Origin of the sequence: Caballeronia fortuita (assembly GCF_001544835.2) — a bacterium.
Taxonomy (GTDB): Bacteria; Pseudomonadota; Gammaproteobacteria; order Burkholderiales; family Burkholderiaceae; genus Caballeronia; species Caballeronia fortuita.
Map to the genome: position 1 here is coordinate 286,374 of NZ_FCNX02000004.1, position 55,757 is coordinate 342,130.

General features: G+C 62.7%; 59 protein-coding genes and 2 pseudogenes (2 of these 61 cut by a window edge). 34 read left to right on the forward strand and 27 right to left on the reverse strand.

The genetic code is table 11. The features are described from left to right. Positions 1-125 carry the 3' portion of a TetR/AcrR family transcriptional regulator gene (locus tag AWB77_RS10325; RefSeq protein ID WP_061134328.1) on the forward strand. It extends 487 nt beyond the left edge of the window, so the window shows 125 of its 612 coding nt (coding positions 488-612); its start codon lies beyond the left edge, outside the window; its stop codon occupies positions 123-125. Positions 126-289: 164 nt separating this feature from the next. Beyond that, a complete protein-coding gene (locus tag AWB77_RS10330; RefSeq protein ID WP_208601509.1) occupies positions 290-697 on the forward strand; it encodes a VOC family protein in 408 nt (135 codons plus the stop codon). A gap of 18 nt (positions 698-715) precedes the next feature. On the opposite strand, the gene AWB77_RS10335 is transcribed toward AWB77_RS10330, so the two are convergent. From AWB77_RS10335 to AWB77_RS10350, 4 genes are all read right to left on the reverse strand, one after another. Next, the gene (locus tag AWB77_RS10335; protein WP_061134329.1) at positions 716-1,096 is read right to left on the reverse strand and encodes a TraR/DksA family transcriptional regulator; all 381 of its coding nucleotides are present in this window, start codon (positions 1,094-1,096) and stop codon (positions 716-718) included. Positions 1,097-1,132: 36 nt separating this feature from the next. Next, positions 1,133-1,936, reverse strand: a complete 804-nt coding sequence (locus tag AWB77_RS10340) for a family 1 encapsulin nanocompartment shell protein (RefSeq protein WP_061134330.1) — start codon at positions 1,934-1,936, stop codon at positions 1,133-1,135. Then, complete coding sequence (locus tag AWB77_RS10345) at positions 1,929-2,972, reverse strand: Dyp-type peroxidase (RefSeq protein ID WP_061134331.1); 1,044 nt, start codon at positions 2,970-2,972, stop codon at positions 1,929-1,931. Before AWB77_RS10345 ends, AWB77_RS10340 begins: the two co-directional genes overlap by 8 nt. A 77-nt stretch (positions 2,973-3,049) precedes the next feature. Then, positions 3,050-3,454, reverse strand: a complete 405-nt coding sequence (locus AWB77_RS10350; protein ID WP_244158512.1) for a DUF6566 family protein — start codon at positions 3,452-3,454, stop codon at positions 3,050-3,052. Positions 3,455-3,499: 45 nt separating this feature from the next. On the opposite strand from AWB77_RS10350, the gene AWB77_RS10355 reads away from it, so the two are divergent. Further along, positions 3,500-4,231 (forward strand): haloacid dehalogenase type II, encoded by a 732-nt coding sequence (locus AWB77_RS10355; RefSeq protein WP_061134458.1) that lies wholly within the window; start codon positions 3,500-3,502, stop codon positions 4,229-4,231. A 70-nt stretch (positions 4,232-4,301) separates the two neighbouring features. Here the strand turns inward: AWB77_RS10355 and AWB77_RS10360 are convergent, their stop codons facing one another. The 3 genes and pseudogenes from AWB77_RS10360 to AWB77_RS36810 form a co-directional block, all read right to left on the reverse strand. After that, positions 4,302-4,919, reverse strand: coding sequence for an NUDIX hydrolase (locus AWB77_RS10360; protein ID WP_061134333.1), 618 nt, complete (start codon positions 4,917-4,919; stop codon positions 4,302-4,304). A 108-nt stretch (positions 4,920-5,027) separates the two neighbouring features. Next, entirely contained in the window at positions 5,028-5,222 is a 195-nt protein-coding gene (locus AWB77_RS10365) for a hypothetical protein (protein WP_061134334.1), read from the reverse strand. A gap of 468 nt (positions 5,223-5,690) precedes the next feature. Then, positions 5,691-5,932, reverse strand: a pseudogene (locus tag AWB77_RS36810) (sigma 54-interacting transcriptional regulator); the annotation flags it as partial. A 235-nt stretch (positions 5,933-6,167) separates the two neighbouring features. Between AWB77_RS36810 and AWB77_RS10380 the strand changes: the two are divergent. Continuing rightward, the gene (locus AWB77_RS10380) at positions 6,168-6,803 is read left to right on the forward strand and encodes a TetR/AcrR family transcriptional regulator (protein ID WP_061134337.1); all 636 of its coding nucleotides are present in this window, start codon (positions 6,168-6,170) and stop codon (positions 6,801-6,803) included. Between the two features lie 25 nt (positions 6,804-6,828). Here the strand turns inward: AWB77_RS10380 and ttdB are convergent, their stop codons facing one another. The 3 genes from ttdB to AWB77_RS10395 are packed head-to-tail and all read right to left on the reverse strand — an operon-like array spanning position 6,829 to position 9,684. Then, the gene (ttdB, locus tag AWB77_RS10385) at positions 6,829-7,437 is read right to left on the reverse strand and encodes a L(+)-tartrate dehydratase subunit beta (RefSeq protein WP_061134338.1); all 609 of its coding nucleotides are present in this window, start codon (positions 7,435-7,437) and stop codon (positions 6,829-6,831) included. Then, the gene (ttdA, locus tag AWB77_RS10390; protein WP_061134339.1) at positions 7,434-8,333 is read right to left on the reverse strand and encodes a L(+)-tartrate dehydratase subunit alpha; all 900 of its coding nucleotides are present in this window, start codon (positions 8,331-8,333) and stop codon (positions 7,434-7,436) included. Before ttdA ends, ttdB begins: the two co-directional genes overlap by 4 nt. Positions 8,334-8,379: 46 nt before the next feature. Continuing rightward, a complete protein-coding gene (locus tag AWB77_RS10395) occupies positions 8,380-9,684 on the reverse strand; it encodes an MFS transporter (protein ID WP_061134340.1) in 1,305 nt (434 codons plus the stop codon). Positions 9,685-9,824: 140 nt separating this feature from the next. Here AWB77_RS10395 and AWB77_RS10400 point away from each other — a divergent pair, with 140 nt between their 5' ends. The 5 genes from AWB77_RS10400 to AWB77_RS34310 all read left to right on the forward strand — a co-directional run bounded on the left by AWB77_RS10400 (position 9,825) and on the right by AWB77_RS34310 (position 13,862). Continuing rightward, positions 9,825-10,748: a LysR family transcriptional regulator gene (locus AWB77_RS10400; protein ID WP_061134341.1), complete on the forward strand. Its 924-nt coding sequence runs from the start codon at positions 9,825-9,827 to the stop codon at positions 10,746-10,748. An 87-nt stretch (positions 10,749-10,835) separates the two neighbouring features. Then, positions 10,836-11,003: a hypothetical protein gene (locus AWB77_RS36300; RefSeq protein ID WP_167354136.1), complete on the forward strand. Its 168-nt coding sequence runs from the start codon at positions 10,836-10,838 to the stop codon at positions 11,001-11,003. Between the two features lie 116 nt (positions 11,004-11,119). Beyond that, positions 11,120-12,034: a LysR family transcriptional regulator gene (locus AWB77_RS10405; protein WP_061134342.1), complete on the forward strand. Its 915-nt coding sequence runs from the start codon at positions 11,120-11,122 to the stop codon at positions 12,032-12,034. A gap of 126 nt (positions 12,035-12,160) precedes the next feature. After that, entirely contained in the window at positions 12,161-12,919 is a 759-nt protein-coding gene (locus AWB77_RS10410; RefSeq protein ID WP_061134343.1) for a TylF/MycF/NovP-related O-methyltransferase, read from the forward strand. A gap of 349 nt (positions 12,920-13,268) precedes the next feature. Then, entirely contained in the window at positions 13,269-13,862 is a 594-nt protein-coding gene (locus tag AWB77_RS34310; protein WP_279616178.1) for a LysR substrate-binding domain-containing protein, read from the forward strand. A 64-nt stretch (positions 13,863-13,926) separates the two neighbouring features. Here the strand turns inward: AWB77_RS34310 and AWB77_RS10425 are convergent, their stop codons facing one another. Next, complete coding sequence (locus AWB77_RS10425; protein ID WP_244158513.1) at positions 13,927-14,349, reverse strand: cupin domain-containing protein; 423 nt, start codon at positions 14,347-14,349, stop codon at positions 13,927-13,929. An 80-nt stretch (positions 14,350-14,429) separates the two neighbouring features. Here AWB77_RS10425 and AWB77_RS10430 point away from each other — a divergent pair, with 80 nt between their 5' ends. Beyond that, the gene (locus AWB77_RS10430) at positions 14,430-15,293 is read left to right on the forward strand and encodes a LysR substrate-binding domain-containing protein (protein ID WP_061134346.1); all 864 of its coding nucleotides are present in this window, start codon (positions 14,430-14,432) and stop codon (positions 15,291-15,293) included. Between the two features lie 481 nt (positions 15,294-15,774). Continuing rightward, a complete protein-coding gene (locus AWB77_RS10435; RefSeq protein ID WP_157694792.1) occupies positions 15,775-16,518 on the forward strand; it encodes a hypothetical protein in 744 nt (247 codons plus the stop codon). 144 nt (positions 16,519-16,662) lie between these two features. Here the strand turns inward: AWB77_RS10435 and AWB77_RS10440 are convergent, their stop codons facing one another. Then, positions 16,663-17,967, reverse strand: a complete 1,305-nt coding sequence (locus AWB77_RS10440; RefSeq protein ID WP_061134348.1) for an MFS transporter — start codon at positions 17,965-17,967, stop codon at positions 16,663-16,665. Between the two features lie 460 nt (positions 17,968-18,427). Here AWB77_RS10440 and AWB77_RS10445 point away from each other — a divergent pair, with 460 nt between their 5' ends. Continuing rightward, positions 18,428-18,871, forward strand: coding sequence for a MarR family winged helix-turn-helix transcriptional regulator (locus AWB77_RS10445; RefSeq protein ID WP_061134349.1), 444 nt, complete (start codon positions 18,428-18,430; stop codon positions 18,869-18,871). Positions 18,872-18,888: 17 nt separating this feature from the next. On the opposite strand, the gene AWB77_RS10450 is transcribed toward AWB77_RS10445, so the two are convergent. The 5 genes from AWB77_RS10450 to AWB77_RS10470 form a co-directional block, all read right to left on the reverse strand. Beyond that, positions 18,889-21,168, reverse strand: coding sequence for a xanthine dehydrogenase family protein molybdopterin-binding subunit (locus AWB77_RS10450; protein WP_061134460.1), 2,280 nt, complete (start codon positions 21,166-21,168; stop codon positions 18,889-18,891). 73 nt (positions 21,169-21,241) lie between these two features. Continuing rightward, complete coding sequence (locus tag AWB77_RS10455; RefSeq protein WP_061134350.1) at positions 21,242-21,895, reverse strand: isochorismatase family protein; 654 nt, start codon at positions 21,893-21,895, stop codon at positions 21,242-21,244. 10 nt (positions 21,896-21,905) lie between these two features. After that, complete coding sequence (locus AWB77_RS10460) at positions 21,906-22,949, reverse strand: 2,5-dihydroxypyridine 5,6-dioxygenase NicX family protein (RefSeq protein ID WP_061134461.1); 1,044 nt, start codon at positions 22,947-22,949, stop codon at positions 21,906-21,908. A gap of 28 nt (positions 22,950-22,977) precedes the next feature. Then, the gene (locus AWB77_RS10465) at positions 22,978-23,829 is read right to left on the reverse strand and encodes an alpha/beta fold hydrolase (protein WP_061134351.1); all 852 of its coding nucleotides are present in this window, start codon (positions 23,827-23,829) and stop codon (positions 22,978-22,980) included. Positions 23,830-23,859: 30 nt separating this feature from the next. Continuing rightward, a complete protein-coding gene (locus AWB77_RS10470) occupies positions 23,860-24,612 on the reverse strand; it encodes a maleate cis-trans isomerase family protein (RefSeq protein WP_061134352.1) in 753 nt (250 codons plus the stop codon). A 272-nt stretch (positions 24,613-24,884) separates the two neighbouring features. On the opposite strand from AWB77_RS10470, the gene AWB77_RS10475 reads away from it, so the two are divergent. The 3 genes from AWB77_RS10475 to AWB77_RS10485 all read left to right on the forward strand — a co-directional run bounded on the left by AWB77_RS10475 (position 24,885) and on the right by AWB77_RS10485 (position 28,978). Beyond that, entirely contained in the window at positions 24,885-26,042 is a 1,158-nt protein-coding gene (locus AWB77_RS10475) for an FAD-dependent monooxygenase (RefSeq protein ID WP_061134353.1), read from the forward strand. Positions 26,043-26,145: 103 nt separating this feature from the next. Then, entirely contained in the window at positions 26,146-26,646 is a 501-nt protein-coding gene (locus AWB77_RS10480) for a (2Fe-2S)-binding protein (RefSeq protein ID WP_061134354.1), read from the forward strand. Beyond that, a complete protein-coding gene (locus AWB77_RS10485) occupies positions 26,636-28,978 on the forward strand; it encodes a c-type cytochrome (protein WP_061134355.1) in 2,343 nt (780 codons plus the stop codon). Before AWB77_RS10480 ends, AWB77_RS10485 begins: the two co-directional genes overlap by 11 nt. Before the next feature lie 270 nt (positions 28,979-29,248). Here the strand turns inward: AWB77_RS10485 and AWB77_RS10490 are convergent, their stop codons facing one another. After that, a complete protein-coding gene (locus AWB77_RS10490; protein ID WP_061134356.1) occupies positions 29,249-30,322 on the reverse strand; it encodes a lactonase family protein in 1,074 nt (357 codons plus the stop codon). 210 nt (positions 30,323-30,532) lie between these two features. Between AWB77_RS10490 and AWB77_RS10495 the strand changes: the two genes are divergently transcribed. The 9 genes from AWB77_RS10495 to AWB77_RS36815 all read left to right on the forward strand — a co-directional run bounded on the left by AWB77_RS10495 (position 30,533) and on the right by AWB77_RS36815 (position 37,440). After that, entirely contained in the window at positions 30,533-31,483 is a 951-nt protein-coding gene (locus tag AWB77_RS10495; RefSeq protein WP_061134357.1) for a ketopantoate reductase family protein, read from the forward strand. After that, positions 31,480-31,872, forward strand: a complete 393-nt coding sequence (locus tag AWB77_RS10500; RefSeq protein WP_061134358.1) for a VOC family protein — start codon at positions 31,480-31,482, stop codon at positions 31,870-31,872. The genes AWB77_RS10495 and AWB77_RS10500 overlap by 4 nt, the downstream gene beginning before the upstream one ends. A 2-nt stretch (positions 31,873-31,874) precedes the next feature. Then, the gene (locus tag AWB77_RS10505) at positions 31,875-32,342 is read left to right on the forward strand and encodes a MaoC family dehydratase (protein WP_061134359.1); all 468 of its coding nucleotides are present in this window, start codon (positions 31,875-31,877) and stop codon (positions 32,340-32,342) included. Continuing rightward, positions 32,342-33,562: a CaiB/BaiF CoA transferase family protein gene (locus tag AWB77_RS10510; protein WP_061134360.1), complete on the forward strand. Its 1,221-nt coding sequence runs from the start codon at positions 32,342-32,344 to the stop codon at positions 33,560-33,562. Before AWB77_RS10505 ends, AWB77_RS10510 begins: the two co-directional genes overlap by 1 nt. After that, positions 33,562-34,395 (forward strand): shikimate dehydrogenase, encoded by an 834-nt coding sequence (aroE, locus tag AWB77_RS10515; protein WP_061134462.1) that lies wholly within the window; start codon positions 33,562-33,564, stop codon positions 34,393-34,395. The genes AWB77_RS10510 and aroE overlap by 1 nt, the downstream gene beginning before the upstream one ends. A 77-nt stretch (positions 34,396-34,472) precedes the next feature. Then, a complete protein-coding gene (locus AWB77_RS10520; RefSeq protein ID WP_244158514.1) occupies positions 34,473-35,204 on the forward strand; it encodes an enoyl-CoA hydratase-related protein in 732 nt (243 codons plus the stop codon). Between the two features lie 68 nt (positions 35,205-35,272). Then, positions 35,273-36,592 carry an MFS transporter gene (locus tag AWB77_RS10525; RefSeq protein WP_157694793.1) on the forward strand — a complete coding sequence of 440 codons (1,320 nt, stop codon included), beginning with the start codon at positions 35,273-35,275 and terminating at the stop codon, positions 36,590-36,592. A 135-nt stretch (positions 36,593-36,727) separates the two neighbouring features. After that, positions 36,728-37,165, forward strand: coding sequence for a type II 3-dehydroquinate dehydratase (gene aroQ / locus AWB77_RS10530; RefSeq protein ID WP_061134362.1), 438 nt, complete (start codon positions 36,728-36,730; stop codon positions 37,163-37,165). An 83-nt stretch (positions 37,166-37,248) separates the two neighbouring features. Beyond that, positions 37,249-37,440: a dioxygenase gene (locus AWB77_RS36815; protein ID WP_061134363.1), complete on the forward strand. Its 192-nt coding sequence runs from the start codon at positions 37,249-37,251 to the stop codon at positions 37,438-37,440. 105 nt (positions 37,441-37,545) lie between these two features. On the opposite strand, the gene AWB77_RS10540 is transcribed toward AWB77_RS36815, so the two are convergent. The 3 genes from AWB77_RS10540 to AWB77_RS10550 all read right to left on the reverse strand — a co-directional run bounded on the left by AWB77_RS10540 (position 37,546) and on the right by AWB77_RS10550 (position 40,644). Next, a complete protein-coding gene (locus tag AWB77_RS10540; protein WP_157694794.1) occupies positions 37,546-38,343 on the reverse strand; it encodes a sugar phosphate isomerase/epimerase family protein in 798 nt (265 codons plus the stop codon). Continuing rightward, complete coding sequence (locus AWB77_RS10545; protein WP_061134365.1) at positions 38,340-39,173, reverse strand: shikimate dehydrogenase family protein; 834 nt, start codon at positions 39,171-39,173, stop codon at positions 38,340-38,342. Before AWB77_RS10545 ends, AWB77_RS10540 begins: the two co-directional genes overlap by 4 nt. 70 nt (positions 39,174-39,243) lie before the next feature. Next, a complete protein-coding gene (locus AWB77_RS10550; RefSeq protein ID WP_061134463.1) occupies positions 39,244-40,644 on the reverse strand; it encodes an MFS transporter in 1,401 nt (466 codons plus the stop codon). A 212-nt stretch (positions 40,645-40,856) separates the two neighbouring features. On the opposite strand from AWB77_RS10550, the gene AWB77_RS10555 reads away from it, so the two are divergent. Both AWB77_RS10555 and AWB77_RS10560 read left to right on the forward strand, forming a co-directional pair. Further along, positions 40,857-41,762, forward strand: a complete 906-nt coding sequence (locus AWB77_RS10555; protein ID WP_061134464.1) for a LysR family transcriptional regulator — start codon at positions 40,857-40,859, stop codon at positions 41,760-41,762. A 365-nt stretch (positions 41,763-42,127) separates the two neighbouring features. After that, positions 42,128-42,964 (forward strand): bifunctional allantoicase/(S)-ureidoglycine aminohydrolase, encoded by an 837-nt coding sequence (locus AWB77_RS10560; RefSeq protein ID WP_061134366.1) that lies wholly within the window; start codon positions 42,128-42,130, stop codon positions 42,962-42,964. A 90-nt stretch (positions 42,965-43,054) separates the two neighbouring features. Here AWB77_RS10560 and AWB77_RS10565 read toward each other — a convergent pair whose 3' ends face one another. Further along, on the reverse strand, positions 43,055-44,245 hold the full coding sequence (locus AWB77_RS10565; protein ID WP_061134465.1) for an amidohydrolase family protein: 1,191 nt from the start codon (positions 44,243-44,245) through the stop codon (positions 43,055-43,057). 289 nt (positions 44,246-44,534) lie between these two features. Between AWB77_RS10565 and AWB77_RS10570 the strand changes: the two genes are divergently transcribed. Beyond that, complete coding sequence (locus AWB77_RS10570; RefSeq protein WP_061134367.1) at positions 44,535-45,416, forward strand: LysR family transcriptional regulator; 882 nt, start codon at positions 44,535-44,537, stop codon at positions 45,414-45,416. Positions 45,417-45,462: 46 nt separating this feature from the next. Here the strand turns inward: AWB77_RS10570 and AWB77_RS10575 are convergent, their stop codons facing one another. Together AWB77_RS10575 and AWB77_RS10580 are read right to left on the reverse strand one after the other, a co-directional pair. Then, complete coding sequence (locus AWB77_RS10575; protein WP_061134368.1) at positions 45,463-46,392, reverse strand: LysR family transcriptional regulator; 930 nt, start codon at positions 46,390-46,392, stop codon at positions 45,463-45,465. A 44-nt stretch (positions 46,393-46,436) separates the two neighbouring features. Then, on the reverse strand, positions 46,437-47,711 hold the full coding sequence (locus AWB77_RS10580; protein WP_061134466.1) for an MFS transporter: 1,275 nt from the start codon (positions 47,709-47,711) through the stop codon (positions 46,437-46,439). Between the two features lie 237 nt (positions 47,712-47,948). On the opposite strand from AWB77_RS10580, the gene AWB77_RS10585 reads away from it, so the two are divergent. Then, entirely contained in the window at positions 47,949-48,245 is a 297-nt protein-coding gene (locus AWB77_RS10585) for a DUF4148 domain-containing protein (protein ID WP_061134369.1), read from the forward strand. Positions 48,246-48,296: 51 nt separating this feature from the next. Further along, entirely contained in the window at positions 48,297-48,695 is a 399-nt protein-coding gene (locus tag AWB77_RS10590) for an FKBP-type peptidyl-prolyl cis-trans isomerase (protein ID WP_061134467.1), read from the forward strand. A gap of 56 nt (positions 48,696-48,751) precedes the next feature. Here the strand turns inward: AWB77_RS10590 and AWB77_RS10595 are convergent. Together AWB77_RS10595 and AWB77_RS10600 are read right to left on the reverse strand one after the other, a co-directional pair. Beyond that, positions 48,752-49,450, reverse strand: a pseudogene (locus AWB77_RS10595) (GNAT family N-acetyltransferase); the annotation flags it as partial. Between the two features lie 93 nt (positions 49,451-49,543). Continuing rightward, positions 49,544-50,020: a septal ring lytic transglycosylase RlpA family protein gene (locus tag AWB77_RS10600; protein ID WP_061134371.1), complete on the reverse strand. Its 477-nt coding sequence runs from the start codon at positions 50,018-50,020 to the stop codon at positions 49,544-49,546. Positions 50,021-50,158: 138 nt separating this feature from the next. Between AWB77_RS10600 and AWB77_RS10605 the strand changes: the two genes are divergently transcribed. Next, entirely contained in the window at positions 50,159-50,752 is a 594-nt protein-coding gene (locus AWB77_RS10605) for a BPSL1445 family SYLF domain-containing lipoprotein (protein WP_061134372.1), read from the forward strand. Between the two features lie 16 nt (positions 50,753-50,768). Here AWB77_RS10605 and AWB77_RS10610 read toward each other — a convergent pair whose 3' ends face one another. After that, entirely contained in the window at positions 50,769-51,647 is an 879-nt protein-coding gene (locus AWB77_RS10610; RefSeq protein ID WP_061134373.1) for a LysR family transcriptional regulator, read from the reverse strand. Between the two features lie 97 nt (positions 51,648-51,744). On the opposite strand from AWB77_RS10610, the gene AWB77_RS10615 reads away from it, so the two are divergent. From AWB77_RS10615 to AWB77_RS10630, 4 genes are all read left to right on the forward strand, one after another. Next, a complete protein-coding gene (locus tag AWB77_RS10615) occupies positions 51,745-52,953 on the forward strand; it encodes a YbfB/YjiJ family MFS transporter (RefSeq protein WP_061134374.1) in 1,209 nt (402 codons plus the stop codon). Positions 52,954-53,022: 69 nt separating this feature from the next. Then, positions 53,023-53,895 carry a GNAT family N-acetyltransferase gene (locus tag AWB77_RS10620; protein ID WP_061134468.1) on the forward strand — a complete coding sequence of 291 codons (873 nt, stop codon included), beginning with the start codon at positions 53,023-53,025 and terminating at the stop codon, positions 53,893-53,895. A gap of 4 nt (positions 53,896-53,899) precedes the next feature. Next, positions 53,900-54,826, forward strand: a complete 927-nt coding sequence (locus AWB77_RS10625) for a 2-hydroxyacid dehydrogenase (protein WP_061134375.1) — start codon at positions 53,900-53,902, stop codon at positions 54,824-54,826. 161 nt (positions 54,827-54,987) lie between these two features. Then, positions 54,988-55,757: the 5' portion of an aspartate aminotransferase family protein gene (locus AWB77_RS10630; protein WP_061134376.1), read on the forward strand. The gene runs 640 nt beyond the window's last position; only the first 770 of its 1,410 coding nucleotides appear in the window; the start codon lies at positions 54,988-54,990; the stop codon falls past the right edge of the window.

Genomic DNA, 55,757 nt, shown 5'->3' on the forward strand with positions numbered 1-55,757 from the left:
TGCTCGCCATTGTCAAAGGCATGGTCGATGCAGCGGGCGAACGCGGCGAGCGCGATCTCGACGATCTCGAACAGCGCGTTCGCGCCGCGGTATTCGGTTATCTGTCGAGAAGTGCAAGTCTATGAATGTGAGCAATCGGTTGAGCGCGACGCTGCAAGCCCCGTAAATGCGGGCGTTTCGAAGCTACCCGCAATGCGAGTAGTCGAATGTGAGCTTTTACTTATATTCTGAAGTCCTCGGGCGATCACGGCATGGTGCCGTCGCCCATCGATCGATGAGAGACCGACGAATGAACGATTCAATCCGTAGCATGAAGCTCAATCATCTCAGCTTTCCTTCCGCCGATACCCCCGCGACGGCGCGCTTCTTCGAACAGTATCTGGGCTTCACGATAGCGGGCACGTGGGACCAGTCATACATTCTCAAGCGTCCCGGTTTCGATGTGGTCATCGATCACGCACGCGACGATATGCCCGCGTGGCCGCGCGCGTTTCACGTCGGTTTCGAATTACCCGATCTCGATGACGTGCGCGATCTCTACGAGCGCTTCAAGTCCGAAGGCGTGGAAATGGAAACGGATATCTTCAACAACGGGCGTGGCTCGCGGTTCTTCTGCCGAGCGCCGGGCGGCGTGATGTTCGAGATGAATACGCGTGCGGATGCCGCGCCCGAATACCAAGGCACGTTCGACAACTGACGCGGCGACGGTGTCGCGTCATCGGCCGGCTTCGCGCTTTTCCTGTTCCTCGACGGTGAAGATAGCTTCGGGCATGACTTCGAGGCGCGCTTTCGGAATGGGCACGCCGCTTTCATCGGATAGTCCGTACGTGCCTTCCGCGATCTTCTGCAGCGCGCGCTCGATATCGCCGATGCGGCCGTCGTTCACATCGCGCAGTGCCTGATTCGCGATGTCCTGCTCCATGCGTTGCGCATCGTCTTCGTATTCGTGCGCTTCGGAGCCGCGCGCTTCCTGCAAGCGCCGCTCGCCCGCTATAGTGCCTTCCTCGTTGCCGAGCAATTCTCGCTTCAATGCAAGCAGGCGTTCACGCTGCGTCGAAATGAACTCGTCGCTCAGGCCGCTTTGTTGGTCGGACATGATGGTGCTCCGGAAGAAACGCTTCTTTCGATAAGGCTATTCGCCCGCCGCGATGGAGACGGACGCTTCGCTCGTCAGCATCAGGAACCTGAGTGTTTCGCGCAGATAAAGCTGCACGGTCGTGTCGGTATGGCTCGTATAGCCTATCGACAGGTCTTGTCCGAGATACAGTTCGTAGTCGCCGCCGCGCGTGGACAGCACGCAGCCGCCCTGAATGGCGGGCGCCCATACGAGATCGCCGCTCACGATCCGCTTGATGTGTTCGATGACCGGATAACCTTGATCGCTCGCTTCGGCAAGCGCGGTGTACGCATCCGCGCCGAGCAGGACGGAGTAGGGACCATCGACGCCGGCAAGGCGCAGCTTTTCGAGCGCCTTGCTGATTGCGGCGGGATAGTCGGCGACATCCGCGGGCAGGAAGGTCGGCGCGTTCGAGCTGCCTTCACGAATGCCGGTGATGCCGGCGGCAGCGAAGCCGTCGAAGATCGCGCTGTCTTCCGCGAGCGCCAGTTCGTTCGCGGCGGTTTTGGCGGGTTGCCAGTCGCCGTCGTTCGAACCGCGCTCTACGCTGTCGATAGCTTCTCGCTGCAGCGTGAACGGCACGGTGAGTTGCACGAGTTGTCTCACTTCATACAGCTTCGCGGTAACCCCTTTCTTTGGTTCCGCAATGTTCGTCTGATGTCCCGTGCCGATGCCCGACAATGCGACGCCGCCCGGATTCTTCACATCGACGACACGCCGCCCCGCAAGCGCGCGTTTGAATGTGCGCGCGACCTCCGCTTCGATTTGCGACCATGCGGCGCCGGAGATCGGCGCGAGCTCGCGATGCAAGTTATTCATCTTGTGATGTTCCTTTGAGTGAGCCGATGTTCAATGTGCCTTCGCGGTTATCGGCGGCCGGGTTATCGCCGATATCGGATGACGCGATATCGGGTTTGCGGTCGGGAAGCTCGTCGAGAAGATCGGCGGACGGCACGAAGAAAAGACCGCCCGTCACCGCGCGGCTGTAATCGAGCAGACGGTCGTAATTGCCCGGCGGCTTGCCGACGAACATGTTCTCCATCATCTGTTCGATGGGCGCGGGCGTACGCGCATAACCGATGAAATACGTGCCGAACTCCTTCGCGCCCGGCCGTCCGAACGCCATGTTATGCCGCAATATCTTTACTTCTTTGCCGTCTTCCTCGATCGTCGTGAGCGAGCTATGCGAGCACGACGGCTTGATCGATTCGTCGAGCTCGACATCGGATAACTTCTCGCGTCCGATAATCAATTCCTGCTGTTCGACGCTGAGTCCATTCCACGCATCGAGGTTATGCAGATACTTTTGCACGATCACATAACTTCCGCCCGCGAATTCGGGATCTTCTTCATCGACGATCGTGTAACGCGCGGCGCTCTTGCCCGAAGGATTCTCGGTGCCGTCGACGAAACCGACCATGTCACGCAGATCGAAATAGCGAAAGCCATGCACTTCATCGACGACCGTAACGGCATCGCCGAGCTTGTCGAGCATCTGCGCCGCGAGCTCGAAGCACAGGTCCATGTGATCCGCGCGGATATGCAGGAGGATGTCGCCGGGTGTCGCGATTGCGCGCCGATCGCCCGCGCCGAATTCGCGAAACGGATGAAGCGATGCGGGGCGCGGCGCGCCGAAGAGCAGATCCCATGCACCGGCGCTGAAGCCGCATACGCACGACAGATTCGCGGCCGGCGCGCGCGTGCCGACGGCACGAACGAGCGCGGCGACGTCGCCGCACCATGCGCGCACGACATCGGCTTTGCCTTCGCCGCGCGCGAGCGTCGCGACGATAAAGATCGCGCTTCGGGAAATCGGATTACATACGGCTTGTGGTTCGGGTGTGATGTTGGGCATCTGAAGAGGTCGATTGCGTAATGCGGTTGATCGAATCGATCGTGATGTCACGCCAAGGCCGCAATAAGAAGGCGAAGTTATCCGCCGTGCGTAAAGATATGGCCTGAACGCCGCTCGGTTTCAGTGGTGAACCATGTCTGCGCATGGCGGCGCGCGGCGACCCATGAATGATCGTCGCCATTGGTGAGATGTTGTCTGATGATGCGCTGCGCCCGTTCGATACCGTCGCGCACGGCTTCGTCCGCGGTGCGCCATTCCGGCTGAACCGGCTCGGGCCAGCGCGCGAATGCCGCTTTGCCGTCGCGGCTCACGGTGACATCCGCCACCCATGCGCCGCGCTCGTTGCGCCGCGCGGCGGCCGAAATTTCGAATCCCGCATGAACGTCAAAGGCATATTCCATCTGGTCCTCCGATGCAGACAGGGCATGCGATAACGATAACCCGAAGATCGATAAGATTATATGCTCGCCATATTCATCCACTGCGCGCGAACGCAGGACTTGATTCATCGACCGACAGGAGCGATTGTGAAACTGACCGACTTCGACACGCTGACCTTCGACTGCTACGGCACGCTGATCGATTGGGAAACAGGGATATTCGAAGGATTGCGTCCGCTGCTGGATCGTGTGAAGACCGCCTTGACGCGCGATCAGGTTCTCGAAGCGCATGCGCGGCACGAATCGTCGCAGCAAAGATATACGCCGGCCAAGCGTTATCAGGAATTGCTGGCTATCGTCTACAAACGCCTTGCGGAGGAGTGGGACGTTTCGTTCACGCAGGACGAATGCATCGCATATGGACGCTCGATTCGCGACTGGCCCGCATTCCCCGATTCCGCCGGCGCGTTGCGCTATCTGAAGCAGCATTACAAGCTCGTGATTCTGTCGAATGTCGATAACGATAGCTTCGCGTATAGCAATGCGAGACTACAGGTCGAATTCGACGCCGTTATGACGGCGGAAGATATCGGATCGTACAAGCCTTCGCCGCGCAACTTCGAATACATGCTGGAAAAGCTCGGCGAACGCGGCATTCGCAAAGAAAGCATCCTGCATACGGCCGAAAGTCTTTTCCACGATCACAAGCCCGCGAACGAGTTCGGTCTCGCATCGTGCTGGATTTATCGGCGTCATTCGCAGCCTGGCTTCGGTGCGACGATGGATCCGGGCGCTCAACCGAAAATCGACTTTCGTTTCGATAGCATGGCGGCGCTGATGGAGGCACATCGGAAGAGCGTAAATATATCGGATGTCTAATTATTATCACGCAACTAACGGTCAGCTCCCCGCGCGCCTTGATATCCGAAAGGCCAACGCAACGGCTTGGCTAATCGAAATCCACGTCGGTGCCGCGCCGCAATGCATCCAGACGGCGGATCTGCTCGGGCATGATCCGGCCGAGCGACAAGGGCGGAAGCGCGTCGAGTTCGAAGAATTCGACTGCATCTGTTTCGACGCCGATCACATCGCCGGTCTGAACGATCTCGCCGAGAAAAACGAGCTTCCAGATATGAAAAACCGAAGGCGGGTGCGGATGCCTAGCCGTATCCCATGCGGCGAGCAGACGTACGATATCGACCGTGTAGCCGCTTTCCTCGCGCACTTCCTTCGCCGCATTGTCAGCGGGCGACAATCCCACGTCGGCCCAGCCGCCCGGAAGCGACCACAATCCGTCGGCGGCTTCGCGCACGAGCAGGATGCGTCCTGCTTCGTCGAACACCGCGCATCTAACGTCGAGCTTCGGATTCGCATAGCCCGATTCGAAAGCGAAAAGTTCGGCGACCTTGGCCGTTTCCATCGATGCGATATCGGCGATCTGCTCATACGCGATCGCGGCGATTTCCTCGTAGCGTTCCTTGTCGAAAACGCCGGTCGTGTAGTGCAGGCCCGTCTGCGCGAGCGCGAGCAGGCGTTTTGCCTGATCGAGTCGTCGATTGGTCGGCATGATCGCGTTGGTTCCTCCGTTTCTCTTTCTCCGCTCGCGCTCAGGATAGACGAGGTGCGAGACGTTGTCGCCGGAAGAGATAACCAAGGCCGCGCCGGCTGCTTCTCGTCACCGCGCCGATTCGAGCGTGGACAGCTTGCGTTTCAGACGTTCGATGCGCTGCGTGAGCGGCAGCGCCAGCGTCGGCGCTCTGAGCGAATCGATGCGCGCGTGCCAGTAAGCGAAGGGAAACGTGCCGTCGGAAGCCCGATCGACAACGGATTCGAGATGCACGAGATCGCGCTCGATAATGAATTGCAGCATGGTCTTTGAGTTGGGAATGCGGACCCGCGACTAGATTACCGGTCGCGGGCTGCGGGGCACGGCCACAACGGACGGCCCTCAGGATTACGCGGCGCTCATCGTGATCCTCTTTGAGATCATCGGCGCGTCGCGTGGAAGTTCATATCGTATGAAGCAACGGGCGTGCCAGAGGTCGCGCGCGGTGAGACGTCAATGGAAAGAGGCCGATCGACGAGAGGAAGCGGACAGTTACGTCCGTGTAAGGAAGCCGATTGCGATGCGCGCGCGCTTCTAGCCAGGCGCACGGACCTGCGCGATTCTTCACGGAGCTTGGCAAGAAGTTCAATGGCGGCGTCCGCGCGCGGCATGATGTCCGTCGCGAGCGCGCGCACGGCGAGACGCGCACGGCATCGCGCGCGCGGGCGCGGAACCGAGCGCGAGCGCCGTCGATAACGCCGTGCGCAACCCGTTTCCCCCGCGCCACGCGAAATGCTCCGGAATCGCACCGCAATTAACATCGACGAACGGATGATCGCGCTGCTCGCTTGCGGCATGCACGCGACGCGCGACCCGTTCCTTGCCGGAGCCGGTCGGCCCGAAACGAGCACGGCAAGTTCCGTCGGCGCGATCCGGTCGATCATGCGCACGAGCTGACGAAATGCCGGCGATTCGCCGATGAGACTGCCATCGGTGCCGTCGAAGGCGAACGGAACGATCGACGTACGGCTCATTGCCGGCGCTCAGTGTCGACGACACGCGGAAAACGGTTTGTGCCGCAATTAAGAGCCTCTCCCGGCGAATCTTGAGTAAGCTGGAAAGAGCGCTCGCGTTTTCTTTAGCGCTTCATATACTCGACGTCAAGGAGGCAGCAATCCGTATATTCCGACCTATGCCCGCGTGCGTGACCGTCGGCATAATGTCAGCCACCAAAGGACAGCCGCGATTCGATTCGCAGCCGCAAACGATATGAACGAACAACGAGCAAAACGAGATCCGGAAGGCACGCGGCGGCGCATCCTCGAAGCCGCCACGGAGCAGTTCACCCGATTCGGCCTCGCGGGGGCGCGGGTCGACGCCATCGCGACGGCGGCGGGCACCAACGAGCGCATGCTCTACTACTACTTCGCGAGCAAGGAAGGGCTGTATGTCGCCGTGCTCGAAGCGATGTACGTGCAGTTCGCCGAGCGCGAGCAACGCCTGGATCTCTCCGGCCTGCAACCCGCCGAGGCGGTCCGCGAACTGGCGCAATCCATCTGGGCGCACTTTCGGGAAAACCCCCAATGGCTGAGCCTCATCAACAACGAGAACCTGCACGAAGGACGCTATCTGGAGCGCTCGAGCCGCTTGCGCGAGACCATCTCGCCGGTGGTCGATCTGCTGCGCGCGACACTCGAACGCGGCGCGGCCACGGGGCAATTCCGGCAGGGCATCGATCCGCTCGACTTCTACGTGACGCTCGTCGGCATGGGCTACTACATCGTGTCGAACCGCTTCACCATCGACATCTTCACGGGCCGCAATTACGCCGAAGAACGCCGCCAGGAAGCGATATCCGCCATGCATCTCGACATGCTGCTCACCTGGCTGCGCCCCACGAGCTGACCGGAGGCACGCGTTTAAGCGCGGCCTAGCGGATGAACCCGAGCTGCGCGCTGATCCTGTCGAGCACCGGCTTCTTCTTTTCGTTGAATGCGGCCTTGTTCTGTTGAATGAGGTTGTTGCCCTTCGTGTCGATGGAAACGATCAGCGGCCCGAACTCCCTCACGCGGTTGACCCACAGCGTTTCCGGCATGCCGAGATCCTGCCATTGCGCGTCTTCGATCTCTTCGACGAGCGTCGCGGCCAGCACCGCGCAGCCGCCCGGAAAGATTGCGTGCACCGCCTTGTGTTCCTCGCAGCCCGCAGCCGTTTCAGGGCCCATTCCGCCTTTGCCGACGATCAGCTTCACGCCCGTCTGAGCGATGAACTCGCGCTCGAACTTCTCCATGCGCATGCTCGTCGTGGGGCCGATGGACACCATTTCGAAGCCGCCGTCGTCCTTCGTGCGCACGATCGGCCCTGCGTGAAAGATCGCGCCGCCTTCGAGATCGACAGGCAGTTGACGTCCCTGTTCGATGAGCCTGCGATGCGCGACATCGCGGCATGTCACGAGCCGGCCCGTCAGATACACGACGTCGCCGACATTGAGGTCTTCGAGATCTTCGCTCTTGATGGGTGTCGTCAGAACTTTCTTCACAGCACCACTCCTTCGTGTGAAAGCACTTCATAGGACAGGTCGGCGTCGATGCGGATCTTGCCGCGACGATGCGCCCAGCAGCCCGTATTGATGGCGACGCCGATGGTCGACGGATGCCGCGCCGACGACTCGATGTTCACGCCCATCACGCTATGGTTGCCGCGCAGACCTTGCGGCCCGATGCCGATCTCGTTCAACCCGTCTTCGAGCAGTTCTTCCATCAGCGCGGCGCGCGGATTGTCGCTTTTCGAATCGACGGGACGGAGGATCGCGAGCTTCGAGAGGCGCGCGGCGGTTTCGACCGAAGTCGATACGCCCACGCCGACGAGCAGCGGCGGGCACGCGTTCACGCCCCGCTCGGTGATGACGTCCATGACGAATTCGGCCACGCCTTCGTAGCCTTGCCCCGGCATCAGCACCTTGGCCGCGCCGGGCAGCGTGCAGCCGCCGCCGGCCATGTAGACGTCGATCGTGCAGCTATCCTTTTCCGGCACGATGCGCCAGTCGAGCCACGGAATCTGCGTGCCGGTGTTGGTGCCGGTGTTCTTTTCGTCGAAGGTTTCCACAGCGTTGTGACGCAGCGGTCCGAGCTTCGTCGCGCCGGCGGTGGCTTCGCGCAAAATTTCTTCGAGCTCGCCCAGCAGCGGAAAATTAGCGCCGGCCTCGACGAAGTACTGGATCACGCCGGTGTCCTGACAGCTCGGCCGGTTCAGTTTGTCGGCTGCTTCCTGATTGCCGTCCATCGAATCGTAGATCGACTTCGCGAGCGGATTCGTTTCGAGCGTGCGCAATTCCGCGAGCTTCGCCTTAACGTCCTTCGGCAGTCGCTTGCCGATATAGGCGGTGAATTTGGCCATCGTGTCCGTCACGGACTGAACGGCGAGTTCCTTATCCATGTTGCTTTCCTCAAAGTAGGTATCGAGGTTGAAAAGTGCGGCCGGTTCAATGCGCGGGCGCGTTGCCGCGCGTGACCGTCGGCTTGCGTGTGCGGGCGAGCAGCAGCGTGAGCACGGCGGAGAGCACGAGCAGGGCCGCGACGAAATAGAGCCCGCCGCTGAAGCTGCCGGTCCGGTCCTTCATCCAGCCGATCATCGCGGGACCGGCGAAGCCGCCGAGATTGCCGATCGAATTGATGGTCGCAATGCCCGTTGCGGCCGCCGCGCCGGAGAGGAAGGTCGTCGGCATGGTCCACAGCGGCGGCTTCGCGCAGCTGATGCCGATATTCACGAGCGTCAGCGCGGCGACGAGCCCGACGACGCTATTGGCCATCGCCGCGACGACGAGGCCGACCGTCGCCGCGATGCACGCCAGCACGACGTGCCAGGTGCGTTCGCCGGTGCGGTCGGAGTGGCGCGACCAGACGACCATCGCGATTACCGAGACGATCGGCGGAATTGCGTTGAGCAGGCCGACCGTCATCGACGAAACGCCCAGTTGCCGGATGATCTGCGGCGCCCAGATGCCGAGCGTGTAGAGCCCCGCCGACGTGCCGAAGTAGATCAGCGAGAGCGCCAGCACGCGCGGATTCGCCAGCCCGCCGATGATCCCGTGCTTCGAGCCGGACGCCGCGCGGCTCGCGGTCTCCGCGTTCATCACGCCGACGAGCCACGCGCGTTCGTCGTCCTTCAGCCACTTCGCTTTTTCGGGTTTGTCGGTCATGTAGAAGAACACGACGACGCCCAGGATGAGCGCGGGAATCGCTTCGATGATGAAGAGCCATTGCCAGCCGTGCAGGCCCATTACTCCGTTCAATTCGAGCAGGGCGGCGGAGAGCGGCGAGCCGAGTGCCGTGGAGATCGGCGCGGCAGCCATGAAGAACGCCGTCACGCCCGCGCGATGGCGCGCTGGAAACCAGTAGCTCAGATACAGGATGATGCCGGGAAAGAAACCGGCTTCGGCCGCGCCGAGCAGAAAGCGCACGATGTAGAAGCTCGTCGGTCCTTTGACGAAGGCCATCGCCGCGGAAATGATGCCCCACGTGACCATCACGCGGGCGATCCACATGCGGGCGCCGACCTTGTGCAGCACGATGTTCGAGGGCACTTCGAACAGGAAGTAGCCCCAGAAGAAGATGCCCGCGCCGAAGCCGAGCATCGAGGCGGTGAAACCGAGATCGGCCTTCATCGTCAGCGACGCGAAGCCGATGTTGACGCGATCGATATACGCGATGAAGTACAGCAGCATGATGAACGGCACGATGCGCCAGCTGACCTTGCGCAGCGTGCGCTTTTCCAGATCCATGTGCATTGAATGTCTCCTTTGTTCCGATGACCGGTCGATGTCTCGGCCGTCTGATGCGGCCTGCGTTAGTCGGAACCAAGGTTAAAACCGATGGATTCGCGTATGAATCGATCTAAACTTAATACATCCTTGCAAAAAACTCACGAATCGACATGGACTCGGAACTGGGCTTCTTCTGCATGCTGGTCAAACAGGGCAGCCTCGCCGCGACCGCGCGCGAACTGAACCTGACGCCGCCGGCCGTTTCGCGCCGGCTCTCCGCAATGGAGGATCGGCTGGGCGTGCGCTTGCTGAACCGCACGACGCGGCGCATCAGTCTGACGAGCGAGGGCGAGGTCTACTTCGCGAACGCGCAACGCATCCTGAGCGACATCGACGATATGGAGCAGCTCGTGTCGAGCAGCCGCGCCGCGCCAAAGGGACTGCTGCGCGTCAATGCGCCGCTGGGGTTCGGGCGCTCGTATATCGGACCGTCGATTTCGCCTTTCAGCCAGCGCTATCCCGAGGTAGAAGTGCAATTGCATCTCACCGATCGTCCGGTGAGCCTGCCCGACGAAAGCATCGACGTGTCCGTGCGATTCGGCGAGCTGCCGGATTCGCGGCTCATCGCCAAGAAGATCGCGTCCAACCGGCGCTTGCTGGTGGCGTCGCCGGGATATCTGCGCGGCGTCGCGCAACCGGCGCATCCGCATGATCTGACGCAGCATCAGTGCATCGTGCTGCGGCAGAACGAATCGGCTTACGGCAACTGGCGCCTGAGCCGCGGCGGACGCACCGAGACGATCAAGGTTCACGGCAAGCTCAGCACCAACGACGGCGAAGTGGCGCTCAACTGGGCGCTCGAAGGACACGGCATTCTGATGCGCGCGGAATGGGACATCGCCAAATATCTTCGCAGCGGCCGGCTCGTGCAGGTTCTCGCCGATTACGACACGCCGCCCGCCGATATCTACGCCGTGTATCCCGAACGTCTGAACCTGTCGGCGAAGGTCGCGTGCTTCGTCGAGCACTTGCGCGGCTATCTCGGGCAGCATGCGGACGGACCGGCATCGGTGAGTTCGAACTGGTAGTGCGATCGAGTTCGCCAATGCGCTGAAAGCGCGGCGCGGCGGGAGTAACCTGATTGTGCGGTGTGCTTGCCGCGAAAGGAGGTTGCGATGAGAATCGCCGACATATTCAAGCGCACGAAGCGCGGCGTGACGGTCGCTGCCGCAGGCGACGCGGAGCCTCATCACGAGGAACACGCGAAGCCGGCGCAGAAAGAGGCGCGCAAGCTGTGGGACGTCATCGGCCGAAATCGGCATAAGAGCGCGAAGTGGCATTAGCGAAGCGGGCCCGGGTACGAAAGTCCCGGGCCCGTTGTTTTTGAGGTGATATCGTCGACTTTTCTCTTGCGCGAACGCCGGGTTATAAAGGCGAAACCCTTGAATAAAAGTCAACGATGAAAGTCACGCTCGACGAGCTTCAGACGTTCGCGACGGTGGTCGACACGGGCTCGATCACGGCGGCTGCGGAACAACTCGATCAAACGGTGTCGGGCGCGAGCCGCACGCTCGGAAGGCTCGAAGAAAAGCTGCAGACGACCTTGCTGCGCAGAACCACGCGGCGTCTGGAATTGACGGAAGAGGGCAAGAGCTTCCTGCAGCATGCGCGCGAGATCATCGACGCGGTGGAGAGCGCAGAAGAACAGATCGCCGCGCGGCGCGAGCGGCCATCGGGGTTGTTGCGTGTCGATGCCGCGACACCGTTCATGCTGCATGTGATCGTGCCGCTCGTCGCGGGATATCGTGAGCGCTATCCGCACGTCGAACTGGAACTGAACAGCAACGAAGGCGTGATCGATCTGCTGGAGCGTCGCACGGATGTCGCGATTCGCATTGGCAGGCTGAAGGATTCGACGCTGCACAGCCGCCCGATCGGCAGCAGCAGGATTCGCGTGCTCGCGACGCCGCGCTATCTCGAGACGCATGGTCATCCGAAGCGCGTCGACGATCTCGTGAATCATTCGCTGCTCGGCTTCACGCAACCGGAATCGCTCAATGTGTGGCCGCTTTCGGGCCGCGACGACGAGCTTTATCGGATCACGCCGACTATTGCGTCATCGAGCGGCGAGACGCTGCGGCATCTCGCGCTGGAGAGCGCGGGCATCGTGTGTCTGTCGGATTTCATGACGCTGCGCGACCGGCGCGACGGCAAGCTCGTGCAGATTCTTGCGCGTCAGACGCAGGAGGTGCGACAGCCGATCAGCGCGGTTTATTATCGGAACACGGCGATTTCGGCGCGTATTGCATCGTTTGTCGATTATCTGGCGGAGGCGGTGAAGTCCAGCGAGTATGCGTTGACGGGGAAGGGGTGATTGGCGTGCTATGTTCTTGCCTTCGCGCAGGCGAAGACCGCCGGCGTAGCGTCAGCACACGAACGCCCCAATGTCCGACGTCGACACCGTGGACTTTCTTATCCGATAGCCTTTCAGGACGATCACATGTACCAGCCTGTTTCTGACTTTGTAGAGATTCTGCGCACGGAGCGACGCGATCTGCTCAACCGTCTTCGCGCGACCCGCTTTTCGAAGCTGAAGGACGGCTACACGCACGCGCAGATCATTCCACACACGAGTTATTCGCCGTGGTACGACGACGCGGAGTTCATGGCGATCTACGAACAGATCAGCGCCAATACACTGGTGGACATCTATCGCTGCTACGAACTCTGGACGCTTGCGCGCCAGACACGTTCGCTGGAAGGTGACGTGGTCGAAGTGGGCGTCTGGCGCGGAGGCACCGGCGCGCTGCTTGCGTGCGCCAACCGCGTCAAGGTCGTGCACCTCTTCGACACGTTCACGGGCGTCGCCAAGGCGGACCCCGAATTCGATACGCTGTACACGGGCGGCGAGCACGCCGACACGGACGAGTCGATCGTCCGAAGTCTGTTCTCGAAGCTGAACGCGAAATTCGAAATCCATCGAGGCATTTTCCCGGATGACACGCTGGCGGCGCTGCCCGAAAAAGTTTCGCTCGCGCATATCGATGTGGATACCTACCAGTCGATACGCCAGTCGTTCGAAGCCATCTGGCCGCGCATTCAGCCGCGCGGCGTGGTCGTATTCGACGACTATGCGGCGTTCGGCTGCGAAGGCGCCGCTCAGGCAGTCAACGAACTGGCAGCGCAGACGCCGGACGCGTTCTTCGTACACAACATCAACGGCCATGCTTTGATGATCAAGGTTGGCGTGGCGGGGTAAGCGGCTGGGATCACGCTGCGCAGCCGGGAGAAGTTTTCCGCCTTTTTCCGAAGGCTCTCGATCGACGTAGGGTCTGTGAGGGAAAAGACCGAACCTGCGCAGCAATCTGGCGAACGTGGAAATGCGCCTGGGAACCATGAGACCGAGGTCGGCCACGAGCGGTCATCCACCGCGCTGCGCTGCAGATGCCGAACGTCGCATGTTCCTTCAGAACCGGACCATCAAGGGCGTACCTTCGGGGCGAATGTCGCGCTCACGAGAAAGCGAGGCTGGAAGGCGTCCGAACCTTTGCAAGGATTGAGAACCGCGTCGCACGCTCGATGCGGTACGAATACGCGCTAGTGTCGCGATCCCCGATCCTGTCCGTTTCACGCCAAAACCGGATTGGGATGCGCAACCGCTCCGAGACGGAACGATCGACCTCGAGATCGGGACCGTGAAGACGTCCGCTCCCGAGATGCTGACGCGCCGGCTGTTTCGTGACCGCTATGTCGGTGCGTGCCGCGTCGACCACCCGCTTCTCGGTAGTGCGTCTGTGTCGGTCGGGAGCTGGCTGGCATTCGCTCATGTGCTGACTGCACGGCGTGGTGACGAAACGAGCCCCGTGGACGTCGCGCTGCGAGAGCGTGGCGTGCGACGGCGGGTGTCCATGGTCGTGCCGTCGTTTGGCAACGCGATGCAGGTAGCTCGCCGCTCCGACTTGCTCGCCGCCATCCCGCACTCCTGCGTAGGCAACATGTTCGCACCCGGACATGCTGCCGCGAATGGCTTGCAGTGGTTCGAACTGCCGGTGTCGACTCCTGCTTTCAATGTGTCGGCAATCTGGCACCCGCGCCTTGATCACGACGCGGCCCATCGTTGGCTGCGTGCGGAGGCGCTGGCACTCTGTCTGACCGCTTACCCGCAGGATTCGGTTAGCGGCAAGCGATCGCCGAGCCCGTAGAGGATGTGAACCTTCGTTAGCCCTTATTCGGTACGACTTGCTCCGCCGAATCCGTCGAACGCGTTCACGCAAGCACGATGTCGCTCGCTCCTCCGGATTGCACCATGATGTACACCACGTCGCCAGCTGTCTCATTCTTCACGTGGTGCACGACACCTGGCTCGACGGTGTAATGGTCGCGCACTTGCCGACTAACGGTCCGGCCGGCAATTCTCGTTTCAACGGTTAGAACGCCCTTCACGACAAGAAATCGGTCCTTCACATGCGTGTGATGATGCCACTGTGTCTCGCCGCCCGGCGCAACGGTCGTCTGGGCGACGGCGTAATCATCGGTCGTCAACAGAATCTTATAGACCACCTTTTGATTGGCCAGGGGGATGTCTTCGTCGTTCATTTGAATTTGCCCTTTTCCACAGTAGTCGACGGGCGCGTTCGCGTCCCGGAAAACGCGGGTGTCAGCGCGCTCGGTTTGTTCATGCAGCGGCATTCAATATAGGGCCCCGTGCTTTACGCTGGTAGCGACTAATTTGTGCACAATGACGCGAATTAAATTGACACCCTAGCCAGATGCGCCGATTGCCACCCCTCAATGCACTTCGCGCCTTCGACGCCGCAGCTCGTCACCTGAATATCTCGGCGGCAGCACGAGAGCTTCACGTCACTCACAGTGCCGTAAGCCATCAGGTACGGCAACTGGAAGAATGGTTGGGCAAACCGCTCTTCATACGTCACGCGGGCGGTGTCCGTCTGACCGCCGAGGGACAGAGCCTCAAGCAGGTTGCCGACCAGATCTTCTCGCAACTGCAAGCGCATTGCGAAGAACTCGCGGAACGGGCACCGATCGCCGAGATAGTGTTGGGGGCGCCGGCAAGCTTCCTCTCCAACTGGCTCATTCCGCGCCTGGACCGCTTTGAGTCGGCTCATCCGCGCGTGCGGGTCCGTCTGCAAACGAGTGGAACCATAGAAGATCTCCAAAAGCAGATCATCGACTGCCTCATTGTCAGTGGCGAAAGCTGGCCCGCGAACGTCGAAGCCGTCAGGCTGTTCGACGAGCATGTCGGTCCGGTGTGTGCGCCGGACTGGTCTCATCGCATCGGGGCACCGAAAGATTTGATCGGGCAGCCGTTACTGCACACATCGTCGCGCCCGCACGCCTGGCAAGCGTGGGCCGAAGGAAATGGGCTGCAACCTGCCTCATTCGCGAATGGCCGTCGATTCGATCACTTGTCATTGCTTCTCGAGGCTGCGGTCGCGCGTCTCGGTATTGCCATCGCCCCCGAAACGCTTGTACAGCGTGAAATTTCGCACGGTCGACTGATCGCGCCGCTCGGCTTCATTGCAACTGGCGCAACATTCGCCTTCTGTTCGATGGCCGGACTTTCAAACGAAGCTATTCGCGATTTTCGTGAATGGTTGATCGAGGAGGGCTAGCGCGCGCGGGCCATCGCCCAGCGGGTGCACGATGAGCGTCCGCTTGGCAGTTGGCCACACGCCCTCGCCGCGCGAGCCCAAGATACGCGACAATTCGAAGATCGGGAGACCATGCTCTGCCCGTCGGTAGATAATAGGGATGCCGATATCGAGGCGCGCCGTCGCGTTATCGCCGGCGTCCGTGTCGATCGCGTGACGACGCGCCCGCGCGGTCCGATGTTAGACTAACGGCGCTAGTCTGCCTCGTCATCGCGACGAACAAATCCCTTCCATTTCGAACGAGCGGCTATCTGTGCCCGTAGCGGCCGTCGCATCGAGCACTTTTGCGGTCTGACGCTTCGTTCACACTTCACGAGGACGAGAGTTTAGATGGACGAACAAGGCGTTGTTGCCCCGATTGTCACTCGTACCTGCACACGCTGCGGTGGCAAGGTGCTGCGGCCGGATTCGTCCTGTCCCCAATGCGGCGCGCCTGCGCGGTTTGTGGTCGCCGATCGTGCGCCCGCCACAGGGAACCCCGCAGCGGCAAAGCCTGGCGCACCGCACGGGCGTGTCGATGTTCCTCCGCCCCCGCCGCTGTCGCCGCGCCAAAACGCATTCTCGTTCGCATCGAACGACGCCGTGTATCCCGACGACGAGGTGGCTACGCCACCGCGTCGCGATACCGCTCGTCCGCGCGTGGGAAAGGGGGGCAGTGCTTACGTTTGGGTTGGCGTTCCTGCTCATCGGCGGATCGGGACTCTTGTACTGGATTCAGAATCACGAAACGCACGAAGAGCCGACGCGATCGATCGCCGCGCGAGGCATGGTGACGTCGAACGACGCGAATCAGCCCGCGCAGGCTACGACCATGCCGCAGGTTCCGGCGCTTGCCCCCAGCTCCGACGCGCCGCCGCCGAGTGACAAGGCATCCGCCGACAAAAATCAAAAGTCGATGCAACTCGCGCTCGCGCGAGCGCACGACGGTCTCGGAAAAAACAACCTGCAATTGGCGCGGTCCGGCATTCTTTGGGCGCTTTCGTTACAGCCGAACAATCCCGAGGCGCTCCGGCTCAGGCAGGATTTGCTGTCGCGAGAGGCGGCTCGCAATGCGGCCTTGAAGGCCGCGCGCAGTTGCGTCGTGCAGGAGCGTGCCATGTGTGCCTGGCAGAATGCAAACAGTGCGCTGTCGATCGATTCGAGCAGCAACGAAGCGAAGGGACTCGTCGCGCGCTCGATGCGGTAGAGCGGCCAGCGGATGGAGCGGTATCTCGCTCAGGCCGTTCAGCCGGACGACGTGGAGCATGCAGCCCACGTCGCGTACGTCATGACGCAGGTCGTGAAAGAGCGCGCCGGCGTCGTCCTGCCTTGAAAGTCCGATGCAGTCGGGTCAACGATTCACCAGCTTTTTCGGGAATGCCAGCGCCAGCGCGCAACCGAACAGGATGAACGCGGCAAACGCGTAAAGACCGGCGCTCTGCGTGTGGAAAGTGTCGCGAAGATAGCCGATGAGATACGTGCTCCCGAACCCGCCCACGTTCGCGATCGAGCACGCAAAAGCGATCCCGCCGGCTGCCGCCGTCCCGCGAAGAAACGTCGAAGGGAGCGCCCATACCACGGGCATCGCTGCCGCGGCGCCTGCATTCACGAGCGAGAAGAGCAGAACCGTCATCGCCGTACTCGGTGTCGTCGCGCCGGCGATCACCAGAGCAGTGGCCGCTACGGCGAACGGCACGACGATATGCCACCGACGCTCGCGCGCCCGGTCCGAGCTCGATCCGCAGAGCAACGTGCCGGCGACGGCGGCGGCGTTCGGAATGACCATCAGCCAGCCGATGTGATACGAGTCCGTGACGCCCGTATCGCGGAGAATGGTCGGCAGCCAGAAGCTCACGGCGTACAGGCCGAGCAGCACACACAGATCGATCAGGCCGAGCGACCACACCTTGCGGTTGGTGAAAGCTTCGCTCAACTTGTGACTCTTGTGCTCCGCGCTTTCCTCCGCAAGCTCCGCGCGCAGCGTCTTCTTTTCATCATCGGTCAGCCACTTCGCCGATTCGATGGTGTTCGGCAGCCAACGCAGCACGGCGAAGCCAAGCAGGATGGACGGCAGTGCTTCGAGCAGAAAGAGCCATTGCCAGCCGCCGAGTCCATGCGTTCCATCGAAGAAGCGCATGATCCAGCCGGAGATCGGGCTGCCGATCATGCTCGACATCGGAAGGCCGACCATGAACAGCGCCACGATCCGTGCGCGCCGCGCATCCGGATACCACTGCGTGAGATAGAGCAGCACGCCCGGCAGGAAGCCCGCTTCGGCCACGCCCAGCAGGAATCGCACGATGTAAAACTGCATCGGCGTATGCACGAACATCGTCGCGCCCGACAGCAGACCCCAAGTAATCATGATGCGCGCAATCCAGAACTTCGCGCCCACGCGCTGAAGGATGAGATTGCTCGGGACTTCGAACAGCACGTAGCCGACGAAGAACAGACCTGCGCCGAGTCCGTAGACGGCATCGCCGAATTTCAGCGCGTCGAGCATTTGAAGCTTTGCCAGTCCGATGTTCACGCGGTCCAGGTACGCCGCGAAATAACACAGGCAGAACAGCGTGATGAGGCGAGCCGTGACCTTCCGGTATAGCGCTTGATGCGTGTCGCTCGACGCGACGCTTACGCCAGGTTGAACAGTTGACATGGGCGACCTTGGTTAGGTGAGGATTCTTTGACGAAAACGTGTAGTTTGCGTCCGCAGGATCCTGTATAGCATGTCAAAATACAAGCGTACACGCTAGAAAATACCCTTAGAACTTTCTGTGGTCGAGGCGGCGGGGAGACAGCGGGACAATTACGCGTTTGCGCTACCACATAGCAATGATTCTCGCTGTGTCCGACATCGCCGCGACACGGGTAAGACCTCATGGATGAAACCGGTTTACGCACGGATATTAAGCGTATGCGCTCAAAGTTGCACCTCCGACGACAATCGCCGGCACCATCTTCGTGCAGGTGTCGTCGAGGTGGCGCGAAACGTCCCGGCGGCGAATTCGCCGGCCGCCGTCGATCATCGAATCTTGCTTTGGAGTCGGTCCGTTAAAATGGAAGCCCTTCGAGCGCGTCGCCGCGCGCCTCACTCTTTTGAAACCGCCTCTTCGGATATGTCGCTTCCAAACGACGATTACGACTTTCATGACCAGATCGGTCACCTGTTGCGTCGTGCCTATCAGCGCCACGTCGCGATCTTTCAGGAGGCGATTCCCGATTCGCAACTGACTGCCGCGCAATTCGTGGCGTTGTCCGCGGTGAAGGAGAGCAGGGGATGTTCGCTCAATGACATCGTCAAAACGACGGCGATCGATCAGGCGACGATTCGTGGCGTCGTCGATCGCCTCAAGGCGCGCGCGCTCGTGAAAGTCGTGCCGGACCCGACGGATGGTCGAAAGCTGGTGGTGAACGCCACGCCTCAGGGAGAAAGTCTCATCGACGCAACCGTGCCGTTCGCGGCGCAGGTCACGGAGCGTACCTACGGCAAGCTCAATCCGGGCGAGCGGGTGGCGTTGCAATATCTGCTGCGCAAGATGCTCGACCTCGACGAAAGCTGATTGCAGCCTACCGCTCGCTATGAGGAAGCAGTGCGAGCCTCTTCGTTCGACGCATAGCGACGGCCGGCCTCGTCCAGACCGGCGCGGATGGCGTCCGGCGTGTACGGCGGGGCGAAGAATCGCACGCCGGTTGCATCGAAAATGGCGTTAGCCAGCGCGGCGGGGCCAGGCACCGAAGCGGATTCGCCCGCACCCATCGGCGGTTCGCCTTGCCGGGGCATGAGCACCACGTCGATCGCGGGCACCTCGGCGAAGGTCAGTATCGGATAGCTCGACCAGTCACGCGCGGCGGTCTTGCCTTCGCTGAATCGCACGCGCTCTTTCAACGAGCGGCTCAACACCTGGATCACGTTGCCGTGAATCTGGTGACGCACGCCATCCGGGTTGATCATCGTACCCGTATCCTGTCCGATGACGACGCGCTCGACCTTGATCTCGCCGCTCAACCTGTCGACCACGAGATCGACGATCCACGCAGCCCACGCCGCGCCGAAGCCGGGGAAGCGGCTATGCACGTAGCGCGCGTAGGCGATGCCTCGTCCGCGCACGAGGCGGCCGTGCTTCTCGATGCGCTTTGGCCGGGCCTGCCAGCCGGCGCGCTCGGCGACGGCGCGCAGCAGGTCGATCGCCCGATCGTCCTTCAGATGCCGGATGCGGTACTCGAGCGGGTCGGTGCCCGTCAGCGCCGCGCATTCATCGGCAAAGGAATCGTGGGCGAAGGAATTGGGCAGCGCCGAGACGCCGCGCAGCCACGACGCACGCACGATCGACGCAAGATCCTCGCAGACGAAACGCCGGTTGGGCGATTCGTAGGGCGACACGGCCGTGCGGTCGCCCATTTCGAAAACGCCGGAAACGGCCGGCTGAACGCCGCTCAGCAGCAGAGCGAGCAGCGGCGCGTCGTTGGACGGATAGCGCGTCGAGAAGTCGTAGCCGACGAGCTCGCCGCCATCCGTGACCGTGCCCGTGACCTCCATCACCTGCCCGGTGCCCTTCGGTTCCCAGAGGTGCTCGTCCTGACGCGTCAACTGGACCCGGACCGGCTGCCCGGCCGCGCGTGAGAGCAGCAGCGCATCGCCGCACACATCGTCCGCGCAGTTGCGGCCGTAGCATCCGGCCGCTTCCAGGCGTTCGATGTCGAAGTCGGCCTCGCTTCGTCCGACGAGCTTCGCGAGGTCATGCCGCAAGGACACCGGATTCTGCGTGCCGGACCAGACCGTGATGCGCCCGTCGCCGGGCTCGCGGTAATCCGCGACCGCGCACGATGGCCCGATGGAACCGTGCATCTGATAAGGCCACACGTAAGTGCGCGAAAGGGTCGTGGTGCCCGCCGCGCCGCGCACACGTTCGACATCGCCTTCTTCGAGCAGCAGCCGGCGCGTCGCTGGCGCATTCGAGATGGCTTGCCCGATATCGTCCATCGACGTCAGGGGCGGCGTGTCGCGCCATTGCACCTTGAGTCTGCGCGCGGCGCGCGCCGCGAACTCTTCGCGCTCGGCCACGACGCCCACGAAATCGCCGACGACGACCACCGCGCGAAGTCCGGGGATATCGGCGACGGAAGATTCGTCGACCGAAATCAGGGATCGGCCGACGAACGGACCCGAGTCGATGCCGCTGTAAGGCGGACGCACCACGCGGCCATGCAGCATGCCGGGAACGCGCACGTCGTGAACGAAGGTCAGTTGGCCGGTGGCCTTCGCAGGCACATCCACGCGTCTGGACGAACGGCCGATGAGCCGATAGTCAGCCGGGTCTTTCGTCTTGATCTGCGCGTCCAGCTCGGCCGTGATCCGGCGGTTTTCCACCAGCTTGCCGAAGGAATAGCCGGCGGTGGCATCGGCGTCTTCGAGGAACACACGTCCGTTCGACGTCGTCAGCCGCTCGACGGCGACGTCCATGCGTTGCGCGGCAAGCTCGAGGAGAGCGAGCCGGGCCTGCGCTGCCGCGCATCGCAGCGGAACCGCCGATATCTGGATCGTGGCGCTGGCAATGGTCGGCCCCTGATTCGGCGTCGCGGCGGTCGATCCGAGGATCATGCGAACGCGTTCGGCGGGAACGTCGAGTTCTTCCGCCACGATCTGCGCCAGCGACGTGCGAATGCCCGTGCCCAGGTCCACATGCCCATTGAACGCGAGAATGCTTTCGTCGTCGAGAACAGCCACGAACACCTCGGGCACATCCGGTACGAAGGTCGAATGGCTTCCCGGCTGGCCCCGCGCGGGAACGACCGGCCTGACCGGCTGGCGAACGATGGCCAGGCGGCCGTTTCGGGCAAGCAGATCGGCGCGATTCACGTTCTTCCTCGTCATTCACTCAGGCGTCTGTCGGTGTGTGAACGGCTCAGGCGGTCCACTGGCGATTCCTGCACTACCGCGCGTTGGCTTCGGCTGCCGAGATCGCCGCGAGCGCGTCGGAGAGCGGCAGCACGGTCGCGTATTTCTGCGCCATGTCGAAAAGACTCGCTTCGTGCGGCGCCAGAGCGCGATCGCCGACGCAGTCCGACAGCACGAACGGACGAAAGCCGAACGACATGGCATCGACGACGCTCGCGCGCACGCATCCGCTCGTCACGGCGCCCGCCACCAGCAGCGTCTGGATGCCTTGCTGCGCGAGCCAGGGCGTCAGTTGCGTGCCGAAGAACGCCGACGGAACCGTCTTGCGCACCACCAGTTCGCCTTTTGCCGGCGTCAACGCTTCGACGATGGCGCTGTTGGGGTTGTCCTCGGTGAGCGTCGCCATGCCGGGGACTTTCAGCGAGAAGACGTTGTCGTCGCTGCCATCGGCCGCGTAGACGATGCGGCTGTGCGCGACGGGCCAGCCATTCTCGCGCGCGGCCGCAAGCGCCTGTTTCGTGCGCTCGATCGCCTGCGGGATATTGCCGCCGCCGAAGACCGCGGGGTCGGCGAAGCCCGCCACGAGGTCGACGATCAGCAGGGCGACGCGGCCTTGGGGCGCCATGGGCGTGCCGAAGCCCTGTTGCCGATAGACATGCGCTTCCGCATGCGAGGAGAGATCGTTCATGTCGTGCCTTCTATGCGTGGTTGGCGTCGAGCACGCGGCCATCGCGGACGACGACTTCGTTGTCGAGGGAGACGGTGCAATGGCGCAGCGGGATATCGATATGGCAGGTCGTCGTGCGATCGCCGCCGCCTTCGTTGTTCGGTCCGAGCGAGAACAGGAAGTTGCCCTCGAACGCACGCGCGTCCATGCCGATGGTGGCTTCGCGATCATAGAGACCGAGCGTCGACCAGCGTGCACGCGGCTGCAGCCCCCAGCCGATGTGCGAGATCGCATAGCCCTCGGGATCGTCGAAGGTTTCCATGTAGTCGCGCAGCAGCGCCGCATCCGTGCCGCCTTCGATCCGCACTGCATAGCCGCCTTCCACCGTGAGCGTGATCGGCTCGCTGACGTAGTGCTTCTGCGGCAGCAGAATATCGCCCCGGTCGATGACGATCTTGCCGTGCGCGGTCTTGTCGTTCGGAAACGTGAGCGCGAAACCGCTCGGCCAGTGGTCCCAGCGGCCGGGTTCATCGACGAAACCGTATTCGGCGATGGCGGGGAAATTGCCCATCGGGCACGTGAAGTCCGTGCCCGCGCCGGAATGCACGTGCATCTGACGCGCCTTCTCGATGCGCGCGGTCGCGGCGAGCACGCGGGTGCGATCCGCGAGCGTCGGAACGAGGCGCACGAGCACTTCGGGCGGCTCCACCGCCAGCAGGATCTTCGTGCCCGACTTCAGGATGTCGTGCTGCTCCGGCGAGAACAGCAAGGTCATCAGGTCCAGCACGAGATCGCTGTTCTTGAGCGCGGCGATCGCCGCCTGATTGCCGGTGAGCGGCGTCGTGCCGAGATACGCGAGCGAATCGCGGCTGAAACCCTTCTCGCCGTTGATGGGCGGCAGGTCCAGCCGGTTTACGATCGCGCCCATCGATTGCGTCGCGATGAGCGCGCACGACAAGGTCTGAGGATGCGTGCCGGCGCTCGTCAGAATGGTGACGGTCTGCCCGCGTTCGAGTTTCGAGAGCGTGAGCACTTCTTTCCACGCTTCGATGAGTTGATAGTCGCTGATCGCCATCGTCATCTCCAGAGAATGTGCGGTGCGCTCACGCAGGCTTGCGCAGGGACACGGGCGCGCCGAGGAAGTCGCCCAGCGCCGCATAGAAGCCAGCTTCGTTGTCCCACGGGATCATGTGGCCTGCATCCGGCACGCGCGTGTGCAGCATCGAAGGCGTGGCGCCTTGCAATTCATCGACGTCTTCGGGCCGGACCACGTCGCCGCGCTCGGCGGTGACGAGAAGCGACGGCACGTTCAGGCGCGCTGCATCGGCGAAGAAGTCGTCTTCATGGAAGCCCTTGAACGATGCCAGCACGGCCCGTTCGTCGCACGTATGCAGCCATTCCGCGCGCAACTGGCGCTGCTCGAAGGTCCACGTCGGACAGAACTGGCTCATGGCCTGCGCGTCCATGCCCTTGCGGGCGAGCGCGATCGAGTCGACATACCACGGCAACTGCGAAGGATAAGGACGGCGCCCCGGACCGGACGCGGGTGGATCGACCAGCACGACGCTCCTGAGTCCGCGCTCGATGCGTCCTGCCGCGCGCGCGGCGATGCGTGCGCCCATCGAGTGGCCGAGCAGACTGAAGGCGTCGAGGTCCAGGGCCGAGACGAACGCGGCGATGTCGTCGGCTTGCGCGTCGAGACTGTAGTCGAGCGTGTCCGATGCCGACGAGAGCCCGCGCCCGCGCACATCGAGAATAAAGGTGTCGAAGCGGCTTCCGAGAACTTCGCCGACAAAGCCCCACGTGATCGCCGGACTCGTGATGCCCGGAATGAGGACGATGGCCGGCCGCGTCGATCGCTCGCCGGCGCTGCCCGCGCCGGGCCCATAGCGCAGGTAATGCTGGCGAATGCCGTTGGCGAACACATTGCCGCCATGAAGAAACGTGGATGACATGGTGTGGCTCCGCAAAAGTTGCCGGGCGGCTCAGTACGCGCCGGACAGCAGCGCGCCTGCGCCGGGAACGATGGGCTCCAGATCGAGATGGCGCAGCATCGCGTAGGTGGTGGCGATGGCGGCCGTGATGACGGGCTTGCCGGTCATCGCTTCGACCCTGGCGACGGCGGGCAGCGACGGCATCTGAACGCATGCCGAGAGCACGATGGCATCGGCGTCCGGATACTTCATCTTCGAGACGATCTCCGGCAGCCGCGACGGGTCATGACGCCCGACTTCGAGGTTGTCGGGAATCTCGAGCGCCCGCCAGTCGATGACCTCGTAGCCTTCGCTGCCGATGTAATCCACGACGAGTTCCGTCAGCGGCTTCATGTACGGGGCGACGACCACTATCCGCTTCGCGCCGATCACTTTCAATGCGTCGACGAGTGCGCCTGCACTGGTCAGCACGGGCGCGTGAGCGCCGTTCTCCGTCGTGTGCTTCGTCAGGCGCTCCTGCGACACGCGGTGATAGCCGCGGCCCATCGCCATGATGGCGACGAGGCACGCGTACCCGAGCACATCGACACGCGCATCCGACAGTTCGATCGCGCAGCGGTCCGATTCTGCGTCCATGGCGGCCAGTTCTTCCTTGACGACCTTCTTCATGCGCATGCGGCTCGAATGAAACGTGAAGCGCTCGGGCCGGATGGTTTCGCGCAGGCGCAGCATCGCGGGGATCTCCGTCTCCATCGTCGTATTGGAACTCGGCACGATCTGGCCGATGCGATAGGTCTTGAACATGGATACTCCTGGCCGGTGAGGAAAATTGCGTCGAAGTCTAGCGTGTACGTTATAAAACGACAAGCTGATCAAAAACATTCGCGTGCTGTTTGTGTCGGTATTTTCCCTATAAAACGATGTACTAATGCGCTGTCACGAGGCACTTCACAAGCTTCGGAATATTTTTGCTTGTTTTCATGATATTGAGTGTGTACGCTGTAAATCACACCGTTACTCCGCTTGCTGGATGTCATCGCGTGACACCACGGGCACACATCGATCAGGAGAATTCCATGAGCAAAGCCCGCATTGCCGTCATCGGCGCTGGACTTGGCGGCGCGACCGCTGCCGCATTGCTGGAGAGGAGCGGCTACGACGTCGTCCTGTACGAACAGGCGCACGCGTTCTCGCGACTGGGCGCGGGCATCCACGTCGGGCCGAACATGATGAAGGTGATGCGCCGGATCGGCTGTGAGGACGCGCTCAACAAGATGGGATCGCATCCCGACTACTGGTACAGCCGGGATGGCAGGACGTCGGAAATCATGTCGCAGATTCCGCTCGGCGACTTTGCCGTCAAGAACTACGGCGCGAGCTATCTGACCGTGCATCGCGGCGACTTTCACGCGCTGCTGACGCAGGCGAGCAGCCCGGGCGTCGTGCGTTTCGGCAAGAAGCTGAGCTCGGTCGAAGATACCGGCAACGAAGTGCGGATGACCTTCGCCGATGGCTCCGTCGAGACGGCCGACATCGTGATCGGCGCGGATGGCGTGAATTCGAAGATTCGCGATCATCTGCTGGGTGCGGAGCCGCCCAAGTACACCGGCTGGGTCGCGCATCGCGCGGTGTTTCCGGCGTCGTTGCTCAATAACAAGCCGTATGACGCCTGCGTGAAATGGTGGTCGGGCGACCGTCACATGATGGTCTACTACGTCACCGAGAAACACGACGAGTATTACTACGTCACGGGCGTGCCGCAGAAGGAATGGCCGGCGGGCGTGCCATTCATGGAAAGCAGCCGCGAAGAGATGAAGGAAGCATTCGCAGGCTGGCATCCGGACATTCAGCATCTGATCGATGTCTCGCCGTCCATCTCCAAGTGGCCGTTGCTCGAACGCGATCCGCTGCCGCTCTGGAGCCGTGGCCGCATGGTCCTGCTGGGCGATGCCTGCCATCCGATGAAGCCGCACATGGCGCAGGGCGCTGCGATGGCGATCGAAGATGCGGCGATGCTGACGCGCTGTCTCGACGAAGTCGGCGTGTCCGACTACACGAATGCGTTCGCGCTCTACGAAGCCAACCGGTCCACGCGCGCTTCGAAGGTCCAACTCGTGTCGCACAACAACACCTGGCTGCGCACGAACGAGGATCCGGCCTGGTGCTTCGGATACGACGTGTACGAAATTCCGCTCGTCTCGCCGCAGAAAGCCACGGCGCCCGCCGAGGCTTGAGGTTTTTGACTGCCTCGCCTTTGGCGGCGGGGCAGGCTAGCATCGAACGTTTCGGGCGTGCGCTGCTGTCGGCGCTCGCCGCTTCCTTTTCGGGGTTCATGTCATGTCTCATCCGCGCCCGGTCGATGGTCCCGTCACGCTTCGCGTGAACGGGCACACGCGCACCGTCGCGTTCGTGGCGTCGGATGCTCCATTGCTCACGGTCCTGCGCAACGATTTCGAACTGAACGGACCGAAGTTCGGCTGCGGGCTCGGACAGTGCGGCGCGTGCACCGTGATCGTCGATGGCCACGCGACGCGCGCCTGCGTCGTGCCCGCCGTCGCCGCGACCGGTCGCGATATCGTGACGCTCGAAGGACTCGGGACGCCGGAGCATCCGCACTTCATTCAACGCGCATTCATCGAGGAACAGGCGGCGCAGTGCGGGTACTGTCTAAACGGCATGATCATGAGCACCAAGGTGCTGCTCGAGCGCAATCCCGTTCCCGGCGACGACGAAATCCGCGATGCGTTGCGCTACAACCTGTGCCGGTGCGGAACGCACATCGAGATCATGAACGCGGTGCGCCGGGCCGCTCGCTATCTTCAGCAAGATGAGCAATAGAACGATCGATAGCGTGGATATCGCGGATGCGCCGCCGCACGCGGGAACGGCCAGTGCGGAGCCGACGACGCATCGGGCGCGCACCTATCGCTGGCCAGCGGGCGAAGAGGCCTGTCTCGCGTCGCTGGAAGTGAGCGTGGACGCGACGCCATCGGGCCTGATGCGAAGCTATCGATACCGCGTGTCCCTGGACGGGCCCGGGAGCGCATCAGAAAAGGGTCTGTTCGCGCCGGACTGGCGACCCGCGTCGCCGCAAAGCATGTTGTATCGCCATGCGCATGCCTCGCTGACGTTCGATTCCCCGGCGCCCGTTGTTCCGGAGCACGCGCACGTGTTCGCGCGCGAGTCCTTCATGGATGAGACGGCGAGCGAGCTTGCCCTCGACCCCGTCGACTTGCGCCTGCGCCATCTCGACGCCGATGAGGATGCGGGCGCGCGGGAAGTCGTCCGGATGGTCACGGAACGCGCGGCGTGGGGCCGCAAGGAGCGTACCGACGCAGGTTCGCAGTGGCTCGGCGGCCGTGGTTTCGCGATGGACGGCGAGCGGGAAGGCGAGCCAAACTGGTCGGCGTGGATCGTGGATATCGATGTGCATCGGCAGACCGGAGATGTCGCGGTGCGCCGCGTCGTCGCCGGGTATGGCGAAGGCTCCGGCAGCCTGCCGGTTCTGCATGGCGTGCCGCATACGCTCGTCGAGCGCGCGGTGTCGCTGGCGCTCGGCCACGCGTCGAATGCGCGACCCACGCATGACGAAGCTGCCGCGTCCGCGCCGATGTCGTTCGATATCGCGTCGGCTGCCGGCACAACGTCCTTGAGCACGCAAGGCACGCCGGATGCGCTGCCGACGCCGGACGCGCAGCGCGCCGCGGCGCCGGCGGTCGCCGCCATCGCAAACGCAATCTTCGATGCAACCGGCGTGCGTTTCAGGCAACCGCCGTTCGATTCGCAGCACCTTCGGTCGAAGCTGGCTGGCACGGAGCCACCGCAGCCGGTTCATCACGGCGTGGCAGCGGCGCGACCCGGCCGCATCAAGAGGCTGCTCGCCGGAGGTGGCATCGCCGGAGTCATCGGCGGGATGGTGGGTCTGGCGTGCGCCATCATTCCGGGGCCGCGGGAGATCGCGCCGATCGCGCCGGGCAGCCTCGGTGCGTCGACGTGGAGCGCGGCGACGCTCGAACGAGGCCGGCAGATCGCCCTGGTCGGCGACTGCGCGGTCTGTCATACGGCGCCGGAGGGACAGAAGAATGCAGGCGGGTTCGCGCTCGAAACGCCGTTCGGCACCATCTACTCGACCAACATCACGCCGGACGCGGAGACGGGAATCGGCCTATGGTCGTATGCAGCGTTCGAGCGCGCCATGCGCAAGGGCATCGCACGCGACGGCACGCATCTTTATCCCGCGTTCCCCTATACGGCTTTCGCCAGGATGAGCGAGCCGGACATGCTGGCGCTCTATGCGTATCTGATGTCGCAACCGGCGGTGAAGCACACACCGCCGAAGACGAGCCTGCCGTTTCCGATGAACCTGCGCCCGGCGGTCGCCGGATGGAACTGGCTGTTTCATGACGACAGCGAGTTCAAGCCCGATGCATCGAAATCGGCGATGTGGAATCGCGGCAAATATCTCGTCGATGGCGCGGCGCATTGCGGTGCGTGCCACACGCCACGCAACCGGCTGGGCGCGGAGAAGGGCGGTCTGGCGTATCTGGCCGGTGGCGAGGCGGAAGGCTGGGATGCGCCGGCTTTGGTCGGGCATCGCGGGCCCGTTCCCTGGACCGAGAAGGCGCTCTTCGATTACCTTCGCACCGGGTTTTCGAAAGAACACGGCGTGGCGGCAGGTCCGATGGGACCGGTCGTCGCCGGGCTGGCCGAACTTCCGGAGCCCGATGTAAAGGCGATTGCGCACTACATCACGTCGTTGTCTCCGAAAGTCGACGAGGCAGCAGTCGCCAGCGCGGCGCAGAAGCAGTCGAACGGCGCCGATGTGGTCAGCGTCATGGGCCTCGAGCGCGGGCGCCAGACCTTCGAGACCGCATGCGCGGTGTGTCACGCGGCATCGGGCGGCGTCGGGCATCTGGGCGTGAGACCGCTGATGGGCCTCAATACCAGCGTGGCGCAGAGCCGGCCTGACAACCTGCTGCATGTTCTGCACAACGGCATCGACAGTCCGGCCACGGCCGAACTGGGGTATATGCCCCGCTTCGGTGATGTCTATGACGACAAGCAGATGGCCGAACTCGCAGCCTACATTCGGGCACGATATGCGCCTGACCAGCCTGCGTGGGCGGACCTCGAACGTGTCTCCGCTCAAGTCAGGGAGGCGGCGCACTGAAGCCGTCAAGATCTTTACGACACAGGCCTGCTCGTGCGCCATCTGGTGCTCGACGAGGCGCCGAGCTTCGACAGTAAGCGCCTGCAGGCTGGCGCGCTTTCGCGATGGGATCTCAGGCTCGGAAGCCAGGAAATAGCGGGAAGCGTGCTGCGGTTGCGTCATACCTACCGGAGTCATCTGCGACGTCACGGAAATGCCCTCCTGGCGCAGAACTCCGACCAGCTTTCGAGTCACCGCGCGCACGAGCAACTCCTTGTGCCGCTGCTCGGCTCATCCCCGCAGTGCCGCGACGATCTCGATCCAGTTCGCACCGCGACCACCAACCGCGCGCGACGCATGGGTCAATGCGCCGGTTCGGGAATCGATTCGATACGCACTGATGTTCGACGATAGCTCTCCACATGCCACAAGAAACGAGCCACTCGGATCGATCTTGAAGCCGCGCGGCTGGCGCTCGGTTTCCGTCCAACCAGTGTCGGCAACGGCGGCGCCATCTTCCGACACGCGATAGACAACGATGCGACTCGTGTTGCGATCCGATGCATACAAAAAGCGGCCGCTTGGATGCACCTGAAGGTCCGCATTCCAAATGGACACAGCGAGCACTTCAGGATCAGGCTGCTTCGGCGCGCCGGCAGCAGGGCGGCTAAATCCCGGCTGTAATCCGGCGAATGCCTTCGCGCGCGAGGAAACGCTGAGGAAGGTCAGCCTGCCGCTGACCAGATCCCGTTCGAAGACTGCAATGTCGCCCCGGAATTCGCTCAGCACGTAAAGATGGCGCCCGGAAGGCGACAGGCGCAAGTGACGTGGACCGAAGCCGCGCTCGAGGTCCACGGTGTCGACTTCGCGGAGAGGGGAATCGGCGCTGTCGCGGCGAATCTGAAACCCGATGATCTGGTCGCTGCCATGTGCGCTGACGTACACGAATCGGTCGTCATCGGACACCGCGGTCCCGTGAGCATGAGATATGTCGTCGATGACCTGCACGGGCCGGTTCCCGTCGTATGCCGCATATACCGTGAGGCGATGTTCGCTGTACGACGATCCGAAGATCAGCGACCCGCAACGGTCGCTCTCCAAGTACACGTTGCTTGCTTCGACTTCGTTCCGATGCGTCTGCGTGAGCTTGCCCGTGTGCCGGTCGATGGCGAATGTCAGTAAGGAGCGTCGGGCGCCACGCGTAGCTGCGACGAAAGATGACTGGTCCGCTGAAAGTGCCAACGGCATGACACGTTCCGCCGCAGGATGGCGCTCCAGCGCCGTCAGGTTCCCGGTCCGTCCGTCGAGCGCGAAAACGCCTATGTCTGCATCGTCGGCGTACGAAACGAAAGCGAAGAAGTTCATCTTGATCTGGCGTGTGGAGTCAGACGTTTGACGACGTGATGAACCAGATAGTACAAAACAGCCGCTCACGGCATCAAGATCCCTGGTATTTTCCCTTACGAAAAGGCCTGGTTTGAGTGCCAATTGCGTTTCGCAATGTCAATATTGCGTTCATTGCATTGTCAGAGTGTGCGCGGAATCGTATCTTCGTCTCCATTCGAGGAGACCTTCATGAAGATTGCATTTCTGGGCGCAGGCGCGCTCGGCTGCGCCATCGGCGCCGCGCTGACCGAAGGCGGCCACGAGACGTGGCTCGTCGACAGCTTCGCGGCGCACGTCGAGGCCATGTCCCGCGACGGCCTGCAAGTCGACGACGAACGCGGCACGCGCAGCGTCAAGGTGCGCGCGACGATGAATCCCGCCGACGTCGGAACGGTGGACCTCGTCATCGTCCTGGTCAAATCCTTCCACACCGATTCGGCGATGCGCGGCGCGCTCGACCTTGTCGGCCCCGATACGCTCGTGCTTTCTCTTCAGAACGGCCTCGGTCATGAAGATCTGCTCAGCGAGATTGTCGGACGCGAGCGAGTGCTCGCGGGGAAGACCTATGTCGGTGGCGTGTTGCGCGCGCCCGGCCACATCCAGTCCGGCGTCACCGGGAAGGTCACGATCATCGGCGAACTCGACGGCCGCGTGACGCCACGCGCGCAAAGTGTCGCGGAAGCATTCAACCGCGCAGGTCTCACGACGATGGTCAGCGCCAATATCCTCGGCACGATGTGGGACAAGCTGCTGATCAACGTCGCGACCGGTGCGATCACAGGCATCACGCGTCTGACGTATGGGCAGCTTTACAGCGAACCCGTGCTGAAGGCGACGTCGCTCGCTGCCATTGAGGAAGCCATGGCAGCGGCGAAGGCGGCCGGCATCAAACTCTCCATCACGCGTGCGGAAGACGCCTGGAACATGGCCGCCGAAGGGCTTCCAGCCGCGTTCAAGACCTCCATGCTGCAAAGCCTGGAAAAGTCGTCCGTCACCGAAATCGACTTCATCAACGGCGCGGTCGTGCGTTGGGGCGAACGGCTCGGCGTGCCAACGCCGGTCAATTCGACACTCGTGGCGTGCGTGAAAGGCATCGAGCGCGGCATGACCGACCGCCAGAAAGAGGAGGGTGGGGCATGAGCGCACGCAAAGCCTATCTGGAACACGTCGCGATCTGGGTGAAGGATATCCACTGGCACATCCGCTTCTTCGAAGAAGTGCTTGGCATGACCATGCGCGAAGTAGACGGCTCGCGCGAAGCGCCACGTCAGTACTGGACACTCGGCGGACTGCAATTCATTAGCGATCCCGCTTACGACGGACCCGAAGGCCGGCTCGCGCATCTGGGCGTGATGTGCGAGGACCTCGAAGCCGCGCTCGCCGCCGCGCAGCCGTTCGGCGTCACGGAGATGACGCAGGGCCGTAACTGGCTGCGCCTGCCCGACGGACTCGCCGTCGAACTCATCCAGGCAAGACCCGCCACATGCGTCGCGCAGGCGCTGTCGATCAATCCACGCGCGGAGGCGTGAGCATGAGCACCATCAATATCACCGAAAAGTATTGGGACGATGCGCAGGAAGGCGACGAGTGCGTCAGCCCGACCTACACCGTCACGAAGGAACGCATTCTCGCTTACGCCGATCTGACGGGCGACCACACGCCGGTGCATGTCGATGAGGACTATGCCAACGCAAGCCACTTCGGTTCGATCGTCGCGCATGGCCTGTTCGGGCTGTCCATCGCCGACGGACTCAAGACGCAGAGCGACTATCGCTTTCTGCCCGGCATGTCGCTCGGCTGGACTTGGGATTTCGTGCTGCCCATCAAGGTCAACGACGTGCTGCATGTCAAGTTTCGCGTGACATCCATGCGCGCGAGCAAGAGCCGTCCGGGCTGGGGCATCGTCGTGTTGCCTTCGGAACTGATCAACCAGAACGGCGAAGTCGTTCAACGCGGCGAGCATCGTCTGATGATCCCGCGCCGTCCGGGAGCCTACTGATGCAAGCCCGTCCCCTCGAAGGCATTCGCGTCGTCGACTACAGTCACTTTCTAGCCGGTCCCTATGTCGGCCGCTGCCTCGCCGCGCTCGGCGCCGAAGTCATCAAAGTCGAGCGTCCCGGCAGCGGCGATGCAGGCCGCCAGCACGCGACCGTCCTCGACGACCAGCAAAGCGCCTACTTCCTCCAGCTGAACATGGGCAAGCGCGGCGTGAGCGTCGACATGAAAGATCCGCGGGGCAAGGCGTTCATGCAGCGCCTGTGCGATTCGGCGGATGTGTTCATCGAAAACTATCGCCCCGGTGCGCTCGACAAACTCGGCCTCGGCTATGCCGCGCTGTCCGAGCGCAATCCCGGTCTCGTCTATTGCTCGATCTCGGCGTACGGGCACACGGGTCCGGACGCGCATCGTGCGGGCTTCGGGCTGATCGCGGAAGCGAAGAGCGGCATCATGCAGATGATCGGCAACCCCGGCGAGCCGCCGCCACTCATGCGAATTTCGCTCGGCGACATGTACACCGGCATCCACGCGGTGGCCGCGATCAACGCTGCCTTGCTCGGCCGCGTGAAGAGCGGACGCGGCCAGCATATCGACATGGCGCTGTACGACACGCTGTTCTCGATGCACGAATACGCCGTCCAGTGCTACACGATGCAGGGCGTGGTCCCCGAACAGACGGGCCACGACATGCCGACATCGACCTTATACGGCGTGTTCAGAGCAAACGATGGCGATCTGGTCATCGCCGCGCAGGTCGACGTATCGTGGAAGCGCTTCGCCGCGGCGGTCGAGCAAAACGGCGGCCCCGCAGGTTTCGCGAGCGATGCGCGCTTTCACAGCCTGAACGGGCGCAATGCGAACCGCGAGGCCGTTCTTGCGGTCGTGAAGCCGTGGGTCGCTGCACGCAACGTCGCCGATGTGCTCGCTCTGCTCGACAGCGTCGATGTGCCCTGCGCCAAGGTACAACGCATCGACGAGGTCGTGGCCGATCCGCAGATCGTCGCGCGCGGCATGGTGATCGAACAGGAGCATCCGCGTTTGGGCACGCTGCGTCTGCCAAACCTGCCATTCCGCTTCTCGGACTGCGATACGTCGATTCGCGAAGTCGGCCCCGATCTCGGGCAGCACAACGAGGAAGTCGCCCGCTCGCTCGGCTTCAGCGCGGCCGAGATCGATGCGATGCAGACCGACGGCGTGCTGTTCTCTAAACCGGGGGCATGATGAGCGATCGATACGCGGTCATTGGCAATCCCATCGGGCACACGAAGTCTCCGTTGATCCACGGCTTCTTTGCGCAGGAGACCGGTCAGGACATGAGCTATGGGGCCATCGAAGGTCCTGTGGAACCTGCCAGCGGCTTTTCCGATACCGTTAAGAGCTTCATTGAAGCGGGCGGCCGCGGCATGAATGTCACCGCACCGTTCAAACTCGCCGCATTCGCCATGTCGGATGAACGCAGCGAAAGAGCGGAACTCTCGGGCGCGGTCAACGCGATGAAGTTCGAGGACGGCCGGATCATCGCCGAGAATTTCGATGGCGTCGGTCTCGTGCGCGATATCGAAGTCAACCTGCAACGGCCGATCGCCGGCAAGCGCGTTCTGATCCTCGGCGCGGGCGGCGCTGCACGCGGGGCGTTGCTGCCGTTCGCCGCGGCGCGACCCGCCGAGCTCGTCGTCGCGAACCGGCACGTGGACAAGGCGCGCGCGCTCGTTGAACAGGCCGCGGTGGGCGGATCGATCACTGCGTGCGGCTACGCTGACCTGGAATCGATGGGGCGCTTCGACCTCGTTGTCAACGCGACATCCGCGAGCCTGACCGGGCAACTGCCGCCGGTGCCAGCAAGTGTCTTCAGCGCCAGCGCAAGCGCCTATGAACTCGCTTACGGCAAGGGGCTCACGCCTTTCCTGCGGCTGGCGCGCGAGGTAGGCGTGCAAGGCATCGCTGACGGCGTGGGCATGCTGGTCGAACAGGCCGCGGAGGCGTTCGCATGGTGGCGCGGCGTTCGTCCGCAAACGCGCGCCCTCATCGACCGCCTGACGGTTCCGCTCGATTAACCCCGAGGAGGATAGTTCGCATGCAAGGCGAGCCATATCGTTTTTGCAGGTACGAAGTCGACGGTCCGCTCCTTACATTGACGATCGACCGGCCCGAAGTTCTCAACTCGCTTCACCCTGACGCGCACCGCGAACTCGCCGACGCGTTCGACCGCTACGCGGCAGATCCCGCGTTGCGCGTGGCCATCGTCACGGGAGCGGGCGGGCGCGCGTTCTGTGTCGGCACGGACCTGAAAGCCCTCGATGCCACCGGCGACCATACGAAGCCAGCGACGGGCTTCGCGGGCATCACGCATCGCTTCGACTTGTGGAAGCCGCTGATTGCCGCGGTCAATGGCCTGTGTCTTGGCGGCGGCATGGAAATTCTTGCCGCGTGCGATCTCGCCGTCGCGGCCGATCATGCGCAATTCGGCCTTCCCGAGCCACGCGTCGGTCTTGCGGCGCTGGGCGGCGGCCTCCTGCAGCGCCTGCCCAGACAGATCGGCATGAAGGACGCCATGGCGCTGGTGCTCACCGCCAGACGCATTTCGGCGCAAGAGGCGCGTCGCATTGGCCTGATCAACGAGATCGTGCCCGCAGCCGACCTGATGAGCCGGGCACGTGCGCTAGCCGATGACATCCTGGCCTGTGCGCCGCTCGCCATTCAGGCCTCGAAGCAGGTGATGCTGAGAAGCCTCGCACAGGCTGACCTTGCATCGACGATGCACGAAGATTATCCGCTCGCGCAACGCATGCTCGCCAGCGACGACGCGCGGGAGGGTCCCAAGGCGTTCGCTGAAAAGCGTCTGCCGCGGTGGACCGGCCAATAGCCGGCGAATGCATTCATCCCTCGATCGGACCGCTCGAAGAAGCGGCCTTAAATCTACCGGAGACGCAAGTGACGCCGCAAGAACAGACACTGAACGGTGACGCCGCCGTTTGCACGGAAGATATCGATGACAAGCGGATGGCGAACCGCGCGGCGCTGAGCAGCATTGCGGGTTCGGCGCTCGAATGGCTCGATTTCGCCGCTTACGGAGCCATTGCGGCAACGGTCCTTCCACAGCTCTTCTTTTCCGCTAGTGACGCGACCACGGCCACGCTCGCCGCGTTTGCGACTTTCTCGGTGGGGTTTGTCGCTCGGCCGCTGGGTGGTCTGATCTGCGGCGCGCTGGGCGACCGCGTCGGCCGCCGCAACATGCTCGTCTTTACGTTCCTGCTGATGGGCGTTTGCTCGTTCCTGATCGGCGTGCTGCCCACTTATGCATCGATTGGCGTGCTCGCTCCCGTGGCGCTCGTCATTCTGCGATTCATGCAGGGCTTTGCCCTTGGCGGCGAAGTCACCGGCAGCCAGTTGCTCACGATGGAGCATGCGCCGAAGAACCGCCGCGGCTTTTACAGCTCCTTCATCGCGATGGGCTCCCCGCTGGCCCAGGTGTTGGCGAATGCGGTTCTATTCGGCGTCGCCGCGATCGTCACGAACGAACAGTTCCTGAGATTTGGCTGGCGTATTCCGTTTCTCTTCAGCTTCCTGCTGGTGGCGATCGGCCTGTTCATCCGCATGCGGATCTCGGAAACGCCCGCATTCGAAGCGCAAATGAAGCAGAAGCGTTCTGGACGCGCGCAATCGAAGGCCGGTTTCGGCGAACATGGCGGCACGATACTGCGTCTCATGATGGTGTGGGCCGCCGTGTCGATCGCTTATTTCATCGCGACGGTATTCATTCTTTCCTATGTGACGGGCAAGCTCGGCGTATCGAAGCAGACGGCGTTTGCGATTCTCATCGTCGCGCATCTTTGCTCGATGGTCGCGATGGGCTTCGGCGGCGCGCTTTGCGACCGCATCGGACGGCGACGCGCCATGCTGGTCGGTTCGCGATCCATGCTTGTCGCGTTCATCGTTTTCTTCCCGCTGATTCTGAGCGGGCATGTCGTGCTGATTGGCCTGGCCATCGTCTTTCTGCTGTGCGCGGCGCAATTCCATGCGGGTGTGCAGCCCGCCTATTTCGCCGAGGCGTTTCCCACGGAGTTCCGTTATCGCGGTTCCGCCGTTGCCTATAACCTCGCGGTCGTGATCGGCAGCAGCGCGCCGTTCGCCGCGACGCTGATCCAGGCGCACACGGCAGGCGCCACCTGGCCAATCGTCGCGCTCGGCATTGTGTTCAATCTGCTCTCGATGTGGGCGATCCATGCTGGCCCGGAAAGTCACGGAGCGTGACATGACAAAGACGCGCATTGCTGTTGCAGGCGCCATCACCGAAGCGATCGTCAATTCCGCGAAAACAGGCGCATTGGTCGAGACGGCATCGTTGAATTTAACGTCACGGATTTAGAGTACACATTGGATGGAAGAATGAAAACGTTTCTTATGTTGCACGGTATCAACCACAACATGTTCGGCAAGCGAGATCCCGTTCAATACGGCACGGCCACGCTCGCCGACATCGACGCGAAACTGCACGCGCTCGCAGGAGAACTCGGCGTGAAGGTCGAAAGCTATCAGACCAACAGCGAGGGCAACATGTGCGAACGCATCCATCAGGCGTTCACCGACAAGGTCGATGGCGTGCTCATCAATGCGGGTGCATGGACGCACTACAGTTACGGCATCCGCGACGCACTCGCCATTCTGACCGTGCCCGTCGTGGAGATTCATATGTCGAACATCCACGCACGTGAGGCCTTCCGCCATCATTCGGTGTTCGCCGAAATCGTCAAGGGCCAGATTTGCGGATTCGGCATAGAAAGCTATTCCCTCGGTCTGCGGGCGGTGGTGTCCGCGGCTGCCTGACAGGACAGGCTGCGTCGAGTGCAGGTCGAATCCATACGGAGACGGCGATCATCATCGGCAACGAACAGGACCTCACGCGCGCAGTGCTCGACGAGTTAGCGCGTGCGCCCGACGCGCGCTATCGGGAAATCATGTCGGCGGTGGTGCGTCATCTGCACGATCTGGCCCGGGAAGTTCGGCTCACCGAGGCCGAGTTTCATCAGGCCTGCGCCGTCGTGGCGAAGCTCGAGCAACTCAGCAACTCAGCACGGCATCTCACAACGAAGTGGTGTTGACGGCCGGATCGCTCGGACTGTCATCGCTGATTTGCCTGCTCAATAATCAGATCTCCAGTGAATCGACGTGCCGCCGAAGTCCTGATCTCTCTCGCGCACGTTGCCTTACGCGGCATCCCACGCGCGGCGCAGGAACGCCGCGCTTTCGCGCATTCCGATCACGGGATCTCCGTCGATGCCGCACTCGCTGCTGAGCAAACCGGTATAGCCACCTGCCTTGAGGTGCCCGAAGAAAGCCGCATAGTCGTACGAGCCGGTCCCGGGATTGAGTCGTCCCGTATCAGCAAGATGCACGTGCGCTAAGGATCCGGCATGCGCGTTCACTTCGCCCAGCGGCTCGGCCTCTTCGTCCATATGATAGAAATCCGCGAGCGCGCGCACCTCCGGACGATTCAGCGTGTGCGCCAGTCGCGCGCCATCCGCTACGCTATTGACGAGCGTCGATTCTTTGCGATTGAGCGGCTCGATGACAAGCGTCGTGCCACACCCGCACAGCGCGTCAGCGCACCAATCCAGCGCGTGAAGGAAGTCGTCCTCTGCGTCGCGCCTGGTCCAGCCGTCGGGAATGTTGCGCGTCCAGCCGCTTCCTAGCACGACCACACGGGCGTTTGCCATCGCAAGCAAATGCACCACGCGATCGAAATAAGCGCGGTTGCGTGCATCGTTTTTGTCCGGCCCGACGAGCCGGAAGTCATGAGGAAACAGGTAGCTGAATGCGAGAGCCGGCAGCGGCAGCGCCTTGATCAGTGACTTCGCCTGCGCGAACGCGGCGTCGTCCTCAATGTGCAGCGGAACGAGTTGAGCCTCGATATAGTCGAGGCCCGCCTGCTGCATGAGCGGCGCATGGCGAAGAGGTCCGCACCAGCCGAGAAGGGGTGTGATCATGTCGACGATGGAGATCAATAGCTGAGCGTAGCGAGCGAGCGCAGAACATCGGGCGTCGTCGTCGGGAAGCCGAAGAATTCGAGGTAGGCAGGAATCTGCTCGAACAACATGTCCGAGCCGACCTGAAAGCGGCAGCCGCGCCTCTGTGCGGCCTTGAGAAACGCAGTCATCTCCGCTTTCATTACCACCTCCCCTACGAAGGTCTCGGGTGATATGCGCTCGACGTCGACCGGAAGCGGATCGCCTTCGCTCATACCCATGGGTGTGGCATTGACGACCAGGTCGTAGCCGGCCGGATCGTTGCTGCTTGTGCTCAGTTCGAGTCCCGGATAGTGCGCCGCGAGCCGGTCTCTTAACCCTTGAGCGGATTCGGGACGCGCGTCGTACAGCGCGAGCGATGCAATGCCCGCTGCCGCCAGCGATGCCGCGATGGCGGAGCCCACGCCACCCGCGCCCACGACGAGCGCGCGTGCGCCTTCGAGCCGGCAGCCCTTGCGCCGTACGCCGCGCACGAAGCCTTCACCATCGAACATGTCGCCAATGAGTCGCCCGTCTTCAGCGCGGCGCACGGCGTTGCAGGAACCGGCAATTTTCACGGCGGGCGAGACTTCGTCAAGCAGGCCGACGGTTGTAACCTTGTGCGGCATCGTGATCAGCGCACCACGAACATTTTCCAGCTGAAAGACCGAGCGCAGAAACTCAGGGAACGGCCCGGCCTTGCATCCCATCGGGACGACGACTGCATCGATGTCCGCATGGTCGAAGTACGGGTTGTAGATCATTGGCGCCTTGAACGAATGCGTCGGAAATCCGATGTGCGCGATGATGGCGGTGTTGCCGGTGATCATTCATGTCTCCGTTGATGCTCGTACAACAAACCAGGGACGGGCACCGCGTTGAAGGTGCCCGTTCAACGCGTCAGCGGGTCTGCATCGCTGCCTTTGCGAGTCGCGCCTCGTCTAGCGCCTCTTCGCGCAGCGCGTCGTATTGCTCTTTTGAAATGGGCACTGCATCCTTTCTGCCAAGATCGCTGAGACGCACGCGATAGGTCTCCCGTGCGCTCCATGCGGCCAGCGCCGAGATGACCGTGACGCCGAGTGTGATCGAGCCGATCAGCATCGGAACACTATGCGATCCAGGTGGAGCGACAGCCGCGAAAAGCGCGGGAAGCAGGGCTGTGATGGTGGTGCCGATGTTCTGCGCGATTGCCATTGCGGAGACGCGAAATCGGGTGGGGAAAAGTTCCGGGTAATAACCGGGGAAGATCGCGTTATAGCCTTGGTAGACCACTCCCCACATCAGGATCGACATGACGAAGGCGATCGGAAGATTGTGGATGCTAATCGCGTAAAGATACGCATAAGACAGCAAGCCAGACGCAAGGGCACCGAAAATGATCGGAACACGGCGTCCAATGCGATCGGAGAGATTCCCGACGAATGGAATGACGAGGACCGCCACGATATTCCCCACCACGGGGATCCACAGATACACGCTTGCGTGGAAGTTGATTCCATAGGAGGGCTGCACGGCATATGCGGCACCGAAGACCGTTGCGACGACCGGGATCACGTTCATGAAAGCCATGCACACGACACGAAGCATGTCGGGCCAGCTGTACTTGAATGCTTCGAGAACCGGCGCACGAGACACTTGGCCGCTGTCGTCTTCCTTCTTGAATGCCGCCGTCTCGTCGACTTCGCGACGGATAATGAAGCCGGCGATCAGCACGCCCGCACTCAGCAGAAAGGGAATGCGCCAGCCCCACGAGACAAACGCATCCTCGGGCATATAGTAAGCGAGCGGGAGGAAAACGGCGGCCGCGAGAATTTGGCCGGCTTGCACGCCTTGCAGCGTGAAGCTCGCAAAGTAGCCGCGCCGACCGAACGGTGCCTGCTCCATGATCATCGAGCTCGCGCCGGAAATTTCACCCGCCACCGCGAAACCTTGAACGAGCCGCAAAATCACCAGGAGCGCAGGGGCAAGGACGCCCACCGATTGATAGGTCGGCAACAGGCCGACGGCCATCGTTGAAAAGCCCATGAGAAACATGCAAATCAGCAGTACAGTCTTGCGACCGTGCGTGTCGCCCCAATGCCCTAGAAAAAAGGCGCCGATTGGGCGTGCCACGTAGCCCACCCCGTAAGTCGCGAGCGAGGCAACGATAGCAATCTTGGGATCGCCTTTGGGGAAAAAGATTTGCGGAAAGATCAGCGCGGCAGCCTGCGCGTAGATGAAGAAATCGTAGTACTCCAAGGCGGATCCTATCCATCCGCTAGCTCGCGCCTTGCGTGCCTGTTTTCGGGCTCGCTCATCCATGAGCCCGTCGTTCACCCCGCCTTGACGCGGCAGTCCTTGTTCCATGAACGTCTCCTGATTCGATTTACTGGAGCAGCATCGTTGGCTGCGTCTCTGGTGGCATGGTCTAGTTGCATCGCGCGACCGCTAAATCCGAATTCAAGATACGCAGTTGTTTTCGCACTGGCAATGCAATGACTACAATAGGGGCATTGCGTTGAACAATGATCGACATGACTACGTCCGAGTTGCCTGATCTGAAGCTTCTTCAGCTCTTCGACTTGCTGTACGACGTTCGCAGCGTCACCCGCGCAGCGGAACAGCTAGGACAGGCCCAGCCTACCGTCAGCATCTGGCTTGCGCGTCTGCGCGATTATCTACAGGACCCGCTGTTTGTGCGCACGCCGGCCGGCATGACGCCCACGCCGCAGGCGGACGCGCTGATCGGCCCATGTCGAGAAATCCTGGAGTCGTTGCGTCGGTTCTCCTCGTGGGATTTCTCGTTCGATCCGATGACAGCGAAGCGGCGGTTTCGTATTTGCATGACCGATGCGAGCCACATCACGCTGCTTCCGCGAATGCTTGCGCATGTACGTGCGCAAGCGCCAGGCATTCGGCTCGAGGCCGCGCGCATAGACGGCAACACGGAACGCGCGCTGGAATCTGGCGAAGCCGATCTCGCGATCGGGTATGTCCCATGGCTCGGGAGCGGCATGTTCCAACAACAGCTTTATATGCAGGATTGGGTCTGCCTGGTCGCTCCGAGCCATCCCCGTATTCGTGCGAGGTTGACTCTCAAACAGTATTGCAGCGAGGGGCACGTCATCATTGCCGCGGGCACAGGCGCTCAACTGCTGGAGCAGGCCCTTTTGCGCGAGGACATCGAGCGCGATGTTGTGCTTGAACTTCCCGGGATGCTCGGACTCGGATCGATCGTCAAGTCCACCGACCTTATCGCCACCTTGCCGCGAAACATCGGTGAAACGCTAGCGCGGGTGAACGACTTGACCGCCCATACGTGCCCGTTTCCGGTTGACAGATTCGCCGTGCGGCAGCACTGGCATGCAAAGTACCATCACGAGGCAGGTAATCGCTGGCTGCGCTCGGTCGTGGCCGATCTTTTCTTGAGCACCAATTAGGCTTTATTTGCGACGGTTCGATCGAGGAACTCGACGGAATAGCGTTCGCTGGTGCGGTGCCGCCGCCACGAATTATTTACATAATCTTTATGATCGAACTTTTGTGATGTGCGTGCTTAATAAATCATCGGTCCATCCATCCACAAACCAAATACCCCGCATTCAAACATTTAATTTGTCGATACCGTCCACCTCCGATATTTTGGTCAGATTCGTCGGCCCGCGCGCGATCTCGCCCGGGTTTCTATACTAAAAATTCCACGCCCCCTCGGGTCGCACACAGCGACAGACCCTTTCGCTGGTGTGTTCCCGTAATGCCGACGCTGAACCACCACAACGCCGTGAACCCTAACGGAGACTTTCGTATGTCAAGCAACACGTACTACGCGCCGCACGGTGGTCATCCACCGCAGACCGAGCTGTTGACCGATCGCGCGATGTTCACTGAAGCGTATGCCGTCATCCCCAAGGGCGTGATGCGCGATATCGTCACCAGTCATCTGCCGTTCTGGGACAAGACGCGTCTGTGGGTGCTGGCACGTCCGCTCTCCGGCTTCGCCGAAACGTTCTCGCAATACATCATGGAAGTGGCGCCCGGCGGCGGCAGCGAAAACCCCGAACAGGATCCGAACGCAGAAGGCGTGCTGTTCGTCGTCGAAGGCGAAATCGAAGTTACGCTGCAAGGCACGCTGCACGTCCTGAAGACAGGCGGCTACGCTTTCATTCCGCCCGGCACGAACTGGCAGTTGCGCAATCGTCATAAGGATACGGCGCGTTTTCACTGGGTCCGCAAACACTATGAAGCCGTGGACGGCGTGCCGCTTCCGGAAGCTTTCGTCACGAACGAGCAGGATATCGAGCCGATTCCGATGCCCGGCACCGAAGGCCGCTGGGTAACGACGCGCTTCGTCGATACCAGCGACATGCGTCACGACATGCACGTCAACATCGTCACGTTTCAGCCCGGCGGCGTAATTCCTTTCGCGGAAACGCACGTGATGGAACACGGCCTGTACGTGCTGGAAGGCAAGGCGGTGTATCGGCTGAATCAGGACTGGGTCGAAGTCGAAGCAGGCGATTTCATGTGGCTGCGCGCGTTCTGCCCGCAAGCGTGTTACGCCGGCGGACCGAGCCGCTTCCGCTATCTGCTGTACAAGGACGTCAATCGTCACATGAAGCTGACGCTCAACGCACCGCGCTGAGCATAGGCTATTCGAGCGGCTGCGCGTCCCTGACGTCGCCGCCGCATCGAGCAGATGACGTCGTGACGACGCAGCCGTGTTCAAACTCGTTCATGCCACGAGCGCTCCATCACGCGCGACAATGCGTCCATTAGCCACGACGAGCTTGCGCACTGGCCGCGCGACCACCGCTTGCGCGACGTTATCTGCTTCGACCAGCACGAGATCTGCACGCGCGCCCGCCCGCAAGCCATAGTCCGCAAAGCCGCAGCCGCGCGCGGCGGCATCGCTCACGCAATCGAACGCGATCATCAGATCGTCATCGCGCCGCAAGTCGTAACGCATGCCGATCAGCATCGCGCGTTCGAGCATGTCGGGCTTGCCATACGGCGACCAGGTATCGCGAATGCCGTCGTTGCCGCCGAACAGCGTAATGCCCCTCTCGCGGCACAGTTTGAGCGGCGGAACCGTGCACGAAGGCGGCGCGCTCGTGAGCAGCGCCACGCGCAGACGAGCGATGCGATCGAGCAGCGCATCGCGCTCGCGCTCAGGCAACGCGCCCAGACAAAACCCGTGACTCACGACGACCCTGCCCTGCATGCCCGTCGCCTCGACGCGATCGAGCAGCAGCTTAAGCGTGAACGCGCCGATCTCGCCGGGTTCGTGCAGATGAATATCGATCGGCTTGTCATGACGTTGCGCGAGCGCGAAGGTCGCATTCAGTGACGCGACAGGATCGCCGTCGATCAACGCGGGATCGAGCGCGCCGATCACGTCGGCGCCTTGCGCGAGCGCGTCGTCGAGCAGTTCGACCGTGCCCGGACGGATCAGCATGCCCGACTGCGGAAACGCGACGATCTGCATGTCGAGCATCTCGCGCATCGTGTGCCGCGTGGCGAGTACGCCTTCGAGATGGCGCAGTCCGGCATCGCTGTCGATATCGACGTGCGTGCGCAACCGCGTCGTGCCCGCCTGCACGAATGCGCGCGACAGCGCGAGCGATTGCGCGGCAGCATCGTGCCCGGAGGTCTTGCGCCATTCGCGTTCGTTGCCGATGCGATCGGTGAGCAGCGGACCTACTTCATTGCGATACCACGCGCGGCCCCAGTTGCTCTTGTCGACATGCGTGTGCCCTTCGACGAAGCCCGGCAACAGCAGTGCGCCGCCGCCGTCTTCGACAGGTGCATCGCGTGGCGCGTCAACGTGCGCGCCCAGCGCTTCGATACGGCCATCGACGATGGATACTGACACGCGCTGGCCATCGGTCAGTCGCACATTCGAAAGGTAGAGAGAACGATTCATGTTGTTCATGCCGATTCGGGCGGCAGTGTCTGTACGTGCGCGCAACATGCGTTGCGAGGCGCTGATTGCAATGGCGCGAACGCCTGGCGATAGATGTTACGCGCGTTTCTCGCCGATGCATCGAGCGAGATGAGCGAGTTTCATCGGCGTGAACCGATGTTAGCCATCCGCCCGCACATAAGAAAATTAAATGTGGAAATGGGCGCCAGTTGAAAGCCAGATACCGCGATTGCCAGCGCCCTCCCCGCATGATAGAAGTCGATGTCCCTTCTGAACATCATCCGGGTCGATGAAAAAACTTCCTCAAGCACGCACGCCTTTGTTCGACCTCGACCTGCTCAAGGCCATCATAATGGTGGCCGATTGCGGCACCTTCACCGCCGCATCGGCACGGCTGCATTCGACGCAATCGACCATCAGCCAGAAGGTTCGCCGCCTGGAGGATATGGCGGGACACAGGCTGCTCGAACGCGGCAGCCGCGACGTCCGCCCGACCGACGCCGGCGAAACCCTGCTCGCCTACGCACGCAGGATGCTCGCGCTGAACGACGAAATGATCGAGGCGTTATCGGGCGCGAACGTCGGCTTGACGGTGCGGCTCGGCGTGCCGGAAGACTTCGTCGGCGGGCAGACGACGCATATGCTCGCGGCATTCAACCGCAAGCATCCTCAGGTGAAGCTGGAAGTAACGAGCGGATTGAGCCGCGATCTGAGCAACAGCTACGATCGCGGCGATCTCGACTTGATCCTCGTGAAGCAGCGCCGCAACAGCCGCGAGGCCGTCGCGACCTGGCCCGAACAATTGCGATGGATCGACAGCGCGAAGAACCCATCGATTCAACTCGATCCGATTCCGCTCGTCGCCTTTCCGCCGCGCGGGCTGTATCGCGACGACATGACCAACGCAATCGAAAGCATCGGAAGACGCTGGCGGCTCAGCTTCATCAGTTCGAGTCTGAGCGGCATTCAGGCGGCGGTCGCGGACGGTCTGGGCATTAGCCTGATTCCGGCGCGCGCCGTTTTGCCGGAGCACGTCTTGCTGACGACGAAAAGCGGGATGCCCGCGATCGAGACGATGGATATCGCGCTGCTGCATCGCCCCACTGCCGATGCCGTCGTGAAGGAACTCGCGCGCGCGTTGTCGCGAATGTTCGGACCGCAGCGGCGTTAGCTGCGGTGTAAAGGGTGTCGGTGAAAACAGGCGGTTAGTTGCGCAGTCATCGTATCCATCCTCGCTCGATGAGCGGCACATCCCATGCAGGCTCGGGGCCGAGACGTTCGGCGAGAAACTCGACCAGCGCCTTGACCTTGAGCCCCTGGCGCTGCGTCGCGGGATAGACGGCGGCGAAGTTCATCGGCGAGAGCGCGTAGTCCGTCAGCACCGGCACGAGCGCGCCGTTCAGGAGCGACGCGCTCGCGACCAGCGTCGGCAGACACACCACGCCGCCGCCCGTCAGCGCGTAGTCGTGCAGCAAATGAACGGAGTTCGAGCGGATGATGCCGGGCAGTTCGATTTCGACGATCTCTTCGCCGCGCGTCATCGTCCATCGATTGCGCGACGGATAGCCCGAATAAAGCGCCGTCGTATGCGCCAGCAATTCGCGCGGATGCCGCGGCGCGCCATGCTCTTCGATATACGAAGGCGCGGCGCAAAAGAGTCTGCGCACCGTGAAGAGACGCCGCTCGATCAACGAATCGGAGATGGGCGGAAAGATCTGGAACGAGACATCGAACCCTTCTTCGATCGGATCGACAACGCGGTCATTGACGATCACGTCGAGCTGAATGCCGGGATAGCGCCGATTGAACTCGGCCAGCGATGCGCCGAAGTGACCCAGCGCGAAACCGGGCAGCATCTGGATGCGAAGCCGCCCAGTAGGCGTCGCGCGCAACTCGCGCATCTGATCGGTCAGTTCGTTGACCCGTCCCACCACTTCCGCGCAGTCGCGATAGAACGCCTCGCCGACATCGGACAGCCGCACGTGCCGCGTGCTGCGATGAAACAGCGGCACGTTGAGAAACTTTTCCAGTTGCTGTATGCGCGTGGTGACGACCGAACTGGCGACGCCGAGTTGCCGCGCCGCCTCCGCGAAGCTGCTCGTCTCCGCGACCCGCACGAAGGCTTCGATACTGAGAAAACGATCCATGCTGGTCCCTTTGGCCGTGTCCAGCATGTCAGTGTAGCCCGCGCTTACTCGGGCTGTTCGCTCACCGTCAGATCGACCGATCGTGCATTCCCGCGCGCTCTCGCCGGCGCGGTTTCTTCGAGCAGCAGACTTACGCCGATACCGAGAATCACCGCGCAAATCGGCAGCCATACGATATTCTGGATTCCGAACTTGGTGGCGACGAATCCGGCGAGCGCGGGCGCCACGCCGCCGCCAAAGATCTCCCCTGCCCCGACGACAATACCGATCGCCGTCGACACCATGCCGACAGGGGCCGCCTCGGTCGCGACCGGACCTGAGAGCAGCGAAACGAGGCCGAGCGTGAAGAAAGACGCGACGAACAGCACGATGAACAGAACGAGCGGTTGTGCGCCGACGCCGCGAAAAATGTACAGCATGACCGCAGTTCCCGCGAAACCGGCGATGCTCGCAAGCCGCCGCCCGATGAGATCGGACAAGCCCGGCAGGCCGAACTGACCGACGAATCCGCCGAACCCGATTGCGGACACCACGATGCCCATGCGCTGCGTATCGAGCGAGAGATAGTCGGTGAGATAGAGCGGCAGCATCGCGCCCAGCACGAAGACGCCGGTCATCGCGCAGAAGAGCGCGATCATCGCGATGGGAATGTTGCGGCTCTTGAACACGTCGCGCCAGTTGCCTTGCGATGCATGCGCATGCCCACGCGCTTGCGGAACCGTGGACTCCGGTTCGATTGCGCGCGGCTCGCGGATCACGAAATACATCAGCAGTCCGAGTATCAGACCGGGAATGGAGACGAGCGCGAAGACCCAGCGCCACGACACGACGTTGAGCAGTTGCGTGGCGATGATTGGCGAGAGCGCCAGCCCAAACAGCGCGAATCCGCTTTGCTGAAGGCCGAGGTTGAAGCCGCGTCGTTTCGGATGCGAGGCATCTGCGGTTGCGGCGAAACTCGTCGGACAGAACGAGCCCTCGGCGACGCCCATCAGCGCGCGCACCGCGAGCAGGCTCGCGAGGCCGCCCGCGACGCCGGAGAAGCCGGACAGCAGCGAGAACGCGATGATCGCGGGAATCAGCACCTTGCGCCGCCCGATCTTGTCGGAGATGCCGCCCATCAGCGCGGCGAAGACGCCCCACGAAAGCCCCAGAATGCCGATGCAGTTGCCGACGTCCTGCGCGGTGAGATGCAGGTCTTTCATGATGGCCGGAAAGAGCGGCGCGATCAGCCATCGATCGAGGCCGACGAGGCCGAATCCGAGCGCAAGCAGCGTCACGGCTTTCCATTCGTAGGACGTATCCCACCGGTTCGAGGTCATCTCTGTCTCCTGAGTCAGTATCGTCGCGGCGTCTTGACAGGCGATGCCGTCGACGAAACAGAGGGTGACCGAGACGCGCGCGGAAAAGAACGGCTGAACCGGCGAATACGTCATTTGCAGAACGCAAACAATGGCGCGGTGACAGCGCGAGCAAGCCTGCAAGGAGGTCCGTCGAGCGCGTTTTGATCGAACTAGGGATACTTCGTATGGACGCCCCGAATCGAAGGAGGACGCGACATGAAGCGGCTATCGATGATCCCGGCGCTGGCCATCGCGCTCGCCGGTTGCGCCGCGAGCGGCACGCAAGAGAGCGCGACGAACCTGAGCGCCGCGCAATGCCGCGATCTCACGGCGCTCAGGAATCACGCGCCGTTGACGCGCGAGCGCAATCTGAGCGAACTGGCGGCGCTGGAACGGGCGGGCTATGACCCGTCGAAGTTTTACGACCCGTACTATCCGGACGATCTCCACGCCGCGCAGCGTCAGGTCGATCGATGGTATCGGGCGGAGTGCGCGCAGGCGCAGGTGGATTGAGGCGCCAGGCCTGCCGATATAATGCCCTTTCCGCTCAACGAGGTTTATCGCATGAAATCAGTCATCGCATTGCTTGCCGCATCCGCTATCGCATCGACCGCATTTGCCGCCAATCCCACCGAAAAACTGCCTTCGGGCGCGGTCGTCGAACAGCTCAAACAAGGCACCGGCGCGCAGCCGTCCGCCGACGACACCGTGAGCGTCAACTATCGCGGCACCCTCGCCGACGGCACCGAATTCGATAGTTCGAGCAAGCACGGCGGCCCCGCGACCTTCCCGCTCAATCGCGTGATTCCGTGCTGGACCGAAGGCGTGCAGAAGATCAAGGTCGGCGGCAAGGCGAAACTGACGTGCCCCGCCGCAACCGCTTACGGCAGCCGCGGCGTCGGCGCGATTCCGCCGAACAGCGACCTGACGTTCGAAGTGGAACTTCTCGGCGTCAAGAAGTAATCGAACTACCTTCAGTCGGGCACATCGACGCGTCCGGTTCAGTCGCCGCCCTCTTCGCGCAGTTGCGCGAGCGAAGCGCGCTGCTTGCCGTTCGCGTCGAAGTTATCGTCGGCGAGCCAGCGTTCGAATGCACGGCGCACGCGCGGCCAGTCGCGATCGATGATCGCATACCACGCCGTATCGCGATTGCGTCCCTTGTAGACGATCGCCTGCCTGAATATGCCTTCGAATTCGAAGCCGAGCCGCAGCGCGGTCTTGCGCGACGGCGCATTCAGGCTGTCGCACTTCCATTCATAGCGCCGGTAGCCCAGGTCGTCGAACACATGGCGCATCAGCAGATATTGCGCTTCCGTCGAAATGCGCGTCCGCTTGAGCAAGGGCGAGAACGTCACGCTGCCCATTTCGATGACGCCATGCACTGGCTCGATGCGCATCAGCGCGAGCGTGCCGACCGCCTTGCCGCTCGCCGAATCGATGACCGTGTAGTGCAGCGGATCGTTCGACACCGCGGCCTTCGCCAGATAGTCTCGAAACGCGTCGAAGTCCGTGAACGGCCCGACGAAGAGATAGGTCCAGTCGCTGCCATCGGGCGCTTGACCGTAGGCTTCGAAGAGATCGGCCGCGTGGCGCTCCACGTCGAGCGGCTCGATACGGCAATGCGCCCCGTCGATTTCGATACGCGCCGGACGCTCGCGCGGCGTCCAGTCCATCACCGGTTCGCCGATGGGCTGCTGATACTCGTTGGTTCTCGTCATGCGTGAAGCCGCTCCGGTTGCGTGAAGGGGAATCCGCAGTCTAAAAGCTCGGCCATCGAAAATCGAGCGATTCTGCAAATCACGCACGCGGGTTCAGCGCGCGGCGGTGTCGGATTTCATCGCGCTGTCGGGCGGCGGCACGCCGATCGGCTTCACTTCGACGGGCGCGGTGCCGTCCTTCCTGATGCCGAGCTTGTCCGCCGTTTTCGGCGATACATCGACGATCCGATCCTTCACGTAGGGACCGCGATCCCTGATCTCCACCACTTCGCTGTGACCGTTGTCGAGGTTCGTGACGCGCGCCTTGGTGCCAAGCGGAAGCGTCTTGCTCGCGGCCGCGTTCGATTGCGGATTCATGTGCGTGCCGTCGGCCATTTTCTTCTTATAGAACTTGCGGCCATAGTACGAAGCCTCGCCTTTGCGCGGCTTGCCCGAACGGTCGATCCCGCTCTCGTGCGTCGTCTTCGTCTTCACATGCCGATGATGCGCCGACCCGCTCTTCTGCGATGGATAAGCCGTGCTCAGACAGCACGACAGGATCACGCATACGAATGTCCGAAGCTGCTTCATCTCCGAGTCTCCTGAACTCGATGTCATCGCAGTAGCAGGGTTCGGACCATTTCCCTCTGTTCAATGCCTGCGCGCACACACGCCGCATGACTGCTTGTATAGTGCGAAAGCCTACGAACTGTTGATCAGGGGAAGCGGATGAATCAGAAGAACAAAAGGCGTCTCTTGCTGGCCGGCGGCATTGCAGCGGCGGCGCTGTGCGTGAGCGGATGCACCGCCACGGGTCCATCGGCGGGAGAAACGGCAGCGGGCACGGCCGATCGCGATCGCGCCATCGACGCCGCCGTCGATGCCACGCTGCAACGCCTCTATGTCTCCGTGAGCGGCTCGCGCGAGCTCGTCAACAAGGCGCGCGGCGTGCTCGTCTTTCCTCGCGTGATCGCGGCGGGCTTCTGGCTCGGCGCGCAATACGGCGAAGGCGCATTGCGTGTCGATGGCCGCACCGACGGTTACTACAGCACGGCGGGCGGTTCCTTCGGCTTGCAGATCGGCGCGCAGTCGAAGGCGCTCATCTATGTGTTCCTGACCGACGACGCCCTCGCGCTGTTTCGCCAGCGCGACGGCTGGGCCGTCGGAACCGATGCGACCGTCGCCGTGGCGAAGCTCGGCGCCAACGGCCAGCTCGATACGACCACGGCGTTGAATCCGGTCGAGGTCTTTGTGCTGACGAATGCGGGTCTCATGGCGGGCGTGTCGCTCGAAGGCACAAAGGTGAGCAGGCTCGGTTCGTAATCGTTCGGATTCCGGATCATATTTCCGAAGGGCGCACGAGCAGTTCGCGCATCGCGTCGAGCGCCGCCGAGAAGTGCCCCTTGCGCCACACGAGCAAGGTCTCGATACGCCCGAACGCGCCCATCGAATGCACGTCGACTTCGTCGTCGAGATGCGCCAGCGCGAGCACCGAGCGCGGCGCCACCGCGACGCCCGCGCCCGCCGCCACGCACGCGACGATCGCATGATAGGAACCGAGCTCCAGCACCCGCGCCGGACGGATGCCTTGTTGCTCGTACCAGCGCATCGCATACGAGCGATACGCGCAGCCGCGCTCGAACGCGACGAGCGTAAGGCCGGCCTTCTCGCGCGCCATCGTCGCGGGAAGCTGGCCGCGCGGCGTGACGAGCGTCAGCTCCTCCTCGAACACCGGCACGCTTTCAAATTGCGCTTCAGGTAGCGCATCGGCTTCGAACGGGCGCGCCATGACCGCCGCGTCGACTTCGAACGACCGCACGCTTTCGATGAGCGCGCGCGTTACGCCCGTCGTCAGTTCGAGCGTCACTTCCGGCCAGCGCCGGTGATACGCCGCCAGCACGCGCGGCAGACGGCTCGCGGCCGTGCTTTCCATCGTTCCGAGGCGCAAACGGCCTTGCGGACGATTCTCGCTGACCGCGTGACGCGCTTCGTCCGCAAGCGCGAGCAGACGTTCGGCATAGGGCAGCAAGGTCTCGCCGGCCGGCGTCAGGACGAGCCGCCGGCCATCGCGGATGAAAAGATCGGTGCCGAGCGTTTCTTCGAGCTGACGGATGCGCGTCGTCACGTTCGACTGCACGCGGTTGAGCTTTGCGGCCGCGCGCGTCACCCCGTTTTCGCGCACGACGGCCCGAAAAATCGTCAATGCAGACAAATCCATGATCTTTTACGAAGATTGATCGTATCTCGATTATTCATTTTTCAAGATAGGTCGGTCAAGCTAGGATGCGTTTATCCCTCACTTGGTTCGTCGATTCATGGCTACGCCCGCTCAGGTTTCGTCGCTGCCCGCGCATCACGCGCGAAACGCCGCGCTCGCGTGCGCCGTCGTGCTGGCGGTGGCGCTCGGCGTCGGTCGCTTTGCGTTCACGCCGCTCTTGCCGCTGATGCTCAAGAGCGGCGCGCTCGATATCCGTCACGGCGGCTGGCTCGCATCGGCCAATTACGCCGGTTATCTGATCGGGGCGCTGTCGTGCGCGGCGATCCGCATCGATCACGCGCGCATGGTGCGGCTCGCGCTCGCGTGGACGATCGTGCTGACGCTCGCGATGGGTGTCGTCCATCTCTTCTGGGTGTGGGCCGCGATACGCTTCGCGGCGGGCGCCGTCAGCGCGTGGGCTTTCGTGTTCGCGTCGCAATGGGGCTTGCGGCGGCTCGCCGAACTGGACGCGCACGGACTCGGCGGCGTGATCTACGCGGGGCCGGGCGTGGGCATCGTCGCGACTGGTCTGCTCGGCGCGCTCGCCGCGTCGCTCGGCGTGTCCGCGCCGTCGGTATGGATCGGCTTCGCGGTCTGCTCGGCGGTGGCGGGCGCGTTCGTGTGGAAGACGTTTGCACATCGCGCGCCGGCGGCATCGGCGATGCGTGACCAGGCCCGCACCGAAGCAGGCATGCAGCATGCATCGGCGCGCGCCGATTCGATCGGTCTCGTCGGACTCTATAGCCTCGCGGGCTTCGGTTACATCATCACCGCGACCTTTCTGCCCGTCATCGCGCGGCAAGCCTTGCCGGACTCGCCGTGGCCCGATCTCTTCTGGCCGGCGTTCGGACTCGCGCTGATCGCGGGCGCGCTCGTCGCCGCGCGGCTGCCGCTCGCGTGGGACAACCGGCTGCTCTCGGCGGCGTGCTATGTGATCCAGGCGCTCGGCATTTTGCTCGGCATCGTGTTTCCAAATGCGCTCGGTTTCGGTATCGGCAGTTTGCTGCTGGGCTTGCCTTTCACGGCGATCACGCTGTTCGCGATGCGCGAAGCGCGCCGTTTGCGCGGCGAGGCTGCTGCGGGCCTGATGGGTTACGCGACGGCTTCGTACGGCGTCGGTCAGATCGCGGGACCGCTCGTCGCCGCGCCGATCGCCGCGCACACCGGGTCGTTCTCCATCGCGTTATGGATCGCGGCCGCCGCGCTCGGGCTCGGCGCGGCCGGTCTGGTGTGGCTCGGATTGCGCCGCGACGCGCGCGCCGCGTAGCAGGATCGTCCTAGCCGCGCGCGAGGGCGCGTGTCAGAGTGACGGGCATCCTCTTACGTGGAGCATGCCGTGTCCGCAGTCGAAACATCCACTCTCGTCTACCGCCCTTTCACCACCGACGACATCGCCGCGGCGCATGCGCTTTCGGTCGAAGCGAAATGGCCGCATCGCGCCGATGACTGGCGTTTCGTGCTCGATGCCGGCGCGGGCTTCATCGCGCAGGACGGCGGGCGTGTCGTCGGCACGGCGCTCTTCTGGAAGTATGGCGACGGCGGCGGATCGCTCGGCATGGTGATCGTCGCGCCGGACTGTCAGGGCAAGGGCATTGGCCGCAAGCTGATGGAACTGCTGCTCGACGCGCTCGGCGAGCGCATCACCATGCTGCACGCTACGCCCGCGGGCGAGCCGCTTTACGCCAGGCTCGGCTTCGAGCGCATCGGTGCGATACATCAGCATCAATCCGCCGATTTCACAGTGCCTCGCATCGATCTCGCGCAAGGCGAACGTCTGCGCGAGATCGAGCCTCGCGACACGGCCACGCTGATCGCCCTCGCCTCGCGCGCGAGCGGCTTCGACAGAAGCGCGCTCCTGCCCGCGCTGCTCGATGTCGCCCGGGGCGTCGTGCTAGAACGCGACGGCGACGTGCTCGGCTTCGCGCTCATCCGCGAGTTTGGACGCGGTCATGCGATCGGCCCGGTCGTCTCCGTCACGCACGACGGTCAGCACGCGCGGCGCGCGCAGGCGTTGATCGCGCATTGGCTCGCGCATAACGAAGACCGGTTCACGCGCATCGATACGCCCGATGAAAGCGGCCTGTCGGCGTGGCTCGGCGATATCGGGTTGAAGCGCGTCGATACGGTCGTCAAAATGGCGCGCAACGGCACGCCGCCGCATGATCCATCGGTCGTGCAGTTCGCTATCGTCAATCAGGCGCTCGGTTGAAGCCATGACGATCCTCTATAAAGCCGATCCCGAACGCGGCAGGCAATGGGCCGCGCACTTCGCGCAGAAAGCGCCCGGCGTGCCGTTTCGCGTATGGCCCGATATCGGCGATGCGAACGCCGTGCGCTACCTCGCCGCGTGGCAGCCGCCCGCCGATGTCATGCGGACTTTCCCCAATCTCGAAGTGATCTTCTCGGTCGGTGCGGGCATCGATCAGTTCGATCTCTCCGGCGTGCCACCGCATGTCGCAGTGGTGCGCATGACCGAGCCGGGCATCGTCGAAGGCATGGTCGAATATGTCACGCAAGCCGTGCTCACGATTCATCGCGATCTCTTCGACTACGCCGCGCAGCAACGCGAGCGCGTGTGGCGCGAGATGCCCGTGCGCGCAGCTTCGACACGGCGCGTCGGCGTGCTCGGCCTCGGCATGCTCGGCACCGCCGTGCTGAAGACGCTGCGTCTCTTCGGCTTCGATTGCGCGGGCTGGAGCCGTTCGCGGCATGAGATCGACGGTGTCGAATGTCACGCGGGCGCGGAATCGCTCGATGCGTTTCTCGCGCGCACCGATATCCTCGTGTGCCTGCTGCCGCTCACGGACGCGACGCGCGGACTCATCGGCAAACATGTATTCGAGACCTTGCCGAAGGGCGCATCGTTCATCAACGTCGGGCGCGGCCCGCATGTGAATCAGCACGATTTGCTCGATGCACTCGACAGCGGCCATCTGCATGCCGCCATTCTCGACGTCACCGAGCCCGAACCCTTGCCGGCGGGGCATCCCTTCTGGACGCATCCGCGCGTGCGTCTGACGCCGCATATCGCGAGCGCGACGCGCCCCGAATCCGCCGTCGACGTGGTGCTCGACAACCTGCGGCGTCATCGCGCAGGGGAACGCATGATCGGCGAAATCGACCGCGCGCGCGGCTATTGAACCGTCGAGAGCGCGCGCAGCAGAAAATGCTGCGCGTGCCCCGCAAAACGCGGAGGATTCGCTTTTTAGCGGTTTTTTTGGCGATGCGCGCAATGCGGCTCTGCCGATACCATGAAACGGTCAAGAGCCATTCCGCCCCTTCGCGAAGAGAGAGCCGCATTATGTCGATCAAGTCGCTTGTCGAGTCCGACCGTAAGCATCTGATTCATCCTGTCGTCAGCTATCGCGCGCACGAAGCGCGCGGCGTCACCGTGCTCGATTCCGCCGATGGCGTGTTCCTGCGCGATATCGAAGGCCGCGAACTGCTCGATGCATTCTCGGGCCTGTGGTGCGTGAACACGGGTTACGGACACGCGAGCATCGTCGAGGCCGCTGCGAAGCAGATGGCGAAACTGCCCTACGCCACGGGCTATTTCCACTTTGGCTCCGAGCCCGCGATCGAACTCGCGGCGAAGCTCGTCGAACTCGCGCCCGCATCGCTGCAACATGTGTACTTCACGCTCGGCGGCTCCGATGCCGTCGATTCCGCGCTGCGCTTCATCACGCACTACTACAACGCGACCGGCCGTCCGTCGAAGAAGCATTTCATCGCGCTGCAACGCGGCTATCACGGATCGTCGTCGGTCGGCGCGGGCATGACAGCGTTGCCCGCGTTTCATCGCAACTTCGATCTGCCGCTGCCGACGCAGCATCACATTCCGTCGCCGTATGCGTATCGCAACGATTACGCCGATGAGGCCGCGCTCATCGCGGCCTCGGTGCGCGCGCTCGAAGCGACGGTCGCGGAACTCGGCGCGGACAACGTCGCGGCCTTCTTCTGCGAGCCGATTCAAGGCTCGGGCGGCGTGATCGTGCCGCCCGTGGGCTGGCTGAAAGCGATGCGTGAAGCGTGCCGCAAGCTCGACATCCTCTTCGTCGCCGATGAAGTCAT

What these genes read in the sequence shown, in the direction of transcription:
- AWB77_RS10330 (WP_208601509.1), top strand. Translation starts at nt 290, where the DNA reads ATGAACGATTCAATCCGTAGCATGAAGCTCAATCATCTCAGCTTTCCT.
- AWB77_RS10335 (WP_061134329.1), bottom strand. Translation starts at nt 1,096, where the DNA reads ATGTCCGACCAACAAAGCGGCCTGAGCGACGAGTTCATTTCGACGCAG.
- AWB77_RS10340 (WP_061134330.1), bottom strand. Translation starts at nt 1,936, where the DNA reads ATGAATAACTTGCATCGCGAGCTCGCGCCGATCTCCGGCGCCGCATGG.
- AWB77_RS10345 (WP_061134331.1), bottom strand. Translation starts at nt 2,972, where the DNA reads ATGCCCAACATCACACCCGAACCACAAGCCGTATGTAATCCGATTTCC.
- AWB77_RS10360 (WP_061134333.1), bottom strand. Translation starts at nt 4,919, where the DNA reads ATGCCGACCAATCGACGACTCGATCAGGCAAAACGCCTGCTCGCGCTC.
- AWB77_RS10365 (WP_061134334.1), bottom strand. Translation starts at nt 5,222, where the DNA reads ATGCTGCAATTCATTATCGAGCGCGATCTCGTGCATCTCGAATCCGTT.
- AWB77_RS10380 (WP_061134337.1), top strand. Translation starts at nt 6,168, where the DNA reads ATGAACGAACAACGAGCAAAACGAGATCCGGAAGGCACGCGGCGGCGC.
- ttdA (WP_061134339.1), bottom strand. Translation starts at nt 8,333, where the DNA reads ATGGATAAGGAACTCGCCGTTCAGTCCGTGACGGACACGATGGCCAAA.
- AWB77_RS10395 (WP_061134340.1), bottom strand. Translation starts at nt 9,684, where the DNA reads ATGCACATGGATCTGGAAAAGCGCACGCTGCGCAAGGTCAGCTGGCGC.
- AWB77_RS36300 (WP_167354136.1), top strand. Translation starts at nt 10,836, where the DNA reads ATGAGAATCGCCGACATATTCAAGCGCACGAAGCGCGGCGTGACGGTC.
- AWB77_RS10405 (WP_061134342.1), top strand. Translation starts at nt 11,120, where the DNA reads ATGAAAGTCACGCTCGACGAGCTTCAGACGTTCGCGACGGTGGTCGAC.
- AWB77_RS10410 (WP_061134343.1), top strand. Translation starts at nt 12,161, where the DNA reads ATGTACCAGCCTGTTTCTGACTTTGTAGAGATTCTGCGCACGGAGCGA.
- AWB77_RS10425 (WP_244158513.1), bottom strand. Translation starts at nt 14,349, where the DNA reads ATGCCGCTGCATGAACAAACCGAGCGCGCTGACACCCGCGTTTTCCGG.
- AWB77_RS10430 (WP_061134346.1), top strand. Translation starts at nt 14,430, where the DNA reads ATGCGCCGATTGCCACCCCTCAATGCACTTCGCGCCTTCGACGCCGCA.
- AWB77_RS10440 (WP_061134348.1), bottom strand. Translation starts at nt 17,967, where the DNA reads ATGTCAACTGTTCAACCTGGCGTAAGCGTCGCGTCGAGCGACACGCAT.
- AWB77_RS10445 (WP_061134349.1), top strand. Translation starts at nt 18,428, where the DNA reads ATGTCGCTTCCAAACGACGATTACGACTTTCATGACCAGATCGGTCAC.
- AWB77_RS10455 (WP_061134350.1), bottom strand. Translation starts at nt 21,895, where the DNA reads ATGAACGATCTCTCCTCGCATGCGGAAGCGCATGTCTATCGGCAACAG.
- AWB77_RS10460 (WP_061134461.1), bottom strand. Translation starts at nt 22,949, where the DNA reads ATGGCGATCAGCGACTATCAACTCATCGAAGCGTGGAAAGAAGTGCTC.
- AWB77_RS10465 (WP_061134351.1), bottom strand. Translation starts at nt 23,829, where the DNA reads ATGTCATCCACGTTTCTTCATGGCGGCAATGTGTTCGCCAACGGCATT.
- AWB77_RS10470 (WP_061134352.1), bottom strand. Translation starts at nt 24,612, where the DNA reads ATGTTCAAGACCTATCGCATCGGCCAGATCGTGCCGAGTTCCAATACG.
- AWB77_RS10475 (WP_061134353.1), top strand. Translation starts at nt 24,885, where the DNA reads ATGAGCAAAGCCCGCATTGCCGTCATCGGCGCTGGACTTGGCGGCGCG.
- AWB77_RS10480 (WP_061134354.1), top strand. Translation starts at nt 26,146, where the DNA reads ATGTCTCATCCGCGCCCGGTCGATGGTCCCGTCACGCTTCGCGTGAAC.
- AWB77_RS10485 (WP_061134355.1), top strand. Translation starts at nt 26,636, where the DNA reads ATGAGCAATAGAACGATCGATAGCGTGGATATCGCGGATGCGCCGCCG.
- AWB77_RS10490 (WP_061134356.1), bottom strand. Translation starts at nt 30,322, where the DNA reads ATGAACTTCTTCGCTTTCGTTTCGTACGCCGACGATGCAGACATAGGC.
- AWB77_RS10495 (WP_061134357.1), top strand. Translation starts at nt 30,533, where the DNA reads ATGAAGATTGCATTTCTGGGCGCAGGCGCGCTCGGCTGCGCCATCGGC.
- AWB77_RS10500 (WP_061134358.1), top strand. Translation starts at nt 31,480, where the DNA reads ATGAGCGCACGCAAAGCCTATCTGGAACACGTCGCGATCTGGGTGAAG.
- AWB77_RS10505 (WP_061134359.1), top strand. Translation starts at nt 31,875, where the DNA reads ATGAGCACCATCAATATCACCGAAAAGTATTGGGACGATGCGCAGGAA.
- AWB77_RS10510 (WP_061134360.1), top strand. Translation starts at nt 32,342, where the DNA reads ATGCAAGCCCGTCCCCTCGAAGGCATTCGCGTCGTCGACTACAGTCAC.
- aroE (WP_061134462.1), top strand. Translation starts at nt 33,562, where the DNA reads ATGAGCGATCGATACGCGGTCATTGGCAATCCCATCGGGCACACGAAG.
- aroQ (WP_061134362.1), top strand. Translation starts at nt 36,728, where the DNA reads ATGAAAACGTTTCTTATGTTGCACGGTATCAACCACAACATGTTCGGC.
- AWB77_RS10545 (WP_061134365.1), bottom strand. Translation starts at nt 39,173, where the DNA reads ATGATCACCGGCAACACCGCCATCATCGCGCACATCGGATTTCCGACG.
- AWB77_RS10550 (WP_061134463.1), bottom strand. Translation starts at nt 40,644, where the DNA reads ATGGATGAGCGAGCCCGAAAACAGGCACGCAAGGCGCGAGCTAGCGGA.
- AWB77_RS10555 (WP_061134464.1), top strand. Translation starts at nt 40,857, where the DNA reads ATGACTACGTCCGAGTTGCCTGATCTGAAGCTTCTTCAGCTCTTCGAC.
- AWB77_RS10560 (WP_061134366.1), top strand. Translation starts at nt 42,128, where the DNA reads ATGTCAAGCAACACGTACTACGCGCCGCACGGTGGTCATCCACCGCAG.
- AWB77_RS10565 (WP_061134465.1), bottom strand. Translation starts at nt 44,245, where the DNA reads ATGAATCGTTCTCTCTACCTTTCGAATGTGCGACTGACCGATGGCCAG.
- AWB77_RS10570 (WP_061134367.1), top strand. Translation starts at nt 44,535, where the DNA reads ATGAAAAAACTTCCTCAAGCACGCACGCCTTTGTTCGACCTCGACCTG.
- AWB77_RS10575 (WP_061134368.1), bottom strand. Translation starts at nt 46,392, where the DNA reads ATGGATCGTTTTCTCAGTATCGAAGCCTTCGTGCGGGTCGCGGAGACG.
- AWB77_RS10580 (WP_061134466.1), bottom strand. Translation starts at nt 47,711, where the DNA reads ATGACCTCGAACCGGTGGGATACGTCCTACGAATGGAAAGCCGTGACG.
- AWB77_RS10585 (WP_061134369.1), top strand. Translation starts at nt 47,949, where the DNA reads ATGAAGCGGCTATCGATGATCCCGGCGCTGGCCATCGCGCTCGCCGGT.
- AWB77_RS10590 (WP_061134467.1), top strand. Translation starts at nt 48,297, where the DNA reads ATGAAATCAGTCATCGCATTGCTTGCCGCATCCGCTATCGCATCGACC.
- AWB77_RS10600 (WP_061134371.1), bottom strand. Translation starts at nt 50,020, where the DNA reads ATGAAGCAGCTTCGGACATTCGTATGCGTGATCCTGTCGTGCTGTCTG.
- AWB77_RS10605 (WP_061134372.1), top strand. Translation starts at nt 50,159, where the DNA reads ATGAATCAGAAGAACAAAAGGCGTCTCTTGCTGGCCGGCGGCATTGCA.
- AWB77_RS10610 (WP_061134373.1), bottom strand. Translation starts at nt 51,647, where the DNA reads ATGGATTTGTCTGCATTGACGATTTTTCGGGCCGTCGTGCGCGAAAAC.
- AWB77_RS10615 (WP_061134374.1), top strand. Translation starts at nt 51,745, where the DNA reads ATGGCTACGCCCGCTCAGGTTTCGTCGCTGCCCGCGCATCACGCGCGA.
- AWB77_RS10625 (WP_061134375.1), top strand. Translation starts at nt 53,900, where the DNA reads ATGACGATCCTCTATAAAGCCGATCCCGAACGCGGCAGGCAATGGGCC.